Source organism: Prevotella sp. oral taxon 306 str. F0472, from assembly GCF_000257925.1.
GTDB classification, from domain to species: domain Bacteria; phylum Bacteroidota; class Bacteroidia; order Bacteroidales; family Bacteroidaceae; genus Prevotella; species Prevotella vespertina.
Genome location: NZ_AJIN01000067.1, coordinates 115,344 through 173,014 on the forward strand (window position 1 = coordinate 115,344; position 57,671 = coordinate 173,014).

The 57,671-nt window shown below is 44.9% G+C and carries 45 protein-coding genes (1 of these 45 only partly in view); 11 read left to right on the top strand and 34 right to left on the bottom strand.

Annotated elements, in window-relative coordinates; translation table 11 throughout:
- Positions 1 to 250: 250 nt before the first annotated feature.
- The 3 genes from HMPREF9969_RS12920 to HMPREF9969_RS10735 all read right to left on the bottom strand — a co-directional run bounded on the left by HMPREF9969_RS12920 (position 251) and on the right by HMPREF9969_RS10735 (position 2,404).
- Complete coding sequence (locus HMPREF9969_RS12920) at positions 251 to 394, bottom strand: hypothetical protein (RefSeq protein WP_155715741.1); 144 nt, start codon at positions 392 to 394, stop codon at positions 251 to 253.
- Positions 395 to 799: 405 nt separating this feature from the next.
- A complete protein-coding gene (locus HMPREF9969_RS10730) occupies positions 800 to 1,738 on the bottom strand; it encodes a ribose-phosphate pyrophosphokinase (protein WP_009435968.1) in 939 nt (312 codons plus the stop codon).
- A gap of 57 nt (positions 1,739 to 1,795) precedes the next feature.
- On the bottom strand, positions 1,796 to 2,404 hold the full coding sequence (locus HMPREF9969_RS10735; protein ID WP_009435970.1) for a thiamine phosphate synthase: 609 nt from the start codon (positions 2,402 to 2,404) through the stop codon (positions 1,796 to 1,798).
- 73 nt (positions 2,405 to 2,477) lie between these two features.
- Between HMPREF9969_RS10735 and nspC the strand changes: the two genes are divergently transcribed.
- Positions 2,478 to 3,644, top strand: a complete 1,167-nt coding sequence (nspC, locus tag HMPREF9969_RS10740) for a carboxynorspermidine decarboxylase (protein WP_009435845.1) — start codon at positions 2,478 to 2,480, stop codon at positions 3,642 to 3,644.
- Positions 3,645 to 3,704: 60 nt separating this feature from the next.
- Positions 3,705 to 4,400 (top strand): DnaJ domain-containing protein, encoded by a 696-nt coding sequence (locus HMPREF9969_RS10745; protein ID WP_009435922.1) that lies wholly within the window; start codon positions 3,705 to 3,707, stop codon positions 4,398 to 4,400.
- 179 nt (positions 4,401 to 4,579) lie between these two features.
- Here HMPREF9969_RS10745 and crcB read toward each other — a convergent pair whose 3' ends face one another.
- The 6 genes from crcB to HMPREF9969_RS10775 all read right to left on the bottom strand — a co-directional run bounded on the left by crcB (position 4,580) and on the right by HMPREF9969_RS10775 (position 12,690).
- The gene (crcB, locus tag HMPREF9969_RS10750; protein ID WP_009435912.1) at positions 4,580 to 4,957 is read right to left on the bottom strand and encodes a fluoride efflux transporter CrcB; all 378 of its coding nucleotides are present in this window, start codon (positions 4,955 to 4,957) and stop codon (positions 4,580 to 4,582) included.
- Positions 4,958 to 5,186: 229 nt separating this feature from the next.
- Positions 5,187 to 7,883, bottom strand: coding sequence for a DUF5686 and carboxypeptidase-like regulatory domain-containing protein (locus HMPREF9969_RS10755; protein ID WP_036895700.1), 2,697 nt, complete (start codon positions 7,881 to 7,883; stop codon positions 5,187 to 5,189).
- 122 nt (positions 7,884 to 8,005) lie between these two features.
- The gene (locus tag HMPREF9969_RS10760) at positions 8,006 to 9,313 is read right to left on the bottom strand and encodes an inositol-3-phosphate synthase (RefSeq protein WP_009435790.1); all 1,308 of its coding nucleotides are present in this window, start codon (positions 9,311 to 9,313) and stop codon (positions 8,006 to 8,008) included.
- 91 nt (positions 9,314 to 9,404) lie between these two features.
- Entirely contained in the window at positions 9,405 to 11,081 is a 1,677-nt protein-coding gene (locus tag HMPREF9969_RS10765; protein ID WP_009435931.1) for an HAD-IA family hydrolase, read from the bottom strand.
- Positions 11,082 to 11,134: 53 nt separating this feature from the next.
- Positions 11,135 to 11,959: a hypothetical protein gene (locus HMPREF9969_RS10770; RefSeq protein ID WP_009435928.1), complete on the bottom strand. Its 825-nt coding sequence runs from the start codon at positions 11,957 to 11,959 to the stop codon at positions 11,135 to 11,137.
- Positions 11,960 to 11,961: 2 nt separating this feature from the next.
- Positions 11,962 to 12,690 (bottom strand): sugar phosphate nucleotidyltransferase, encoded by a 729-nt coding sequence (locus HMPREF9969_RS10775; protein WP_009435762.1) that lies wholly within the window; start codon positions 12,688 to 12,690, stop codon positions 11,962 to 11,964.
- A gap of 195 nt (positions 12,691 to 12,885) precedes the next feature.
- Here HMPREF9969_RS10775 and HMPREF9969_RS10780 point away from each other — a divergent pair, with 195 nt between their 5' ends.
- Complete coding sequence (locus tag HMPREF9969_RS10780) at positions 12,886 to 14,094, top strand: L-serine ammonia-lyase (RefSeq protein WP_009435886.1); 1,209 nt, start codon at positions 12,886 to 12,888, stop codon at positions 14,092 to 14,094.
- Between the two features lie 302 nt (positions 14,095 to 14,396).
- On the opposite strand, the gene hisS is transcribed toward HMPREF9969_RS10780, so the two are convergent.
- From hisS to HMPREF9969_RS10805, 5 genes are all read right to left on the bottom strand, one after another.
- Entirely contained in the window at positions 14,397 to 15,758 is a 1,362-nt protein-coding gene (gene hisS, locus HMPREF9969_RS10785) for a histidine--tRNA ligase (protein ID WP_009435777.1), read from the bottom strand.
- Between the two features lie 189 nt (positions 15,759 to 15,947).
- Positions 15,948 to 17,222, bottom strand: a complete 1,275-nt coding sequence (locus HMPREF9969_RS10790; RefSeq protein ID WP_009435849.1) for an adenylosuccinate synthase — start codon at positions 17,220 to 17,222, stop codon at positions 15,948 to 15,950.
- The gene (locus HMPREF9969_RS10795) at positions 17,219 to 17,725 is read right to left on the bottom strand and encodes a Fur family transcriptional regulator (protein WP_009435969.1); all 507 of its coding nucleotides are present in this window, start codon (positions 17,723 to 17,725) and stop codon (positions 17,219 to 17,221) included. The genes HMPREF9969_RS10790 and HMPREF9969_RS10795 overlap by 4 nt, the downstream gene beginning before the upstream one ends.
- Before the next feature lie 391 nt (positions 17,726 to 18,116).
- On the bottom strand, positions 18,117 to 21,467 hold the full coding sequence (locus HMPREF9969_RS10800; protein ID WP_009435877.1) for a DEAD/DEAH box helicase: 3,351 nt from the start codon (positions 21,465 to 21,467) through the stop codon (positions 18,117 to 18,119).
- Positions 21,467 to 23,422: an Eco57I restriction-modification methylase domain-containing protein gene (locus tag HMPREF9969_RS10805; RefSeq protein WP_009435760.1), complete on the bottom strand. Its 1,956-nt coding sequence runs from the start codon at positions 23,420 to 23,422 to the stop codon at positions 21,467 to 21,469. The genes HMPREF9969_RS10800 and HMPREF9969_RS10805 overlap by 1 nt, the downstream gene beginning before the upstream one ends.
- Positions 23,423 to 23,905: 483 nt before the next feature.
- On the opposite strand from HMPREF9969_RS10805, the gene HMPREF9969_RS10810 reads away from it, so the two are divergent.
- The 5 genes from HMPREF9969_RS10810 (at position 23,906) to HMPREF9969_RS10830 (ending at position 27,727) form a co-directional block, all read left to right on the top strand.
- Entirely contained in the window at positions 23,906 to 24,817 is a 912-nt protein-coding gene (locus HMPREF9969_RS10810) for a nucleotidyltransferase (protein WP_009435947.1), read from the top strand.
- Between the two features lie 167 nt (positions 24,818 to 24,984).
- Entirely contained in the window at positions 24,985 to 26,034 is a 1,050-nt protein-coding gene (locus HMPREF9969_RS10815) for a DHH family phosphoesterase (RefSeq protein ID WP_009435832.1), read from the top strand.
- Entirely contained in the window at positions 26,031 to 26,540 is a 510-nt protein-coding gene (locus HMPREF9969_RS10820) for a nitroreductase family protein (RefSeq protein WP_009435822.1), read from the top strand. Before HMPREF9969_RS10815 ends, HMPREF9969_RS10820 begins: the two co-directional genes overlap by 4 nt.
- A gap of 55 nt (positions 26,541 to 26,595) precedes the next feature.
- A complete protein-coding gene (locus HMPREF9969_RS10825; RefSeq protein ID WP_009435925.1) occupies positions 26,596 to 26,973 on the top strand; it encodes a YccF domain-containing protein in 378 nt (125 codons plus the stop codon).
- A gap of 73 nt (positions 26,974 to 27,046) precedes the next feature.
- Entirely contained in the window at positions 27,047 to 27,727 is a 681-nt protein-coding gene (locus tag HMPREF9969_RS10830) for a hypothetical protein (protein ID WP_009435965.1), read from the top strand.
- 185 nt (positions 27,728 to 27,912) lie between these two features.
- On the opposite strand, the gene HMPREF9969_RS10835 is transcribed toward HMPREF9969_RS10830, so the two are convergent.
- Positions 27,913 to 28,317 (bottom strand): hypothetical protein, encoded by a 405-nt coding sequence (locus HMPREF9969_RS10835; protein ID WP_009435776.1) that lies wholly within the window; start codon positions 28,315 to 28,317, stop codon positions 27,913 to 27,915.
- A 152-nt stretch (positions 28,318 to 28,469) separates the two neighbouring features.
- On the opposite strand from HMPREF9969_RS10835, the gene uvrA reads away from it, so the two are divergent.
- Positions 28,470 to 31,373, top strand: a complete 2,904-nt coding sequence (uvrA, locus tag HMPREF9969_RS10840; RefSeq protein ID WP_009435967.1) for an excinuclease ABC subunit UvrA — start codon at positions 28,470 to 28,472, stop codon at positions 31,371 to 31,373.
- 437 nt (positions 31,374 to 31,810) lie between these two features.
- Here the strand turns inward: uvrA and HMPREF9969_RS10845 are convergent, their stop codons facing one another.
- A complete protein-coding gene (locus HMPREF9969_RS10845; protein ID WP_036895678.1) occupies positions 31,811 to 33,661 on the bottom strand; it encodes a beta-galactosidase in 1,851 nt (616 codons plus the stop codon).
- Between the two features lie 334 nt (positions 33,662 to 33,995).
- Between HMPREF9969_RS10845 and HMPREF9969_RS10850 the strand changes: the two genes are divergently transcribed.
- Positions 33,996 to 35,273, top strand: coding sequence for a DUF3078 domain-containing protein (locus tag HMPREF9969_RS10850; protein WP_036895679.1), 1,278 nt, complete (start codon positions 33,996 to 33,998; stop codon positions 35,271 to 35,273).
- A gap of 175 nt (positions 35,274 to 35,448) precedes the next feature.
- Here the strand turns inward: HMPREF9969_RS10850 and HMPREF9969_RS10855 are convergent, their stop codons facing one another.
- From HMPREF9969_RS10855 to HMPREF9969_RS10870, 4 genes are all read right to left on the bottom strand, one after another.
- On the bottom strand, positions 35,449 to 37,059 hold the full coding sequence (locus HMPREF9969_RS10855) for a beta-N-acetylhexosaminidase (RefSeq protein ID WP_009435976.1): 1,611 nt from the start codon (positions 37,057 to 37,059) through the stop codon (positions 35,449 to 35,451).
- Between the two features lie 101 nt (positions 37,060 to 37,160).
- Positions 37,161 to 38,462: an alpha-L-fucosidase gene (locus HMPREF9969_RS10860; RefSeq protein WP_009435962.1), complete on the bottom strand. Its 1,302-nt coding sequence runs from the start codon at positions 38,460 to 38,462 to the stop codon at positions 37,161 to 37,163.
- 126 nt (positions 38,463 to 38,588) lie between these two features.
- Positions 38,589 to 40,622, bottom strand: a complete 2,034-nt coding sequence (locus HMPREF9969_RS10865; RefSeq protein ID WP_009435774.1) for a zinc-dependent metalloprotease — start codon at positions 40,620 to 40,622, stop codon at positions 38,589 to 38,591.
- Between the two features lie 52 nt (positions 40,623 to 40,674).
- On the bottom strand, positions 40,675 to 42,360 hold the full coding sequence (locus HMPREF9969_RS10870) for a beta-N-acetylhexosaminidase (RefSeq protein WP_009435885.1): 1,686 nt from the start codon (positions 42,358 to 42,360) through the stop codon (positions 40,675 to 40,677).
- A 174-nt stretch (positions 42,361 to 42,534) separates the two neighbouring features.
- On the opposite strand from HMPREF9969_RS10870, the gene HMPREF9969_RS10875 reads away from it, so the two are divergent.
- Positions 42,535 to 43,929: a DKNYY domain-containing protein gene (locus tag HMPREF9969_RS10875; protein ID WP_232212673.1), complete on the top strand. Its 1,395-nt coding sequence runs from the start codon at positions 42,535 to 42,537 to the stop codon at positions 43,927 to 43,929.
- Between the two features lie 511 nt (positions 43,930 to 44,440).
- Here HMPREF9969_RS10875 and HMPREF9969_RS10880 read toward each other — a convergent pair.
- The 14 genes from HMPREF9969_RS10880 to HMPREF9969_RS10945 form a co-directional block, all read right to left on the bottom strand.
- The gene (locus HMPREF9969_RS10880) at positions 44,441 to 44,953 is read right to left on the bottom strand and encodes an Lrp/AsnC family transcriptional regulator (RefSeq protein WP_009435945.1); all 513 of its coding nucleotides are present in this window, start codon (positions 44,951 to 44,953) and stop codon (positions 44,441 to 44,443) included.
- Between the two features lie 104 nt (positions 44,954 to 45,057).
- Complete coding sequence (locus HMPREF9969_RS10885; RefSeq protein WP_009435806.1) at positions 45,058 to 45,528, bottom strand: ExbD/TolR family protein; 471 nt, start codon at positions 45,526 to 45,528, stop codon at positions 45,058 to 45,060.
- On the bottom strand, positions 45,525 to 46,073 hold the full coding sequence (locus HMPREF9969_RS10890; RefSeq protein WP_004381608.1) for an ExbD/TolR family protein: 549 nt from the start codon (positions 46,071 to 46,073) through the stop codon (positions 45,525 to 45,527). Before HMPREF9969_RS10890 ends, HMPREF9969_RS10885 begins: the two co-directional genes overlap by 4 nt.
- Positions 46,070 to 46,585 carry a hypothetical protein gene (locus tag HMPREF9969_RS10895; RefSeq protein ID WP_009435992.1) on the bottom strand — a complete coding sequence of 172 codons (516 nt, stop codon included), beginning with the start codon at positions 46,583 to 46,585 and terminating at the stop codon, positions 46,070 to 46,072. The genes HMPREF9969_RS10890 and HMPREF9969_RS10895 overlap by 4 nt, the downstream gene beginning before the upstream one ends.
- Positions 46,582 to 47,412, bottom strand: a complete 831-nt coding sequence (locus HMPREF9969_RS10900) for a MotA/TolQ/ExbB proton channel family protein (protein WP_036895704.1) — start codon at positions 47,410 to 47,412, stop codon at positions 46,582 to 46,584. Before HMPREF9969_RS10900 ends, HMPREF9969_RS10895 begins: the two co-directional genes overlap by 4 nt.
- Positions 47,413 to 47,910: 498 nt before the next feature.
- On the bottom strand, positions 47,911 to 49,287 hold the full coding sequence (locus HMPREF9969_RS10905) for a leucine-rich repeat domain-containing protein (protein ID WP_009435844.1): 1,377 nt from the start codon (positions 49,285 to 49,287) through the stop codon (positions 47,911 to 47,913).
- Between the two features lie 21 nt (positions 49,288 to 49,308).
- Complete coding sequence (locus HMPREF9969_RS10910; protein WP_009435975.1) at positions 49,309 to 50,232, bottom strand: hypothetical protein; 924 nt, start codon at positions 50,230 to 50,232, stop codon at positions 49,309 to 49,311.
- A 6-nt stretch (positions 50,233 to 50,238) separates the two neighbouring features.
- Entirely contained in the window at positions 50,239 to 51,399 is a 1,161-nt protein-coding gene (locus tag HMPREF9969_RS10915; protein WP_009435977.1) for a fibronectin type III domain-containing protein, read from the bottom strand.
- A gap of 11 nt (positions 51,400 to 51,410) precedes the next feature.
- Complete coding sequence (locus HMPREF9969_RS10920; protein ID WP_036895706.1) at positions 51,411 to 52,607, bottom strand: DUF4856 domain-containing protein; 1,197 nt, start codon at positions 52,605 to 52,607, stop codon at positions 51,411 to 51,413.
- Positions 52,608 to 52,618: 11 nt separating this feature from the next.
- Positions 52,619 to 53,245 (bottom strand): hypothetical protein, encoded by a 627-nt coding sequence (locus HMPREF9969_RS10925; protein WP_009435944.1) that lies wholly within the window; start codon positions 53,243 to 53,245, stop codon positions 52,619 to 52,621.
- Between the two features lie 46 nt (positions 53,246 to 53,291).
- On the bottom strand, positions 53,292 to 54,323 hold the full coding sequence (locus tag HMPREF9969_RS10930; RefSeq protein ID WP_009435942.1) for a DUF4302 domain-containing protein: 1,032 nt from the start codon (positions 54,321 to 54,323) through the stop codon (positions 53,292 to 53,294).
- Positions 54,320 to 55,303 carry a putative zinc-binding metallopeptidase gene (locus tag HMPREF9969_RS10935; protein ID WP_009435911.1) on the bottom strand — a complete coding sequence of 328 codons (984 nt, stop codon included), beginning with the start codon at positions 55,301 to 55,303 and terminating at the stop codon, positions 54,320 to 54,322. Before HMPREF9969_RS10935 ends, HMPREF9969_RS10930 begins: the two co-directional genes overlap by 4 nt.
- A gap of 17 nt (positions 55,304 to 55,320) precedes the next feature.
- Positions 55,321 to 56,847, bottom strand: a complete 1,527-nt coding sequence (locus tag HMPREF9969_RS10940; protein WP_009435995.1) for a RagB/SusD family nutrient uptake outer membrane protein — start codon at positions 56,845 to 56,847, stop codon at positions 55,321 to 55,323.
- Between the two features lie 10 nt (positions 56,848 to 56,857).
- Positions 56,858 to 57,671 carry the end of a SusC/RagA family TonB-linked outer membrane protein gene (locus tag HMPREF9969_RS10945; RefSeq protein ID WP_009435882.1) on the bottom strand. It continues 2,573 nt past the right edge of the window, so 814 of the gene's 3,387 nt are visible here — the last part of the coding sequence; its start codon lies off the right edge, out of view; its stop codon occupies positions 56,858 to 56,860.

Below are 57,671 nucleotides of genomic sequence, written 5' to 3' on the forward strand. Positions count from 1 at the left end.
CGCATAAGGAAAGTTTTTACTTATTACCTTAACAAACACTACTTTGGCTTACTAAAAAGCCTCTTAAACCATAGTTCATTTAAAGAACAAGTTGCTGTCATTTTGAACAATTTGATTAACTCGCTAATTAAAAACAACTTAGAACCTGCCAAATAATGATAGCAATGACTGCAAAATTATTCTCCCTCCGATCCACCTCTATATATCGTTTGTATAGCCTCTTGCCTTTCAACCTCAGTCAGAGAATGTATTAGCAGTGGTGCGGAGCATTAACTCCACCAATATTCATCATCATCACGAAGAGTTTGAGCTTACCTCTCTCTATCTGATAACAATTAATTAAGACTATAGAAATGACAAAGGGTACAGCATCAAGTGCCGTACCCTTTGTCAATTCACATCTCTGTGAACGATTGAGCTTGACTTTTGGGTTACCGCCTCACGGCGTATACCCAATCATCTTGCGTCATTGTTATCCCTTAATCAATCTTACTTATTACCTAAACTAAACCTATTTAATTGAAACCTGAACAATCTCTTTTGTTCTACCTTAAACTAAATAACTAAAAACCTAAATCTATTACTACTAACCTAAACAATCTATTTGTCTTTTGACAATGCAAAGGTAAGGCTGTTTTCGCACACAACAAAACTTTAGCAGACTATTTTTTGCATCACACATCATTTATTGACTTATATCAACGGAAACGACTCTAAAAGTCTAAAAAAGGGGCAGAACTCTTCGTTCTACCCCTCATTATATGTTTAATCGCAAGTTTTTACCTATTTAATTAATCAATTAGATAAGATATTGACTTGAGATACTTTCATTATTCAAAACACGCTTAATCGTCTCAGCAAACATATCGGCAACAGAGATCTGCTTAACCTTTGAACAGCGAGCAGTGTATGGAATAGAATCTGTGAAGACCATCTCTTCCAACGCAGAAGCCTCTACACGCTCTGTTGCAGGACCACTCATGACGCAATGAGAAGCAATTGCACGAACACTCTTTGCCCCTGCCTCCTTCATAATGTCTGCTGCTTTCGTAATGGTACCAGCTGTATCAACCATATCATCAACGATGATTACGTTCTTATCCTTTACATCACCAATAATCTGCATTGTATCTACAACATTTGCACGAGCACGTGTCTTATTGCAAAGAACGAGCGGACAACCCAAATACTTAGCGTATGTGTTGGCACGTTTAGAGCCGCCAACATCAGGACTAGCAATAACTAAATCCTTCAAGTGAAGGCTCTGCACATAAGGAAGAAGAACACCGCTAGCATAGAGGTGGTCAACAGGAACATTGAAGAAACCTTGAATCTGATCTGCATGAAGGTCCATGGTCATCAAACGATCGATACCAGCAACACTCAACAAGTCAGCTATTAACTTTGCACCAATGCTGACACGAGGTTTATCCTTACGGTCTTGACGAGCCCAACCAAAGTAAGGCATAACAGCAATAATCTGTCGTGCAGAAGCACGCTTGGCTGCATCAATCATCAAGAGAAGCTCCATGAGGTTATCAGAATTTGGGAATGTGCTCTGTACAAGATAGACATCCTTGCCACGAATACTCTGCTCATAAGAAACAACAAACTCACCATCTGAAAAGCGAGTCATCACTAAGTTGCCAAGAGGACAGCCTAAACTAGCACAGATTTTCTCAGCAAGATATCTTGTCTTAGTACCTGAGAAGACCAAAAAAGAGTTGTTTTCACTCATTTCTTTATATTGTTTATATTTATAAGGTATAAATCAACTGTTAGCTACCGAAAGCCCCTAACAAATCGTGCGAAGCTTACGGAAGTATTTAATAATAGGGTTGAAGTTCTGCTCACTATGGATACAAAACTGATCCCAAAGGTCGTTTCGAACCACAACTCCACCAAAGTCGAGGTCGTGCAAACGTGGGAAATCATCTATCGTAATGCCTCCCATTGCATAAACATGCTTTCCTAAGAGCCCTTGTTTACGTGCTTCTTCCAATTCAATATCCGACAAGATATGTTCAGTAGCAGCCGTATTCTCACGAGGCTGATGGATGTTTTTCAGAAAGACATAGTCTGATTGTTTCTTAATTGCCTTTAGTTTCATCACATCGTCACAGCTCCGACTGATGTGCCCTCTATATCCGTGAGGTGTAGCAAGGCTGGGGTTATCCAAGTGGATACCACCTAGACCATACTCACTCTTCATCTGAAAGTGCTGATGTACAACTATTTTGCTATGATAATGAGATGGGATAAGAGCCAAAAGGCGCTCTAAATAAAGTGGAGACGGGTCAACCTTCGAGATGTGTAGGCAGTCAAGTCCTTCCTCGAAGAGCATACTTATTATCTTATCCTCCTCTACAAAGAAGGTGGACTTAGTCATAATAACCAGCTTCATGCTCATACTTTATTTGTATTGCAAAGGTAGATATTATTTCTGAAAACCGCAAATTTTTCCTTATATTTGCACCATGAAAGTAAATCCAAAGACTTACAACGAACTCTCCCGACCGATGTACATATTGGAAGAAGAGCGTTTACGAAAGAACCTCCAATTGATCGCCAGTGTTGCTAAGGAGGCTGATGTTGAGATTATTCTAGCCTTTAAAGCATACGCTTTATGGCGTACCTTCCCCATTTTCCGTGAGTATATCCATGCCACAACGGCGTCCTCTCTGTATGAGGCACGACTAGGCTTTGAGGAATTTGGTGCTCCCACGCACACGTTCTCACCTGGTTATACGGATTATGAGATTGATGATATTGCACGATGCTCGTCTCATCTCGTATTCAACTCATTGTCTCAATTTGAGCAATACCACGTTAGGGCAAAGCTAGCAAACGCTCGCTTGAGTTGTGGACTACGTGTGAATCCAGAGTATTCAGAGGTAGAAACACTCATATATAACCCTTGCGCACCTGGAACTAGGTTCGGTATCGCATCTTCAAAACTCCCTGCTACACTGCCAGAGGGCGTTGATGGCTTCCATATTCATTGCCATTGCGAGAGTGGTAGCGATGTTTTCGAACGCACATTGGAGCATATTGAGGCGAAGTTCGCCAACTGGTTCCCACAACTAAAGTGGATTAACTTTGGCGGCGGACACCTAATGACACGCAAAGACTACGATGTTCCACGTCTTATTTACGCCTTGAAAGAGTTTAAGAAACGCTATCCTTGGTTAAAGGTGATACTCGAACCTGGTAGTGCCTTCGCTTGGCAAACGGGACCACTAGTCGCTCAAGTGCTCGATGTGGTGGAGGATCATGGCATAAAAACGGCTATCTTGAACGTAAGTTTCACCTGTCACATGCCAGACTGTCTAGAGATGCCTTACCATCCAGCCGTTCGCAATGCCGAATTAGTTGATGAGGACGGATCTGCCGAGGGCGAAAATACGTACCGACTAGGTGCTAACAGCTGCTTGAGTGGTGACTGGATGGGGTCATGGAGGTTTGACCATCCATTGCAGATAGGCGAGAATATCATCTTTGAAGATATGCTTCATTACACGACAGTGAAGACTAATATGTTCAATGGAATCAGTCATCCGGCTATCGCCCTACTCCATCCTGACAACGAACTAGAGGTCTTGCGAGAGTTTACCTATGAAGATTATCGGGACCGAATGGACTGATGGCACGCTCTTTGCTACTATCTTTAAGTATGAAATAAACTATTATAAGGAGGCAAAGATATGGCATTTATAGATTATTATAAGATTCTAGGTGTGGATCGAAACATCCCTCAGAAGGATGTGCGGGCAGCCTATAGGAAACGTGCAAAGCAGTTTCATCCAGACTTACATCCTAACGATCCGAAGGCAAAAGCTAAGTTCCAAGCATTGAGCGAGGCGTTTGAAGTCATTGGAGACCCTGATAAACGCGCTAAATATGATAAGTATGGCGAGCAATGGAGGAATGCTGATGCCTACGAGCAAGCGGGTGGCTTCGGTGGTTTTAATGGTAGTCAAGGGGATGCAAACTCGTTTGGAGGATTCGATTTCAGCAGCTTTGGCAATGGCGGAGGCGGCTTCAGCAGCTTCTTCCAAGACCTATTTGGAGGTGCAGGAAGGCGTCGCTCATCGGCAGGAAGTACTGGAAGAGCTTACGGACAGCCTAATCCTGGACAGATGGAAGCCACTGTTGGCATTGATCTCTACACTGCCCTATTGGGTGGCGAAGTGGTTATCCAACTCTCTGGAGGCAACAAGGTAAAACTGAAAGTAAAGCCTTTAACACAAGGCGGAACGAAGGTTCGTCTGCGTGGAAAGGGTTACGACAGGGGGGATGGCACCTTTGGTGACCTCATCATCACCTATAACGTGAAACTTCCTGACCATCTAACGGATCATCAAAAGGAGCTTATCGAACAGATGAGACGCGAAGCTTAACCCAAAGGAAGAGGCGCTTTATGGCTCTTCCGACCTACTTTTAAATTCATCTTGTAGCCCTTCTGATTATCAAGTAGATACAAGTTCGATTGAAGAAGAGCCTTAGTAAGGTACAAAGAGACGCCCTTTTGCAATGCAAAAGGGCGTCTCTTGTCTTGAAGAAGAGCCTTTGGTACTCCTTAATGCGCCACCACTACCCTACCTGCCAATACTGCTATAAAGCCCAAAGCGAGGGAGGCTAGGATGTAAAGAACGGATACGACGAATCCATCACCGCCTTTCATCAAGCCGACATTCTCATTCATAAAGGTGGAGAAAGTCGTGAATCCCCCACAGAAACCAGTAGTTAGTAAAAGGCGAGTAGACGTACTAATACCTCCATTCTCACCTGGTAATGAGGAGAATATACCAATTAGAAAACACCCCAAAACGTTCACGACGAGTGTTCCTAAGGGGAAGGAACCAGCGATAGCAAGCTGAACATACTTTGAGATAACCATTCGAAGACTACCACCAACGAAACTTCCAATACCTACTAAAATAATATCTTTCCACATAATCGATACTTATATCTAATCACTAAAACCATAAGTAAAACCCCAACCAACCTCCCCCAAGGGGAGAAGAGCCTAACGGAAGTTAGTTAAGGGACGCTTCCGTTCATAGAAAGAGAGCGTCTCTTCATTATGAAGAAACGCCTCCTTTAATATGAAGAAGGCGTTTCCAACTCACATCCTAACAACTCCCTAAAGCACATCCCCTCCTTCGGAGGGGCTTGGGGAGGCACTAGAACACAAGATTAAAACCAAATCTTATACCATTCTTAGAGATTCCTGGCGCATGAGTATAGGTCAGTCTGCGCACATAATCGACCTCCAGACACTTGAAGATATTGTGTACTCCGACCACAAACTCTAGATAAGGATCATTCGTCATAACGCCTGTTCCATCAGGAAACTTATATAAGTCTGGATCGTTAGAGTTCTGTGGTAAGAAGGGATTGTTCTTATCTGTTAGGTGCCCCCACATGCCCTTGAAGGCTACATACTCACGCCACTTCAACTTCTTCAACAATGGAACTCGATTGAAAACTTTGCCTTCCAAGTCCCAAGCAAGGTTGAATTTAGCATACCTATCATTAAGGAACTCAAGTGGTTGCATGAGGTTGAACGTACCAAGGTGTTCGAAGTATGAGGTGTTGACAGGTGGTGTGATGAGGAAGGGGAATGGTACTTTATTCCATTGTGCACCTCCTTCTACACGTGTATCAACGTGTCCCCAGCTCCCTAACCAGAATCGTTTATAGATTGCGAGTTCGGTGAGATTCGTATTAAAGTGACCTCCTAAGAAGTTTTTTAAGCCCATTGTGTGCTTCAACTTGAACTCTGGAGCATCGAGATTCACCTCCATTCGCCTCTGTTTTGAGTTTACATAACTCTGCCCAGGACGATAGTCTAGACTCAAAGAAAGCTCTGTCAAACGAATACGATCAACCAACGAGCCATCCATCTTCTCGTATATCAACTTACCAGTAGGGCGATTGCTCTCTGTGCTAAGACCAATGCTTGTTGCCAAACCATAGTTTGTTTCCCACTCAAACTTTATCCTCTGACGATTGTAGAAATAGAGTTTCTCCACCTTTACAGGACGGAAGGTCATGAAGATGTTATCCTTGTTATGCTTCAAATACTTATCTGATGGCGATTCAACATCTCTATTTGATTCGATGGAGATGGTGCGTATCGGGAACTCAATCGGTTGATATTCTGGCTTGTTGAAAGAGTATGTCACCTTCGCATCATAGTAGTTTTGATGCGATTTCGTACCATATGCGTAATAGCCTTCGAAGAACCAGTGTGGATTAAACTTAGCCGTTGTCCGAGCTGAAGCACGCAATCGAATACCATCGACAAAGTTCTTTGAAATGAAGGTGTTAACCGGTCCGAGATCAACCTTACTAGGCTTATCTTCATTGCCAGTTTCGATAAAGTTCTCCACAAGAGCCTTCGTTGTAAACAGCAGCCACTTGAAGTGCTTGGTCTTAGACATGCGCTTCACGAACGAGTCCATACTGGCTTCGCTCTTGGTTAGTTGGGTCGTTCTATGTGCTGCCCAGAAGTCATTATCACGCATTTTAGCGTTTGCATCATACGTAACCTTTGCCTTCCCCTTGAAGAGTTTGTCGTCAATAGGAGTGAAAGCATAGTTATTCATACCCGTTGTTCGTATCACAATGGCACGCTGAAGAAGGTCAGTAAGTTTCAACTCAGCCACCATGTTATCCGTTGTCAACGCCCATTCGCCATTATTCAACTTGGTAAACTCCTGTTCAAACTTCATCGCATCGACAAAGTTAACACCTGTGTTTGCAGGCAACTGCATATCACATTTCTTCACATGTAACGTACTATCGTTCAGCACATAGAGCTCCCCACGGAAGCCAAAGTCCTGTTGGTTAGCTGGCATAAACTGCAGTCTGATACATTGATCTTGGTTCACATAGACCGTATCATCTATATAGAAATGATAGAAGGAGATGGCAGTTGAGCCTATTGGAGAGGGGAATCTCTTTTGCAGAAGGTCGATTTGATCATCATAGAGGTTGATATCTTTGAAGAGATCCTTTACTATTGTGTTCAACGCCTCACCTGTTTGAATGAGTTTAGAGATACCCTTTGTCGTCTGACCTAACACTATATCCTTCTCGTCTCGAGGGTTTTTACGATAGATGTGTTGCGTGAGTGTCTCATCGACGGAGATAGGAAGTATGAGCTTGTTGTTATATGGGCACACCTCCACCTGATCGAGTAACCAAGGTGCTTTCTTGAACATCTTGCCCTCGATGTCATCGGGAGTTAGGTTGTTAATAGCCATCGTTACCTTCTGATACTTATCATATTGATAGTAGCTGTGGTTCGATAGTAACGACTCCTTCTTGGCTGCTATTACTCGTTTCATAAGCTCTACTGCAGGGTTATCCTTGCGTGAATAACGATGCCTGCGTTTGGCTTTTACCACCACACCTTGCAGTTGCTTTGAATCGGCAATAAGCGTTATATGTAACGTATTAGGCGTGTCATCCGTCACTTTGATTCGACGAGGTTTATAGCCAACTGCCGTCACGGTGAGTTGTTCACCAGCTTTCTTCTCTATGGTGAAATGCCCGTCTGCATCGCTCGAAGCCCCCACCTTGAGTGTTCGATAGATGGCATTGGCATAAGGAATACTATCTCCTGTCTGTGAGTCAACCACATAACATTGCAGCAAAGTACTATCGACTATAGGGGCAGGCTTGCTTACCTCCTTTGCAAGAGAGTCCATCATCTGAATAAGCGAGTCGGTAGCAAGTGCCATAGAATCAGTGCCTAATAACAACGAATCAGCCTTAACTGGTAGGGAGTCTACCTTTAAGACTGAAGGGAGAGGTTGTTGCGCATGAGCTATTGACGTGCCCGCTACAATGAAAAGGCACATCAACAGCATTATATTCAGTCGGTCTCGAAGTACGGAGAACACTGACTTTTGATGTTTTCTTACTCTATCTAATACCATCTTTTTAAATCACTTTTAAGCCCTTCCGAACGACTATATCGAATACAGCAACACTAGTCAATCTCTTCGTCGGCGGCGTATCCACCCATCTCACGGATGGCATTCTTGAGTATTGTGTACTGCTCAAAGAGGTTGTTCACAGCCTCTTCACCTTGCGTGAAGTCGTGCATTGGGCTCTTTAGGAAGAAGCTCAAGAAGCGTTGAATACCATATCTTCCAGCCCTAGCAGCCACATCTGACAGCAGAACAAGGTCTAGTAACAAGGGTGCGGCAAGGATGGAATCACGGCAAAGGAAGTTTATCTTGATCTGCATTGGGTATCCCATCCATCCAAAGATATCAATGTTATCCCATCCTTCTTTGTCATCGTTGCGTGGAGGATAGTAGTTGATACGCACCTTGTGATAGATGTTTCCATATAAATCGGGCTGCTCCTCTGGTTTACAAATGGTCTCCAAGGTGGACAACTTACTAACTTCTTTGGTGTGGAAATTGGCTGGCTCGTCCAGAACAAGCCCATCTCTATTACCGAGGATATTGGTTGAGAACCATCCTGCCAAGCCCAAATTACGGGTCTTAATGATAGGTGCAAAGCCTGATTTAACCAGTGTTTGCCCTGTTTTGAAGTCCTTTCCTGCAATCGGCATGTGCGTCTTCTCTGCTAATTCCCACATCGCGGGAATGTCCACTGTAGTGTTAGGAGCACCCATGATAAACGGGCATCTCTCCTCCAAAGCAGCATAAGCATAACACATGGAAGGGGCTATGTGCTCTCTGTCGTCAGCCTTCATCGCAGCTTGCAGTTGGTCGAGTGTCTTATGATAAGCCGCATCGTAAGGTACATATATTTCAGTAGATGCAGCCCAGATAACCACTACTCTATCGCATTGCTCACGCTCTTTAAAGTCACGGATATCGGCTCTTAACGCCTCAACCATGTCCCATCTCGTCTTGCAATCCTTAACATTATCGCCATCAAGACGCTTGGCGTAATTCTTGTCGAAGGCTGCTTTCATTGGCTTAATAGCCATCAGCTCGTCCCGAACAGGCTCAATGTCTTTCGCCTTCAAGACCTCTGCATAGACAGCAGCTTGATATGCGTTTTGAGGATAGACATCCCATGTTCCGAAGACAAGATCACGCAAGTCTGCCATCGGAATGATGTCCTTATAGTGTAGATACTGCTTATCGGCTCCATGCCCAACACGTATCTTGTCATATTGTGTCATCGACCCAATGGGCTTTGCTAGTCCCTTACATGCCATCAACACACCCGTCATGAATGTTGTTGCAACAGCTCCACATCCAACGACCAACACACCGAGTCTACCTTCTGCAGGCTTTACATCCATTTGTTTCATACGTTTTATATATTATAAACTAAACGTTCTTATTTTATTTTTATTGCTTTTTTCTCTCTATTATTCAGCTTGTTTACGCACTTAATTGCACTCATTTGTACGCTAAAAGCGACTTTAATTCATGAATGATAAGGTCGGAAACAGGTGCTTCTGGCTCTTGTTTGTCCCATCCCTCACCCTTGAGCCAACAGGTACGGCAGCCTATCTCGTGGGCAGGAAGGATGTCCTTCGTATAGCTATCACCCACTACTAACACCTTGCGAGGCTCTACCTGCATAGCGGCAACGGCTTTTCTGAATATCTCTGGAGATGGTTTACGAACACCAACAACGGCACTCTCGGTCACAACTTCAAAGAGATTAGACAGATGGAACTCATTGAGTACAACGGACATATTGCCATAGAAGTTGGTTACTAAGCCCAGTCTGTATCGCTTCCGAAGCTGTTCAAGGGTGTTCTTACTGCTTTCGATTGTCGTTTCCACCTTATTATATAAGTGGTCTTCGAGCCTGGTTTGCATCTTCCTCACACTTTGCTCATCAATAGTCAGCCATCCTTTCTCTAAAAGGTAATCGAACTCTAAGCTGAGTTTCACCGATAACATCCTACGAAAAGTGTCGTTGGCATGAATCAAAGGTTCGCTCCCTAACTTACGTTCAGCATACACATAGGCTTCCCGAAACTGCTCTTCTGTCACAGAAACTCCCATCGCTTCATATCCATGCCAAAGCATTTTACCCCAGTGACAGCCCTGTGTATCGAGCGTTCCACCGAAGTCGAAGAGGATAACCAACGGCTTTATCTGTCTCTCCTCACCGATGTTCTGCATCAAAGACGCACATAATTTCTCGTGTTTCTTGTGCATATATATGTACATGAGGTTGTATATCGTGACTTCAAAAAGGAGGTAGATCCAAGGGCAATTCAGTAAGCAGGTGACGTAAAGGAGGATAGCTCTACTATTAAAAGTAAGTAGGTTTGTGAAGGGCATGAGCGGTCGACTCCCTTTCAAAAAACGTTCTTTCAGTTCTTGCGGAACCTGCTCTATGCTGCCATATTGTGCCATCAACGCTTTGTGGAAACGCTGAAAAGCAGGTGTGCGACGCTCCTGACTCTTACAATAATACTGATAATTAGCATGGAAAGCACGCTCCCAAAAGGCATTCGATTTGCCTTTCAGCGATTCAACTATCGCTTGTTCCTGTGCATAAGAGTCTAGTTCTGATCCTTTCTTACCCATCAGGAAGTAAAGATGTATCTGACGATAATAGTCGCTCAAGGAGCTTTGTGGCGAGTGAGACAATAGACCTGCAACGGCTGCCAGAGCCAACCCTCCAATGCCCCAAGGGACTGTTGTAAGGGGTATAGGCTCGTTCCAAAGGCGCAAGACAAGGGCTAGATAGATTGTAAAAAACCATGTATCGCCTGCGAAACCATCCAAACAACGTCCCTTCATAGACCGCTGGTTGGTGAGACGAGCTAGTTGTCCGTCGGTGGAATCACAAAAGTTTGCAAGCATCAAGAGCACTACGCCCACTACATTATATAATGTGTCTGTGAAAGAGAACATCACTCCTGCCACCACACCAAGGAATATGGAGAGGATTGTAATGCTGTTAGGAGTGACGCCAAAGCGGTGCCAGAACAAGGCAAAAGCAAGTCCGATGGGACGTGTGAAATGCACATCTAGCCACTCTTCGGTGTCTTCCGACTTCATAGAAGCACGTAGTAATGTTCGGAATTTATCTATTTTCTCTCTTATTATCATGTATCTTTCAAGACTTTCATTATCGTTTGTTAATTGTCAAAAGGGTATGCCTTTCACAACTGACGCACTCTTTCAACAATCGCTTGAGCTGCCTCTTGACGACAACGGGAGTAACTCGGCCAATCATTGAAGTCGATGATGACATAAGTTCCATCGGCTCGGATGATAGCATCGCCACCATAGATGGGGGTTTGCAAAAGCCTCGACAACTGTTCTGCATCGTGTTGCAACTGCTCTTTGGAGTAGCTGAAATGATGAGAAATACCATTCTGCAGCTCTGCACCAAACTTCGTTTCACCATCGTCACAAGGATAGAAACAACGAAAGAATTTCGTTCCTTCGACACCATAAAACTTGATTAAATCGCCTTCCACATGCGCTTGTACAATGAAATCAACGATTCCTCGCCGCCGAAAATGCTCTTTGGCAAGCTCCAATTCAGTTCGATTTGCACAATAGCAAACGTCCTCTTGGGTCTCTGCGCTTTGATCGCCACGCTTCAGCCAATAGCCTTTTTCGCCTTCTGAAGGTGGCAATGGAAGATGATTCTCACGCATTACACGTTCGATATTACTACGTTGGCAAGCTCGCACACCAGCTGTGGGATTGAGGACACAGACGCCTTTTCCCTCCAAAGTGGATAGATAATTTAAGGTCTGCGGAGCACGCCCCATAGAGAGAACGAGGGGTTTATCAGTTGAAAGATTACCCTTTGATAGACTTGTATTCAGTAATTGGATTGAATGTAGGAAAGTATCAAACGAATCTTCACTCACCACCTCTTCCGCACCCAACAGTTTACCGACTTCTGTCAAGATAGCCCAATCTTTCTCTTCAGAATGGGGCGAATAACGCCTTGCCCGTTGTATGAGTAACATGGTTAGAGCCTTTTTTTCAAATATTCTTCAGCCTTTTTTATATCAGAAGCATGGTCGATGTCAAAGACTTTCGACAATGGATAAGCCTCAACACGAAGCCCTCCTGCCACCAAAGCACGCTGAAAGTTACGCATTCGATGTTGCCCTTTTGCAATGCAATCATCCAATATGGAGAGCGTTGAAGGGGCTAGTCCATAAATGCCCGCAGATACATATTGCGTATCAGATTGTGCATTATCATAATAACCCGTAACGTTTAGTTGCGGATCAGTTGACACATAGAGTGGTTTCTCATCATCGATATAGTCGGTCACACCCATCAGTGCATCCACGCCCTTATGCAGCCTTTCTCGGAAGGTGGAGACATACAAACTGAACGCTTGCTCATCGAAGATTGTATCAACAGTTGTCAGTATGAAGGGTTCGTCCAGCAGGTATTTTCGCAGCTCATAAAGGCTGTGCATGGAACTAGGAGTTGACTTAATCAGGAATTGCAGAGGGACATGATGCCCATTCAATCCCTGCTCCTCCACCTCCACAAGGTGCCTTGCAACATCCGTCATGTGCTCATTGCAGATAACGAGAATATCGGTTGCTTGATTCGCAACAAAGATTCTTATCAATCGGTCAATAAGCCGTTCTCCATTCACCTTAACCAATGGCTTGGAATCAGTAACACCTTCTTGTGCCAGTCGGGAGCCGTCTCCTGCGGCGATGATTGCGTATTTCATTAAATGCAAAGATACACATTTTTGCTTTCAAAAAGCACAATTTGTAATTCAAAGTTACGATTACTTCAAGTTGACGAGTAAACGAGTTGACTCGGAGTAATCATAATTTTGGAGTCAAGGAGATACCTCATTGTCTTTTTTTTCGTATCTTTGTAGCTTTAAAAACATAGTTTGGAAGATTGAGGATAATAGTTAATGGAGTCACTCAAAGAAATCTTTAGAATAGGAAAAGGGCCTTCTAGTAGCCATACCATGGGCCCACAACGAGCTGCAATCATCTTTGCAGAACGTCACTCGGAGGCGTCACGTTTCGAGGTAACATTGTATGGTAGCTTGGCAGCAACAGGCAAGGGGCACATGACGGATAAGGCTATTATCGACGTACTAAAGCCTATTGCACCTGTTGATATCATCTGGCAACCTAGCATCTTCTTACCTTATCACCCTAACGGAATGGAGTTTCGAGCTTATAACGAGGCTGGTGAGCAACTCGAGGAATGGATTGTTTATAGTGTCGGAGGGGGTGCGCTATCAGAAGGAAAGGCTACGGGCGATTACTTCAAACACCAGGAAGTGTATGATTTGCATACTTTGAAGGATATTCAAGGATGGTGTGAACATCATGGAAGGGGCTATTGGGAATATGTAAAGCAGTGTGAGGATGATGATTTCTGGGACTATCTGCGTGAGGTTTGGCATACTATGCAGGCAGCTGTTGAGCATGGATTGGATAGTGAAGGGGCATTACCTGGTCCACTGAATTTGGCTCGTAAGGCTCCAACTTATTATATCAAAGCACGCGGTTATAAGCCTTCTTTGCAGAGTCGCGGTATGGTTTATGCCTACGCCTTGGCGGTGAGTGAGGAGAACGCATCGAACGGTACGATTGTTACAGCACCTACTTGCGGTGCGTGCGGAGTAGTTCCAGCGGTGCTTTATCACCTCTCCAAGGGGCATGACTTTACAGAGACTAAGATCTTACATGCCCTTGCAACGGCAGGACTCTTTGGTAACATTGTGAAGTACAATGCGTCTATATCAGGTGCGGAAGTAGGTTGTCAAGGTGAGGTGGGGGTTGCTTGTGCAATGGCATCAGCCGCTTCTTGCCAGCTATTCGGTGGTAGTCCGTCACAGATCGAATATGCTGCAGAGATGGGACTTGAGCACCATCTCGGTATGACCTGCGACCCAGTTTGTGGTTTAGTACAGATTCCTTGTATTGAGCGTAACGCCTTTGCAGCTTGTAGAGCACTAGATGCTCAACTCTACGCATCGTTTAGTGATGGTAGTCACCGTGTATCCTTTGATAGGGTTGTAGAGGTGATGAAGCAGACAGGACACGATATTCCATCCTTGTACAAAGAGACAAGTGAGGGTGGATTAGCGAAAGATTATCAAGTATAAGAGTAGGACGTAAGCCTCCCCCAACCCCTCCCAAGAGGAAAGAAGAAGCCTCACCCCCGTCCCCTCTCCGAATGGAGAGGGGCGTGAATACTGCTGATTGCAAATAAAGGGGGCGTCTCCTTGATGTAAAGAGAGGCTCTTTTCGACATAAGGAAACGCCCTTCTCCATTCGAGAAGGGCGTTTCGTTAATTCTAGAATATTATTACCTCTATTCCTGCTAACCATCCTCTTCCATCCTACTAGTAGTTTTCACTCCCCTCTCCATTCGGAGAGGGGGCGGGGGTGAGGCTTCTTCTCTTTATTACTTTACCCTCGCTATCAACTCCTCTGGCGTCACAAGCGCTTGTTCACCAGTAGTCATATTCTTCAATGTAACCTTTCCTTCTTCCATTTCCGACTCTCCAGCAAGAGCCACGAAACCGATGTTCTTTGCATTCGCATAGCTCATCTGCTTCTTCATCTTTGCCTTATCGGGGAACATCTCGGTGCGAATACCCGCACGACGAGCGGCTGCTACGATTGGAAGACAATATGATGTCTCCTGCTCACCGAAGTTGATAAAGAGTAATTGAGTGCCTTGCACGCTCTCTTTTGGATAAAGGTCTAGGGTGTTCAAAACGTCATATATGCGGTCAGCACCAAAGCTGATACCAACGCCAGAGAGCCCTGGCATACCGAAGATACCCGTGAGATTGTCATATCGACCACCACCAGTAATAGAGCCAATCTGCACATCTAACGCCTTAACCTCAAATATGGCACCAGTGTAATAGTTAAGTCCTCGTGCCAAGGTAAGGTCGAGTTGTATCTCATTCTTTAGTCCGGACGTCTTCAACATATCAAGGATAAAGCGTGTTTCCTCAACTCCCTTTAGTCCAGTCTCACTCTCCTTCAAGGCTTCCGCAATCACTGCTAGCTTCTCTTCGTTGGTTCCTTCCAACTTAATGATCGGTTGCAACTTAGCAATCGCATCCTCTGATATACCATCAGCACGCAACTCTTCGTTTACATTCTCAAGTCCTATCTTTTCGAGCTTATCAATGGCAACAGTGATATCAACAATCTTATCCTTCTCACCAATCACCTCGGCAATACCCGTGAGAATCTTTCTATTGTTAATCTTTATCTGCACTCTCACCCCTAACTTGGTGAAGACTGTGTCCACAATCTGCATTAGTTCCACCTCATTTAATAGTGAGTCAGAACCTACAACATCGGCATCACACTGGTAAAACTCACGATAACGACCCTTTTGAGGGCGGTCGGCACGCCATACCGGTTGTATTTGATAACGCTTGAAAGGCAACTGCAATTCCTCACGATGCATGACTACGTAACGTGCGAAGGGGACAGTAAGATCGTAACGAAGTCCCTTCTCGCATAGTTTCGTTTGCATCTTCAACGTGTTACGCTCCTTGAGTTCATCGTCACTAACCGACTTTAAATAGTCACCAGAGTTCAACACCTTGAAGAGGAGTTTGTCTCCTTCATCGCCATACTTGCCCATTAGGGTGTGTAAAGTCTCCATGGCAGGTGTCTCAATCTGCTGAAATCCATACAAAGCATAGACACTTTTGATTGTATCAAATATGTAGTTACGTTTTGCCATCTCCTCTGGTCCGAAGTCACGGGTGCCCTTTGGGATGGAAGGTTTATTTGCCATTGTCTGTTATAGTTATTCTTCTTAATATAAAAAAGCAGTTAAGAGCATTGGAGGAGATAGAGAAGTGAAAGAAACGATATTGTCAGTTATAGAGGAGAGAACCATCTAATGACCTTATATCCTTGTCCTTTTACTTCCCTAACAACCTTATTCTCTTAACTATTCAAAATTCTTTTGTTCCTATATTGATTATAGAACGATTGTCTGCTCACGGTCAGGACCGATAGAGATAATGCCAATCTTGGTCTCAAGATACTCCTCCAAGAAAGCAACATACTCGCGGAACTCCTGTGGGAACTCTGCTGCGGAACGACAGTGAGTCATATCCTTCTTCCAACCACGGAACTCCTTATAGATTGGTTTCACATCATCAATCTCATATGGGAAATCCTGTGTTTGTGTACCATCAGGAAGCTCATAAGCAACGCAAGCCTTAATGGTTTCGAAGGTGTCAAGTACGTCACTCTTCATCATAATGAGCTCTGTCACACCATCAACCATTACTGAGTAACGAAGTTGAACAAGGTCTATCCAACCACAACGACGCTCTCTTCCTGTTACAGCACCATACTCATGACCAAGGTCACGAATCCTCTTTCCAGTCTCATCAAACAACTCGGTTGGGAATGGACCAGCACCAACTCGTGTGCAATATGCCTTCATGATACCATAGACATTGCCCACTTTATTAGGTCCAATACCTAGTCCTGTACAAGCTCCAGCACATATAGTATTGGATGAAGTAACAAATGGATAAGACCCAAAGTCGACGTCAAGCATTGTTCCTTGAGCACCTTCACAGAGGATGTTCTTGCCGTCACGTAATAGGTGATTGATGACATGCTCAGAGTCAACAAACTCAAACTCTTTCATGTACTCAATGCCTTCCATCCATAGTTTCTCAGTATCTTCAAAACCTTCAAAGTCAGTCCACCCCAATGCAGCTAACATCTTCATGTGGCGTTCCTTGTGCTCTGCATACTTACGATCGAAGTCACATAAGATATCTCCTACACGCAATCCATTACGGCTAATCTTATCTGTGTAGGTAGGACCAATGCCCTTACCTGTTGTGCCAACTCTATTCTTTCCCTTAGCAGCCTCGTATGCTCTATCAAGGATGCGATGGGTTGGCATGATGAGATGAGCCTTCTTTGAGATACGCAAACGTTGCTTAAGTGGGTGCCCACTCTTCTCTAACTCCTTTGCTTCTCCCATAAAGAGATCAGGTGCCAAGACCACTCCATTACCTATGATATTGACCTTTCCTCCCTGGAAGATACCCGATGGGATGGAACGTAAAACATACTTCTCTCCCTCGAATTCAAGCGTGTGTCCTGCATTAGGACCACCCTGAAATCGAGCCACAACATCATAACGTGGTGTGAGTACATCTACGACTTTTCCCTTACCTTCATCACCCCATTGGAGACCCAACAGGACATCAACTTTACCTGTGTTCATTTGCTTTTATGTGAGTTTTTACCTTGCTTTTGGGTTAAGGACTTGCTCTTCTGACGTGACAGAACAGCCTGGCAACGAGAGCATATACCATATATATATAATGAGAAGCCATCTCTTCGGAAGCGATAAAACTTAGTGTTTTTAATCGCTTCAGTGATCTCTGGTGATTCAACCTCGGTCACTGTTCCACATACAGTACATATCTGGTGGATATGATCTTCATTATCGTAACAAGCCTCATACATGGTTTGTCCGATGAAACGATGTCTAACGACAAGGCGCAACTCTATGAATAGACGCATTGTATTATACAGCGTTGCGCGAGACACACGGAAGTTCCTTGTTTCAAGCTCTACGCCCAATTCGTCTAAAGAGAAGTGTCCTTTCATGTCATACACCGCATCAAGAATAGCATACCGCTCTGATGTCTTGCGATGATTATTCGCTTCGAGGTACTCATCCAGAATATCTCGAACTCTTTTTTTGACTATGTCTTTAGTCACAGCTTACTGATTAAATTCGCACAAAGTTAGTGTTTTTTAATGATATAACTAGTATGTGGTAATAAAAAAAAGTTAAAGCGGTGGGGAAGAGATAAGCCACTTCATCTTACTAATGCAGGGCATTCTCCCCTTATAAAGATTCTTATTTGCCATCTTCCCCATTGTTCTTTGCAAACTCAGGAAGCATTATCCAACCTTTTCTTTATGACAAGTTGTCCCCCAACGTGCCTATTCCTATCTTACTAAAAGCCCCTCTTTTATTTTTAATTATATTTGCTGTCCCCTTTAACATATCACCTATAACGTTAGGTATCAAAGGCTTATATTGATTCAAAAACTACCCGTAACATTTGCAAGCTAGTCTTCAAAAGTTTCAAGAGAGGTGTTTCCTTCAAAACACCTCATCTAAAAACTCTCCCATAGTTCCTGCCTTTGCAGCGGGCAGACTATCAGCTTGACGCAAGTGATGATCAGCCTCATCAATGTGGATAGTATCGTCAAATCCAAGGATATAACGCAGTGAGATACGATAGATACACTCGGTCGGAGCGAGTCCATACACTTGATGTTTAAAGATATGGCGAATGCGTTTCTCCGAATCAGGAAACGCCTTCTTCAACCCCTGACTATTATACAATCGCTTCACAATCTCTGTAATGTATTGCCCCGACTTCATATACAAGTCGGCGAATGTCTTACGTGGGTCATCAAAGCAACCAGGGTTCTCCTCTTCTAATAAGTCTACCATCTTACGCACCACCTCCTTAGGTGTGAAGATCTGATTGGTGCGTTGCGCAGGGATGTAATTGAATATATCTTCCTTGTTCGAAGGCTCAAAGTAATTGGCAAGACGCTTCCTCAACGCCATGAACTCTTTAACAGAATCATTGAAAACTACCTCATCGAAGAAGTGACCAGGGCTATTCTCCGTTTTCCCTGTCTCCTCATTTACAAACTCACCACCATCTCTCAACAAGCGGAACTGCGCCTTCGTCACACTTGTCACCTCTAAGAACACCTCCTCTGGAATAGCCTGATCGAAGTTCTGCAAGGTGGTTGCTTCATTGCCATAAGCCATCAAGAACGATGGTATTGTACGTGAGAAACCACGCAGATGATTGCGAACAACCTCATTCACATCGCTTTTCTTCACATCAATACGCTGTTGCTCATAGGTCTCGGCAACAATCTCTGCACTCTTCTCAAGCAACTCCTTCGACTTTCCTTGCACTGTCTTCTCTAACTCCTTGTCTATCACCTGCTTCTCTGCCTCATACCGCTTTCGGATGTCGTGTTGCTCTTGTGTTGTCTTACCAACACACTCCTCCTTACATTGATGGTCCAACGTGTTCTTCTCAACGGCTGCTTGATGACAATGCTTACCTATCTGCTCATTCACAGCCTTCTTGATTCTCACTGCTGCAAGACCCTGATTTCGTTTCGACAATGCCTCCTCCTTCGATTCTTCATGCTCTTTGGCATGGGTCAGTAAAACGCTTGTCAGCTGTTCACTCACATTATCAATCATCTGTTCCTCGGCACTCTTTCCCTTCTTCTCTTTCGCCTGGCTATATCGCTCGAAACTCTCTTCAATGATGTTATCCACTGCTTCTTTCGGTTCACCATATATCTTATCTCCAAACAATCTTGCCTGTCTCTCTGCCACCTGATTGGCACTCGGTTGGGCATTCCCATCGGCATCTATCTCATGAGATAATTGCTCCACATCATCAGTATTAACGCTGTTCTTCTTCGATTCTTTTATAGCATCAAACTTATTGATAATGCTGATTACACCTGCTGGACACCCATAGATATTGGAGATATTAGCGAAGAGGAAGTTACTCATAAAGCCACTTCTCACCACCTCCTTAGAGCGTATTCGTCGAGGAATAAGCATCACCTGTTCGGCATCCAGTGCCTCCATCTCGCCCTGCTCATCCTCGCCTATCACGGGGAAGAAGTTGAGTAACTCTCTGATATGCGCCTTTCTCGTGTCGATGTCGCCACCTCCCGACGCCGTCTCTGCCGTTAGTCCGTTTGCCATCTCCTCATAGATACTTAGCGTGCGGGCTGGATCAAAGTCGAAGACGTAGGCATTCTCTTTCCTATGATACCGACCATCAGCATCTATATAAAGGTGTGGTGTCTGCGCACGAAACGCCGTTTGCATATACTGGGCAGGGCTTTTCATATTGCTGAGTATCAACACCGCTGTCCATTCGGGGATAGTTACTCCCGTTGTCAACTGCCCTACGGAGAGCGTAATCGTGCCTTGCGGATGTTCCGCAATGGCTTTCCTTACACGCATCAAGGAACTCTCGTCCTCTATAATCTCATCGTTATCGGTCTTACCGTCACCTGCTGCAACAACAATCTCAATGCTTGCGAACTCTGGATGTCGTTGTGTGTCTCTTAGCTTCTTAGCCAATGCCTTTGCCGAATCAACACGATTCAACAACCAGAAACTATGCCTTATTTCATTGCGCAAAGCCTCTGTTGAGAACGGATAACGTGCTTGTCTGCTGAGCGCATCGAGCCATTTATCTACCGACTCATCATGCACGAAGCGTCCATGCTCTACTCGGAAGAACTCGTTCAAGTCGAAGGCATAAGCCTGCGCATCGCCTTCTATCTCCACTCCTTGGCGCACCTTCTCAGTCACGATGTCGCTCATTCGATAGGTGTACATATTGAGTTTAGGCATTTCCATATAAGGGTTACAACCCTTCTCTTCGTCCCATTGCTCCTTAGCTAAGCACTCGTCAGCATACGTCCAGTTGTATATTGCACTTTGAGGAAACTTCTCATTCGCCAGTGCCTTGAATGGTGTTCCACTCAAGTGGAGCGTGTGCTTGCGGCGTATCTGGTCAAAGGCTACATCGGTCTTATACGTATCTACGCCCTCATGGGCTTCATCTATTACTAGCAAATCCCACGTTAGCTCTGCCACTTCCTCTAGTTTCTTATGACTGCCACCGAAGTAGATTGAACCCTTCAAGTCCTGTAAACTCACAAACTCAATGCAGTTCTTTACGCTGTTACCATGCTTTATCTGCTCCACATATTGTAGACGAGTAAGACAAGGAGTGGGCTTTCGCTGAAGCAAAGAGGGCACACGACTCACAAAGAGATACTTGTCTTGTCCAACGAACTTTAGGTAGTCCGAATACCACGAGTCGGCAATAGCTGGACGATTCGTAACCACTAACACATTCCGAAACTGCATCTTCATGCAAAGGTCATAGACGGCTAATGTCTTACCAAAACGGGGTTTCGCATTCCATAGATATTCGCTTTCTGGACTATTCCGAAAGCTCTCTATCGTCTTGCGAACAGCCTCTCCCTGACTATCCTCACGTAGTTGGTACTGCTGCGTGGGCTTTCCTTTCACAAAACCACGGTTCTCTCGGAAGTCATAAAACTTCATTCTCGATTCGTCCGTACCAATGCGAAACCACTCGGTGTGGGCTTCCTGCTGGTAACCCAACTTATTTAAATAAGCATGGAAAGCCTTGTCAATGAAGGTATCGTGCGACCCTTCATACACAGCATTGCCCTGCCAAGCCAATATCCAAGCGATATTTGCCGTGTGACATTGCTGTTTGATTCTTACGTTAACATCGTCTGCTTCAGTATAACCAATCTTCACCCAACCATCATGATAAGTAACGCCAGGTGTGGTGTAAGCATATATCTTAGGTATAACTACATGGTTTGTTCGAATATTAGGTGTCCTCATTAGTTCATCTCTTTTACGTGTGTTTCAATAAAGTTGCGCTCCTCTTCCGATAGTCCATACTTATCATATAGCTGCGAATCTATCGACTGAATAGACTGCGACCAGTCGATGTCGGAAGTTATATGTTGTGTTACTTTCATGATACCAAGCAATCCTCTTACAAACTTTGTTTTAATATATTGTTGTAGATGTAAAGCTTCATTTTCCTCTACGAAACTGCCAATACTTAGGAAAGTTTCAGTATTTGCCAACCCAGGTGTGCCTATAATAGATGAGGGTAAAGCCTCTCCATATTCACCACTCCCCGCTGCTTCTGGTAGTAACACTTTATAAGCTGTTAAGTTACTAACATCATTTACGTAATCACGCCTTATGTATTTAAAGCATCTCTCATTGTTTTCTCTACCCACAACCATGATATATTCCTTCCCATCATTGGGTTTATTCGTATGGAAAACGAATGGTAATAAATCAAAGATATTGGTTGCCATATCGTATGAATGACCTTTCGTGAGACACGAAATAGCCTCTGGATTTTCCTTATGCATCGTATCTGTCAATCGATATGAAGTTCTTGATATAGCTATTTCAGCAAGGGAATGATTCCTTACGATAGGTAGAATCTTTCTAAGGATGTCGTTTAATTCATTATAAGGTGTAAATACTTCTATCGCACCAAAGTCCTTTTCAAGGTCTCTATAAGTGATAGCTACACCTCCTCTAAAGCCTGTGTTAGGAAAGAGGTTAGAGCTAATTGGCTCATAGTGGAGTACTTTAAAGTGTTTGTCAGCAAGCATTCTTTGATTCCAAACACTAGGAGTTGAACCAGCATCGAATAGGAAACGTGCAGGGGTAATAAGCTCTACTCTGTTTGAAACAGAGTATGCTGCATCCATGAACAAATGATATATTGGTGGCATATAGTTCTTTTGTTCTCCTACAATCTCATCCTGATATGGTGGATTCCCAACGACGAAATCAAATCTCATAAGGCGTTTTGTTTTATGGTAGGTTTTATATTTCTTGGTAATAAAGTCCGTGTAATTACACTCGAAATAATCGGGTATGTCTGTTGCTGATGGGAGCCATCTCCGCAATCGACAACGCTGTCCATTATGCGCCAAAACATCATCTTTGGCACATCCAGGGCAAGGCGTGATGGTTTCGATGGTTTCAAATAGACCTGCATCGACCCGCTTCTCATCATGACAAGAGGCTGGCACAACGGCTTTCAAGCCGTCCATCTGCCATACATTCCATGCTATGATCTCTGCCGCCTTGCGTATCGTTTCACTTGCTGGTCGGCATCCGAAGCGGTGCTCATGATACTCAACGAAGGTAGCAAGGAGGGCTTCGCGTGCCAAGAGGAGGTTGTCACCTTGCCACTCATAGCCGTACACATTCGCCAAAGCCAGCAATGCCCATCGTGTCCATTCAGTATCGATAGCAAACTTGTTCACCCTTTGTAACTTGCGATCTAATAGTCCCACACGCTCCTCAACAGGGATAGGTTCGGCAGTAACAGAGTCGTAACGGGAGGTGAGGAAAGGTGCTTCTCCGCAGGTAATCTCCAATTCCATGGTCAGAACATAGCGTTGCCACGGCTCGAACTCGTCCTTCTGTCCGTCTTGCGCATGGCTTTCTTCCTCGTCAATAACATCATTCATCTTCTTGACGAGCCATGCTGGTGTGAACACTTCAGCCATCTGTCGGGAGCGTCGTTGCTGTTCGTCACGACTTTTCAAGGCACGTGGCATGATGATACTACCATGCTTTCCCGTGATAGCCGACACCGTTATGCAATCGTGCCAACCATAGCCCTCACCCTCAGCAAGGTAACTATCCGTAGCCCAAAAGATGTTCTTTTGAGTGGAATGATCAACTAAGAGCACTTCAAGCAGCCCAGGTTCATCGTGTAGCAATCTATCTTCAAGGATGTCTATAGGTTCTGACATGATATAAAAGAATTGTCCTTTGCAAATTTACAATATTCTTTTTGTAACACAAAATACATGCTTTAGAAATATAGGGAATAGTGATAAGTATAAGAGAAGAAGCCTCTCCCCCATCCCCTCTCCGAATGGAGAGGGGCGTGAATACTACTATTAGCTTGCAAAGTAATGCGAAACAGGAATAGAGGTAATCATATTCTAGAATTAAAGGAAACGCCCTTCTCCAATCAAAGAGGGCGTTCCTTCCTATCGAGAAGAGCCTCTCCTTGCATCAAAGAAACGCCCCCTTCATTTGCAAACAATAGTATTCACGCCCCTCTCCATTCGGAGAGGGGACGGGGGTGAGGCTGTAGATAGACGGTTGTTCGGCTATGTATTCTATGTAAAAGATGGTGATATACAAATCTTTTTCTTACCTTTGCAGCATATAACAATAGATGGTCTGTTTAGCAAACCACAATAGATTAACGATATAAAAACAAAAAGATGAAACCTACATTATTACTTCTTGCGGCTGGAATGGGTAGCCGCTACGGTGGTCTCAAGCAGCTCGATGAGCTCGGACCCAATGGTGAAACGATCATGGACTACTCTATCTATGATGCCATCCAGGCTGGTTTTGGCAAGATAGTATTCGTCATTCGTAAGGACTTCGAGGACCAGTTTCGCAAGCAGGTACTATCTAAGTATGAAGGACATATCCCTGCCGAGCTAGTCTTCCAAAGCATTGATGCACTGCCAGAGGGCTTCTCTGTACCTGAAGGACGTGAGAAACCATGGGGCACCAATCATGCTGTTTTGATGGCAAAGGACGTTATCAAGGAGCCTTTCTGCGTCATCAACTGCGACGATTTCTACAATCGTGACTGCTTCAAGGTGATTGGTAAGTTCCTTGCCGACCTCCCCGAAGGTGCTAAGAACAAGTATGCTATGGTTGGATTCCGCGTTGGTAACACCCTTAGCGATAATGGAACTGTGGCACGTGGTATCTGTTCTACGAATGCAGAGGGTAACCTCACAACGGTTGTGGAACGCACTGAGATTGAGCGTCGTGAGGGCGAAGTGAAATACAAGGATGAGCAGGGCGAGTGGGTAGCAGTGAGTGATAACACTCCAGTCTCTATGAATGTATGGGGCTTCACACCTGATTACTTCGATTATAGCGAGGCTTATTTCAAGGAGTTCTTATCGGATCCGAAGAACATAGAAAACAAGAAGGCGGAGTACTTCATACCGCTAATGGTGAACAAACTCATCAACGATGGCACTGCAACTGTTAAGGTGCTTGACACGACGAGCAAGTGGTTTGGCGTTACATATGCCGCTGATCGAGAGAGTGTCGTTGCGAAGATTCAGTCGTTGATAGACGATGGTACTTACCCAGCTAAGCTATTTTAAATAAAGAAGTCATGGGGATGTGTGACCTGTGTGCTGGTGAGGAACGATTGTTCTAAGCCCCATAAGTCATGCACCCCAGCTTTTGATTTCGCCTTCCGTGTCGACGCATAGGATGTGAAGGAGGGATTGTTTCACCCCTACAATATCTATAAGTAGAACAACACACAATGGATTTAAACTTATTAAAACAGGAGGAGCTTGCCTCATTACGACAGTTGCTTACCACTGCGAAAAACATTGTTATCTGTGCTCACAGGGCGCCTGATGGTGATGCCATGGGCTCTTCTCTGGCATGGATGAACTATCTGAATGGGATAGGAAAGACCAACGTGAAGGTGTGTATGCCTGATGCTACACCCGACTTCTTACATTGGTTGCCTGGTAGTAACACCGTCATTCGTTATGACCGACGCCCTCGTGAGGTGGAGCGAATCTTTAAAGAGGCTGATCTGGTGTGTTGTCTCGATTTCAATCAGCCCTCCCGTGTGGATGCAATGCAGGACGCTTTGGAGTCGTCGGAAGCCCCCCGTTTGCTCATCGACCACCACTTGGACCCTGATGAAGGGTGTGCGCTGGCTATCTCTAGACCAGATATGTCGAGTACAAGTGAGATTGTTTTCCGCCTCATCTGTCAGTTAGATGGATTCGAGACGATGACTCGTCAGTGTGCTGAATGTATATATTGCGGTATGATGACAGACACTGGTGGCTTCACATATAACTCTTCCCGACCAGAGATCTACTACATTATTGGACAGTTACTAACGAAGGGGATTGATAAAGATGAGATTTATAACCGAGTGTTCCACAACTATTCTACGAACGCATTGCGCCTTCGCTCGCATATAATCCTTAATAAGATGAAGGTCATTGAGGAGTTACATGCTTCGTATTATACGGTGACGAAGGAGGATATGACGCAATTCCACTTCGTTAAAGGAGACATGGAAGGACTCGTGAACATACCTCAACAGATCAAAGGACTTAAACTCAGTATATCGTTAAGAGAGGATACTGAGAAGCAAAACACCATCTTGGTGAGTCTAAGGTCATGTAACGGGTTCCATTGCCAGCCCATGGCTACAAGGTTCTTCAATGGTGGTGGACATGCAGATGCAGCTGGTGGTAAACTGAATTGTACGCTTGATGAAGCGGAACAGGTGGTTATCAAGGCGCTACTTTATTATAAGGATCAATTACAAACAAAGGTATTATGAACTTATTAGAACTATCACAAAAGCGATTCTCAGTACGTAAATTCACAGCCGAACAGGTATCTGAAGAGGACTTAAAGTATATTCTTGAGGTGACACGTATGGCTCCTTCGGCAGTGAACAAACAGCCTTGGAAGTTCGTTGTGGTCAAGTCGTCAGAGGCACGCAAGCAGTTGCAAGCCTGTTACAAACGTGAGTGGTTTGCCTCAGCACCGCTTTACATTATTTGTATGAAGGCTGTGGAAGGCTGTTGGGTACGCTCGGAAGATGGCAAGCCACACGGAGATATTGATGTAGCCATTGCCACCGAACACCTTTGTTTGGCTGTTGCTGAACGGGGCTTAGGCTGTTGTTGGGTTTGTAATTATGATGTGGCAAAAATGGAAGAGGCATTCCCTAGAGTTGGATATGAGGCAGTTGCGATTATTCCTATTGGTCACATCGCCCCTGACTGTCCGATCAATGAGAAGAAACGAAAGCCTTTGGAGGAGATAACGGAGACGATATAACTTAACCTCGTCACGCCTTACACCTTATTTATCAACTTACACCTTATTATATTATATGCGCTTTATTGGAAACCTTCTGTGGTGGCTCTTCGGTGGACTGGAGGCTGCCATTGGTTATTTCACGGGGAGTCTTGCCATGGCATTGACCATCGTTGGCATCCCTGTCGCTATACAAACTTTCAAGCTCGGATTGCTTTGTTTATGGCCGTTCGGGGCTGAGGTGCATAACACCGACAATACTTTCGGGTGCCTCACAGTACCCCTTAATATCATTTGGATTATCTTCGGTGGATTGTGGGCATGGCTTTGTCATGTCTTCTTCGGCATCCTCTTAGGGATAACCATTATAGGGATTCCCTTCGCAAAGCAGCATTTCAAGATGGCAGGATTGTGCCTTGCTCCCTTCGGAAAGGATGTTACGTTGAACTTATAAAAAACTCTTTATAATTCTTGGTGGAGCCACGAAAAGTCTGTAACTTTGGCGAAAAACATAGGAGGTAACGCCCATGATTACGCTAGACAACTTCAACCAAGAATACACTGACCCGATAGAGGAACAGAGAATACGCCATTTCGTTTGCATGGAAATGGGGCGACGTATCCACCGATATATCAAAGCTATGCACGGAAGTAAGCAACAGATGTTGCGCTTCGAAGAGCATTTAAAGGACTTATCGTTGGAAGAGAAGGAGGCAGCAATAGCCCATTACATCGACTTGAACCGCAAGGTTATCAAGGGATTAGATATGAAGATCGTCCTAGCTCGTGCTATGGCAAACTATTCCGACACCTTTGATTATCTTGTAACGTTGGTCAATGACAAGCGAAAGATGGTCAGATACTTGAACTTGATACGTGAGATTTACATCAAGTATCACGAGGTGATCGAACGCAATGGACGCTTTGGTATCCTCGACCATAGGGGTCGCACGCTCGTAGAACCTAAGTATGAGTTCCTCCGCACATGCTATGTTTATGTGGACGACTTGCGTACTATGCCGCTAATAGCGCAACTGGATGGCAAGTTGGGACTGATTCTTCCAGATGGTAAAGGCACCATTGTGGCACCTTTCATATATGATAGTATATCGCTAAGAGACGAACCGCCGTACTTTGAGGCACGCATTGGTGACAAAGAGGTATTGCTTGATACGGATGGAAAGGAGCAAGCCAAAGAATCCGAGTAAGGCTCATCTCCATGCGTTGTCATTGGTTGCTAGAGGTCTTGAAAGGCTTGCGTAAACCTTTACGCACAAATAACTAGAAGCTTTGAAAGACCTACGTAAACCTTTATGCACAAATAACTGAAGGCGTCAGAAGTTCGTTTAACAGAACTTCCGACGCCTTCTAGCGTATGAAATAATACTCTTTATTAGATCTTCTTCAGCAAGTTTGCCAAGCCATCAAGCTGACTTTGCCATAGACTTATCTTATCGTTGACCTTCTGAACATCAAGGTTTTGATTCAACTCGGGCGTATCGCGCTCTTGTTTCAACAAATAGATGTACTGGCTAACGAGCTCCATTTTAGCTTGAACTGTCTTCTTCTTAGGGTAACCACGCTTGTCGATCTCACGTTGATATTGTGCAGATATATCGTTAATCTTGCGTCCTACCTCTACATACTGGCTCAACCACTGCTGGTAAACAGGGTTTACAGTCTTATTCTCTAGTGGTGTTTTGTTATCCGAACTGCCCACTGGCTCATAAGTGCTCTGCGCCATTACCATTGTAGGAAGTGCTATCAGAGCCATTACCAATAACTTTTTAACTCTCATAATCTTATTCTTTTAAAATCAAAAATAGGCTGCAAATATAAGCGAAAAGCCACAAAGAACCAAAGTTTTTTCGTACTTTTGCATGAGACTCAACCCTACTTAAACTTCTTTTAAGCATATTCGTTGAGTGTAGATAAGAATTATTAAGAGTTATGAATAAGTATATCGAGGTAAAAGGAGCACGGGTGAATAACCTCAAGAACATTGATGTCAAGATCCCTCAAGGCGATTTCGTCGCTATCACAGGTGTATCGGGTTCGGGCAAATCGTCCCTTGCTTTCGACACTCTCTACGCTGAAGGACAACGCAGATACGTAGAGAGTTTGTCGGCATACGCACGTCAGTTCCTAGGGAGAATGTCGAAACCTGAGGTCGACTTCATCAAAGGCTTGCCCCCAGCAATAGCCATTGAACAGAAGGTAATAGCACGTAATCCACGCTCAACAGTGGGTACTTCGACTGAAATATACGAGTATCTCCGTCTGCTTTACGCTCGTATCGGGCGTACCTACAGCCCCATTTCAGGCGAGGAAGTGAAGCATCACTCTGTTGAAGACGTCATTGAACGTGTAAAAACATACCCTGAAGGGACGAAGTTCTGCATTCTCTCGCCTCTACATGTGGTCGAGGGACGCTCTCAAGAGGCACAACTTGAGATGGAAATGCAGGAGGGCTATTCTCGTATCTACGTCAATGGAGAGTTCATTCGCATAGAGGATTGGCTTGAAGAACACCCTGTAAATGAGGCTGATAAGCAGCAGAAAGATAAGAAGAAACCATCGGATGAGAAAGAGAAAGCCGAAATCTACCTTGTGATAGACCGTATGTCAGTGGAGAACTCAAAGGATGCTATCTCTCGATTAACCGACTCTTGCGAGACAGCCTTCTATGAGGGAGATGGCACACTACGCCTAATGATACTGCCCGCAAAGCTCTCTTACACCTTTTCTACACGTTTCGAAGCTGATGGAATACGCTTTGAAGAACCCAACGACAACATGTTTTCGTTCAATTCACCGCTCGGTGCGTGCCCTACCTGTGAGGGTTTTGGCTCCGTGATAGGCATTGATGAGAAGTTAGTAATACCTGACTCGGGGCTATCAGTGTATGATGGTTGCGTGCAATGTTGGCATGGTGACAAGATGGAAGCATGGAAGGAAGAGTTCTGCAGACGTGCTGCTCAAGACGACTTCCCCATCTTTAAACCTTACTTTGAGCTTTCGAAGCAAGAGAAGGAGTGCCTTTGGAAGGGACTGCCAAGCGATAGGAAGAAGGATATACACGACCGTGTCTGCATTGATTCATTCTTTCAAATGGTCAAAGAGAACCAATATAAGATTCAATACCGCGTCATGATGAGTCGTTACAGAGGCAAGACTGTATGCCCAGAGTGCCGTGGAACACGATTAAAAAAGGAGGCTTCGTGGGTGAAGATAGGCGGACGTGCAATCACAGACCTCGTTGATATGCCTATAGCTGAGCTCAAGCAATGGTTTGACAAGCTGCAACTTACAGAACACGAAAAGGATGTTAGCAAGCGACTTATCACTGAAATCACTCACAGACTACAATTCCTTTTGGACGTGGGATTGGGTTACTTGACCCTAAACCGCCAATCGAACACATTGAGTGGAGGTGAGAGTCAGCGCATAAACCTCACCACCTCGCTTGGATCCTCGCTCGTTGGATCGTTGTATATACTTGATGAACCCTCCATCGGACTGCATAGTCGCGATACTGATAGGCTCATCCACGTACTCAAAGAGTTGCAAGCTCTGGGCAACACAGTGGTAGTTGTGGAGCATGATGAGGAGATTATGCGGGCTGCGGATTACTTGATTGATGTGGGACCTGACGCTGGTAGGCTCGGAGGAGAGATTGTTTTCCAAGGCAAAGTGTCGGATATTAAGCGCATTGACCCCACTGGTAAGGACAAAGAAGGCAATGCCGAATCGAAGAAACTACTATCAGAATACCCGAAATCACATACTATTCAATATCTTACGGGGGCTGAAATGATCCCAACTCCAACCTCTCGTCGCCCTTGGAATATGGCTATAGAACTGAAAGGAGCACGCATGAACAACCTCAAGGGGATAAATGTTCGATTCCCTCTGAACGTCCTCACGGTTGTAACGGGGGTGAGTGGTAGTGGTAAGTCGTCGCTTGTCAAGGGCATTCTCTACCCTGCCATGAAGCGCAGACTGGATGAGGTTGCTGACGTTCCAGGCGAGTATTCAAGTCTTGGAGGCGATTGGAAGCAGATTAAACACGTGGAGTTTGTGGATCAAAACCCCATCGGTAAGAGTACAAGGTCTAATCCCGCAACTTACGTGAAGGCGTATGATGAGATTAGAAAGCTATTTGCTGAACAGCCATTAGCCAAACAGATGGGCTATACCCCACAGTTCTTTTCGTTCAACATAGATGGTGGTAGATGTGAAGAATGCAAGGGGGCGGGTGTCATAACAGTTGAGATGCAGTTCATGGCAGACCTTGTTTTGGAGTGTGAAGCCTGTCACGGGCAACGTTTCAAACGTGAGATTCTTGATGTGCAGTTCCATGGTAAGAACATCAATGACGTGCTGAATATGACCGTATCAGAGGCTATTCAGTTCTTTACGGAGCATAAACGACGTGCCATAGTGAATAAGTTAAAGCCCTTGGAGGATGTTGGTTTGGGTTATATCAAGCTCGGTCAGAACTCGTCCACGCTGTCAGGTGGAGAGAACCAACGTGTTAAATTGGCTTATTTCATTGGTCAAGAGCAACAGGAACCAACGCTTTTTATCTTCGACGAACCGACTACAGGACTTCATTTCCACGATATTAAGCGATTGCTCAAAGCCTTCCATGCACTCATCGAACGTGGTCACAGCATCCTAGTCATCGAACATAACCTTGACGTCATCAAGTGTGCTGACCACGTCATAGACCTTGGTCCCGATGGAGGAGACAAAGGGGGACGCCTCGTGATAGCTGGTACTCCAGAGGAAGTAGCCAACTGTAAGGAGAGTCTTACGGGTCAGTACTTGAGGAGAGGGAGCCTTTCTTAATCTAACAAAAGGCCTCCCCACCAACCACAACCAGCCTAACCCCCAACCATCTACAGCCTCACCCCCGTCCCCTCTCCGAATGGAGAGGGGCGTGAAGACTGCTATTAGCTTGCAAAGTAATGCTAAACAGGAATAGAGATAATAATATTCTAGAATTAACGAAACGCCCTTCTCCAATCGAGAAGAAGCCTCACCCCCAACCCCTCTCCGAATGGAGAGGGGAGCGATGACTGCTATTAGCTTGCAAAGTAATGCTAAACAGGAATAGAGGTAATAATATTCTATAATTAAGGAAACGCCCTTCTCCACTTGAGAAGGGCGTTTCGTTGCTATGAGAAGAGCCTCTCTTTACATCAAAGAAACGCTCCCTTTATTTGCAATCAGCAGTATTCACTCCCCTCTCCATTCGGAGAGGGGACGGGGGTGAGGCTTCTTTATTACAACACAGGAGTAGTAACTCCCGATAGAGATGACTGCTTCGTATCGTTGAGTTGTTCGAAGATTACGATGTCATTCTTGCCCTTGTTGAGGTAACAACCAGGTAAATAAAGGGTTTGTTGAGGTCCCACTTTCCAGTAACGACCTAAGTTGATACCATTGACAAAGACGATTCCTTTGCCCCAATGTGCCATATCTAAGAACGTATCCCCTACTTTCTCAAGGTTGAACGAACCACTATAAAGAACTGGCATACCTGCTTTGTAGCCTGCTGGCAATCGGTTGGTATCAGGCATAGAAGCCATTGGCAATGGATACATCTGCCACTCACCAGTAATCTCGTTATCGTCTATTGTGATAGGACGAGTGATTCCCTTCGCACTTTCCACGATACGTGCTCCGTAGTTAATGCGCCCCATGTTCTCCACAAGAATATCCAAGGTGCTGTTGAAAGGAATGTCGATTTCCATGCTATCTTTGTCGAATACTTTGTTTAACTCGCCCTTCTTCTCACCATTCACATAGACTATGGCGTAATCAGCCAAGCCTTTCATGCGCATGAGACCACTAATAGGTTGGTTGAAATGGCGGCGATAAAGCACATAACCAGAGCCTTGATTCAACTCCTCAAAAGTCATAGGATGGTCGCTCTCAACGGCTTTCATCGTGTTAATCATCGTCATTACGTCAACCGATTTACCAAGAGTTATATTCGGAATAGCGATGACTGGGATGCGTTCGGGCACTTCGGGCACCTTATAATCGACCGACTTTATCATCAAGTCACGCAATGCGTTGTATTTAGGAGTAGCCCAACCCGCCTCGCTGATAGGTGCATCATAATCATAACTGGTCATATCTGGCTGTATATTCGTTGCGTTGCTATAGTTCGCACCAGCGCTAAATCCGAAGTTAGTACCGCCATGTACCATGTAATAATTAAAGCTGATACCATTGTCGAGATACTTCTTTGTCTGCTTAACAACGCTTTCTGTCGATACACGTGGGAAGGGTTCTGCCCAGTGACTGAGCCACCCTGGATAGAACTCAGCCACCATGTAAGGTCCAACTCCACCATGATACTCATTGACAACCTTCTTTAGTTTATCAATATCACCCTCTCCGTTGGCTGTTGGAAGAGCCCCTTCGATGGCTCCACCCTTAAAGAGCCAACTGCCATCAGACGTGAACATGGGTACAGTAAAGCCCGCATCGAGTAACAGCTGACGTATTTGTGCAGCGTACCTCTTGTGTGTTTCGAGTGGAATATCCTTGCGTTGAGCCACATAGGAACCAAATTCATTCTCTGCTTGAACCATTATCACGGGTCCACCCTGCGTCACTTGAAGGTCAAGCACTTGCTTTGCTAACTGATTGATGTACACTCGGCAGGAGTCTAGGAAAGGCTTATTATCGGTGCGAATCACCAAATCCTTGTTCTTAGGAAGCCACCACGGATAACCTCCGAACTCCCATTCTGCACAGCAATAAGGGCCTGGTCGGAGGATAACCATCAGTCCCTCTTCGCCCGCAGTCTTAATGAATTGACGCAAGTTGTGCGTTCCTGTGGACCAATCCCACACCCCCGGACTTGTCTCGTGATGGTTCCAAAAGATGTAAGTAGCCACTGCGTTGAGTCCCATAGCCTTCATCATCTTCATGCGATGACGCCAGTATGGAGCTGGAACACGTGCATAGTGCATCTCACCCGAGTGTATTTGGGTGGGTTTACCATCGTAGATAAAGTTGCCATTAGCGATGGCGAACGTATGTTTCGTTTGTTTTGCAGCCATGACAGAACCTGCTGCCAGCAGACAGACTGCCAATAATAAGAGTTTAATTTGCCTCATTCTATCAATTATATAGGTTAGATTAAATATTTATCTATAGGTTTTTAAAAGTCCGTTTAAGCTCCTTCATGGATAAAGATAGGTTCAGACTCCGAAGGACAAAGTTCTTAAAAAAGAACGAGAGTAGCAAATAAAACGATTGAAAAGTGTGTCTTTTGTACGATAAAGGGATGATAGTAAATCATGAAGATATTGACTTTTAAGTCTTTCGTCAGCAATAATTTGCGATAGAGATGAGGCTTTCCTTAGTTTTTTCTAGTAAACGAGATGTAATTGAAAAGAATGATGTATTTTTGCAAGACAATACATCTATTATATATTGTCAAGCTATTAAATGAAACGTAAATTCTTAATAACTATACTCCTTGCAATGGGTCTTGAGGTTGCTGCGCAATCGCATTCTACGCCCCTGTCAGTAGGTGATAACAAGCCAACCAATAGCGTTGCTCAATCCTATGCAGACTCTTTGCAAATGTTGCGAGATAGTCTTTTCATGCCGAAGAAACAAAAACTAACATCGGTGAAAGTATCAGATGCGAACCATATGCGGCTGCTCTTCCCATTGACCTTCTATCGGGATGTGACGCAGCAGTTGTTCTCTAACGCCGATGCCGAGCGTGATTTCAATGCTAATCTCATGCACCTTTATCTCTATCGTCCCGACTTAGTGAGTACGACGGAACGGGCTGTGCAGCAACAACAAACGACACTCAATGACATTGAAAAGCCTATTCAACATGAGGTGGACATGGTTAGTAGGGTGAAAGAACCACCTATTGAACCTGTCGAAGTACCTGTTGAAGTATTGGTTAAAAAGCCTAACTTCTGGACTTACAAAGGCGACTATGCCTTGCAGTTCTTGCAGAACTACGTGTCAGGAAACTGGTATCGAGGGGGCGAAAGCAACTATGCTGCACGTGGATCAGTGGTTATGCAGGCTAATTATAACAATAAACAAAAGGTGAAATGGGATAACTGTTTGGAGCTAAGATATGGTATGCAGAGTAGCAAGTCGGACTCGTTACACAGCTTTAAGAGTACGGAAGACTTGATACGTCTTACTTCGAAGTTGGGCTTACAGGCAACAAAACAATGGTACTACACCCTTCAGCTCATCGGACAAACACAATTCTCACGTGCTTATAAGTCGAATGATCCAATAGTATATGCCGACTTCCTTGCACCATTCAACTTGAATCTCTCTCTCGGTATGGACTATTCCGTCGATTGGTTCGAACACCGATTAAAAGGTAATATTCACCTTGCTCCGTTGGCATATAACATGAAGTACACCCGCTTCCAGTCGTTATCAAAGCGGTTGGGTATCGGTGATAACAATCACTTCCTACATGACTATGGATCGGAATTCACCGTTGATTTGGAGTGGAAGATTATGGAAATGCTCACATGGAAGACCCGTCTTTATGGCTACACCACCTATAAGCGTGCCGAACTGGAGTGGGAGAACACCTTTACCTTACGCTTCAATCGCTTCATCTCAAGCCAGTTGTTCATCTATCCTCGCTTCGATGACGGTGTGAGTAGAGACTCTCGTTATGCTTTCTGGCAGCTGAAAGAGTTTGCTTCTATCGGTTTCCAGTATAGCTTCTAACGCCTCCCCAAGCCCCTCCAAAGGAGGGGATGTGCCTCACGGGACGCAGAAGTAAAAACAAAGGAACGCCCTTCTACATTGGAGAAGGGCGTTCCTTTGTATTGAAGAAGGCGTTTCTTCACATCGAAGAAACGCCTTCTTTATTTGCAAACAATCGTCTTCACTTTCCGTCCTATTACTTTGCTGGAGTGAAGATGTCCTGACATGCCTTCCAATCGTAGTGCTTGTAAAGCATGTTCAACTTCGCTTCACGCTCCTTAAAAGAGCTGTAGTTCTTCTTCGCATTATCGGTCCATCCCGTTTCAGCCAAGGCTGCCACACGTGGTAAGAGTTGGTAGAAAGCGAGGTCACGACCCATTATATACTCTGTCCAAAGGTTAGCTTGTACACCCTTAACATGCGTCTTTAACGCTGGAGTTGCATCATCAGGAACAGGGTTATAACTATATGTCTTCTCTGTCGGGAGATACCCTCCTATGAGCGTGAGTCTATTGTCCTTCGTCTGATAATAGTCGATGTAATAGTACGTAGTAGGCGACATGATGACATCCAGACCACGCTTAGCAGCTTCGAAACCTCCGTCTGTTCCACGCCAACTCATGACCGTTGTCCCCTTGTCGACATCGCCTTCGAGGATCTCATCCCAGCCTATTATCGAACGTCCCTTAGCGGCTAAATGTTTCGCAACTTGGCTCATGAAGTAACATTGTAATTGCGCTTCTGCAGAGAATCCATTCGATCCTTTCAATCCGAGTTTCTTAATCTCTGCCTGGCAACGAGGGCATTCCTTCCATCTGTCACGAGGCGATTCATCACCTCCAATGTGGATGTATTTAGATGGAAATATGTCTACTATCTCATCGAGAACATTATTAACAAACTCGTAAGTCTGTGGGTTTCCAGCACAGAGAATGTCGGGGAATACGCCCCAAGACTCAGCCACTTTGTAAGGTCCACCAGTACATCCAAGCTCTGGATAAGCAGCCAGTGCGCCTAGCATGTGACCGGGCATATCAATCTCAGGAATCACTGTTATGTGACGTTCGGCAGCGTATTTTACAACCTCACGCATATCGTCCTTGGTGTAATAACCACCATAAGGAGTATCGTCATAAAGCCCTGTGTTGCGTCCAATTACCGTCTGCGCACGCTTCGAACCGACCTCAGTTAACTTCGGATAGCGGTCTATCTGTGCCCTCCACCCTTGGTCTTCTGTGAGGTGCCAATGGAATGTGTTGATGTTATGAAGTGCCAACATATCAATGAATTCCTTGATGAAATCCATCTTAAAGTAATGTCTCGCACAATCAAGCATCGTACCACGATAGCTGAAACGGGGCTGGTCAACGATTTGAGCAAGAGGGAAGCTGACGTTCTTTGCCTGCTCTACTGGCAATGACTTACGCAATGTTTGTATGCCATAGAACACTCCTGCGGCTGTCTTCCCTTCGATGGTAATGGTCTTAGTCTTTACTGTTATGACATATCCCTCATCGTTTTCTATCTTGTTATTGAGCTTTAGTATGATAACAGAACCCTTCTTGCTCGTGCCTTCCGGGGTGATTCCTGTGGTCTCACGAATATATTGTTTTAGAAATTGCACATTGCGTTGCATCGCCTCATCAGTGCTTAGTGAGAGGACAGAAGTTGTACCATCAAGTACAAAGGCTTCGCCTTTCTGTATCGCAATAGATTGTGGTAAAGGTACTACCTGATAGTTTGCATCTGTGGCATGTAGGGCTATTGACGCCATCATAAGAGCCACAGAAAGTAGGATCTTTCTCATTTCCTTCGTTGTTTCTAAATGTTTTGTATTGATAAATAAATTGTTTTCTTCGTTAGAAATAGGACTGGATAAGCCCATTACTCATCGTCCCGTGAGATTGTCTAAAGTGTGAGTTCAAGAACATAGTCAATATCCTTCGGAGCCTCATCCATGTTAACTGTAATGCCATCACCCGTCTTTGTGAATCGAACAGGCTTCCCCGTGGCAAAGACTTTAGCACTCTTTACCTTGCGATTACCCGTCGGGAGATACAGACTGGAGTCCATGCAATCAAGGATGTGGACGTATAACTTATTGCCACGCTGCGTGCTTACGCCCCAGTCGTGAGGTGCAATAATACCTCCACGAGTGCCATAGATGGTCTCACCATATTGTTTCAACCATTCCCCCATAGCCTTTAGTCTATTCAAGGCAAGGTCTGGCAAGGCACCACCAGGCTCTGGCCCGATGTTGAGCAAGAGGTTTGCATTCTTTCCAGCAGCCCTTACGAGCATCTGAATCAACTCCTTCGGCGACTTGTAAAGGGTATCGGTAATGTTGTAACCCCAGTGGTCGTTGATTGTTTGACACGACTCCAATGGTAACCGACTGATGTCTTGTCCTGACAAACCAGCCTTATTCTCGCCTGGTAAATCACGTTCGAAGATCTGGATATCCTCGCCTTCATTAGGTGTTTGATGGTGGTTATTGCCAATGAGACATTGCGGTTGTAGCTTGTGGATGAGGGCATATTGCTCTGGTAACTGCCAATCGAAAGGCTTTGAATCACTATCATGATCCCACCAACCATCAAACCATATCGCACCGACGGGACCATAGTTTGTGAGCAACTCAGTTAGTTGTGTGTTCATGAAATGATAGTAACTTGCCCAGTTTGCCTTGCTCTTGTCACGCCCAGTACCTAGTCCGGTGCGCCCTTGTGGATAGTCCTCCCTACCCCAATCAAGGTGTGAGTAATAGAGGTGGAGCTTGATTCCTTGTCGCTTACAAGCCGCTGCCAGTTCCTTAATAATATCCCTTTTGAAGGGCGTTCCATCGACAGTGTTATAGGTACTTGTTGCTGTCTTGAAGAGCGAGAAACCATCGTGATGACGGGTGGTAATGGTGATGTACTTCGCACCAGCGTCCTTGATAGCCTTCACCCAAGCGTCTGCATCGAACTCAGAAGGGTAGAAGGTCTTAGCTAACTTAGGGTATTCTCGATAGTTAATGTCCTTGTTGTGCATCACCCACTCGCCCACTCCCATCATCGAGTAGAGCCCCCAATGCAGGAAGACACCGAACTTCTCATCTTGAAATTGTTGACGTGCTTGAATGTTTTCAGGCGTGGGATGATAGGCTTCTTGTGCCCAACTCGTGTGCGCAAGGAGCATAATTGCTACTGAAAGTAAAGTCTTTTTCATTCTAATAGGTAATTGTTTAGGTTGTTTGCAAAGATAGTTAAAAACTTTGATAAGTATGCACTCAAAGGGAAGAAGATATGTCCTTTATACAGGTTAAACCTCTTTTCGATTGTAGAAAACCCACCTTTAGTGGATAATCTGCACCTTCCTTGGCTCTTCCTCGCCCACCTTTATTATATAGACACCTGATGGTAAGTTGTCGAAGTAGAGCTTCTCTCCCTTGCTCTGTATGCGCTTGATCAATCTACCTGTTGTGTTGTAAAGTTGCACGAAGGTACCTGCTTTCGTGCCCGTGAGCGTTATCTGTCCTTTATATGTAGTGATGTTAATGGCATCTGAAGCCTTGGTTGTGGAGATACCATTGGGTGTGTTGCCCGCAGTATCAGTCTTTCTACGTTCGATGAAAAGCTGTACACCGCTCGTCTTACCGCCTCGTTCCACTGTCCATGTGCGTGTGGTAAGGTTATCGTCAGTAGTTTCTGTATAAGTGACAGGTACCATCTGTCCCTGTACTGATGCTGTGATATTCGGTTTCGGAGGCATTTCATCGTTTTTGCCAATGGTGATATAGGTCTCTTCAGGAACTCCACTGAACTCTACCTCAGCCTTCGTAACCTCAATACCACCGTCTTTTTTCGAGTTATTCGATATGTCGTAATAGCGGATATCATCGCCTATTGTCTCTATACGGAGCAGTCCCTCGCTAGCAAAGTAGATGTCTATTTTCTCTCCAGTATCGGGTATTACGAAGCTATAAGTGGGTACTCTCTTCATCAATCGTTGTGGGATAAAGACATCGCAAGCGCCATCGTTGTCCGTTGAAGGGAGTAAGACGTGGCGGAAGGTATGCCCCATATCATCCGACATCAGCACTCGCACCTTACTTCCTGATCGAAAGAATGACTTGTCAACTGTCCATGTCAAATGCAGGAGATCACCCTTCTCATAATGGTTATCAATGGTTGTTGTAAGTTTAAAAGGCGTAGCTCTTACGACCTTGATGTTCGCTATGTAACTATCATAAAGAGGTGCTTGATGTTTCTTCATAGCCTCCTCTACAGGGAGAGCATCACTCACACTGAACCAGAAACGATAGTCTCCTACAGGGATACTATTCGAGTTAGTCACCTCCGCACCAGTGCCATTATACCTCACACCAAAGTCTATTACATTGCTTTGTTGTGGTGCATAAACAGGGAAGTGAGCGGGCTTCTGCGGTGTACATCCATATTGATTAAAGGTGTAATGAAGCGTTTTTTGCTCTTGATCCGTTGCATAAACAGGAATAGAGAAGAACGTTCCTTCTGGTACAACATAGGTGTCCTTCATGCGTTCGCGATCAATGTGTGGAGCTGTATTAGTCGTATTTGGGAATCGTTCCACCAATCGGTAATCAGCCTTCGGAGTCTCATGAAGGATCTTCTTGAGGCACTCCAATGATACAAAGTCCTGCTCCGATGATGATCCATAACTAATGATTGACTGTCCAGAACCAGGCTCCGTACCATATCCGAGCATCCCTTGACTCTGTGTAAAGGGGTGGTTTGAACCCAATAAATGCCCCAGTTCATGAGCGATGGTGGGCATGGATTGATTGATGACAATGCCTGTTCCCTTCCAAGTATCATTCCATATCCCCCCGACGGAAGCAAGTCCTTGCATTCCACCACTATCTGAGTAATCGAGAACAATACCTATATCGTAGTTGTCAATACCAATAGCTGCATTGATGAGAGCGGTTCCATCTTGATAAGTATAGTCCCGATTGTAAGTCTTCTCAACCAATCGTTCGTCCTTGATAACCTTGAATTGCAATCCAAAGTCACGTACATAGATACTATTCAGATAGGTTTCCAGCTCTGACCAAAAGGCTTTGATCTTATTGTAATCGCGGTTGAATTTATCGGAGTTGTACTCCTTTGCACTCATAAAGACAGCCAGTCTCATCACACGATAGACCCCGTCTGTCACCTTCGTATCCTCTTCTTCACTACCTCGTGTGCGTGCTCTCTCTTGTAGGGGATCGATACCCAACACTCCACACTTCATCTCCTTCACCTCTAACGGATGGTTGATAACCTGCGCATGGAGCTTTGACAACAATGTTGGAAACACCATTAATGCACCCACGAGGGTAATGGTTGGTAAGATTCGACTCATCTTGTAATGTCTTAAATAGTTGTTTCTTAGAAATAATTAGAACTCTGTTTGATTACTGCAAGGGTCTGACAGGTATCTTATCAACATACTTCTTCAATAGATCTCGTCGACAGAAATTGAAGCCAGCAAGGCTTAGGTAGGCTGCATCCTTCGACACTCTTTCACGGAAACTATCGTAGTTTTTCAGTTCTTCGGGCGTCCATCCTGCTTCAGCAACAGCCAGTAGGCGAGGCAAAGCGAGGTATTCTAAGTAGGAAACAGTCTTTACATGCTCTGTCCAAAACGTCGCTTGCACACCTTGATAATAGGTTTGCAATGATGCTGGTAAGCCCTCGGGAACAGGTTTGGCACAATAGGTTACACGCAAGCTATCCGCTCCTTTACCTGCTGCGTTAGGCTCATCTGCAGCCGTACTCTGCCTCCTGTTGATATAATAAGGGCCGAAGAAGGTCACGACATTATCGAGTTTCTGCTCTGCAGCCATGCGTGCCGACTGGGCTGCGGGGTACCAACAATAGACCTTCACGTTCGCTTCCTTGATCAGATCTAACTCTGTTCCTTCAGCCGTAATAGCCTCGTTCCACACCGCTGTTGTGCGTCCTCTCGAATGGAGATAATCTGCCATCTGCTTGATAAAACGGCTCTGTAACTGTCGGTAGTTATGGAGTCCTTCCGTCTTATAGAGGCTTTGGCACTCCTCATTCTGACGCCAGGCATCATCTGGACACTCGTCCCCTCCAATGTGAACAATGCGTCCGGGGAAGAGATCGCACACCTCTTTTAATATGTCACGAGCGAAGTCCACGGCTGCAGGATTAGCCACATTCAACACATCATGAGACACTCCCCACTCTGTCCAAACGCTGTGCTGCCCTGCAGGGTCGCAACTATACTCTGGGTAAGCGGCCATTGCTGCCATGAAGTGACCGGGCATGTCAATCTCAGGAATCACGTTGATATGTCGCTGATGAGCGTAAGTTACAACCTCCCGAATCTCCTCTTGCGTGTAAAAGAAGGGTCCGTAAGGTTCGTTACTACGCACTTCTCCCAACTTCACATCCGAGTATTTCGTGCCCGGGGCAGTAGCTCCAATGGTGGTCAAACGTGGGTATTTCTTTATCTCGATACGCCATCCTTGATCGTCAGTGAGGTGCCAATGAAAGTTATTCATCTTGTAGTTCGCCATGAGATCAAGCAGTTTTTTAATCTCAGAGACGCCGAAGAAGTGGCGAGCCACGTCCAACATGAAGCCACGATAAGCAAAACGTGGACTGTCCGTAACGCTCATGCAAGGTAGAGTGAGGGCTGTCTTCTCCATCTTCTGACGGGCTGCGAAGGCTGGTGGCAGGAGCTTTTTAATAGTTTGGAAGGCATAAAAAAATCCTGCTGTGGTCGTTGCCTTAATCGTAATATCACGCTGCGTGATATGAAGTTGATAGCCTTCTGCGCCCTCAGTAGTCGTGTGGATGAGATGGATAAAAGGGTTCTTAAGATTCTTCGAAACCTTGAGTTGATGGTTAGTCACCTGCTGGTAATGGGCAGCGAAGTTCTTGGCTTCTGTCAAGATAGTATCTGGAAGTTGTTGACCACCTATCGAGAACGAGGCGGGTAAACGCAGTGTTCCACCCGTCGCAACGATTTCGCGCGGTTGAGGAATGAGTCCGATGGCTTGTTGCGCACGCATGGCACAACTGAAAGTAACGACTATCAGTAAAAGAAAGAATCTGTTCTTTTGCATGAGGATATAGTTATATAATAAGGTATTGGTTATATTGGTCTACATAAAGATTAGGTTTTCATGTGCCATAAACACGCCCACAAAGATAGCAAATTATTTTGATTTGTTCACTTCTTCACCCCTTTTTTGTATCTTTGCAGCAAGTTAACTAAAATACAAGGAATCGTTATGGGAATGATAGATAAATGTTGTTCGTGGATGAAGAGACGCATGGGAGGACAGGTAACAGTCGGTGAGATATTCTTTTCGATGTTACTCCTTTCACTCCTTCTTGCATGGCCTTTAGTTGCCTTGGGGACGGTCTTTTTATATGACCAAAGCAGTGTTCCGCTGGCTATTGATATATCCAGATGGGTGGTTACACTCGTTATCTGGCTTTATCCTGTATATATCATTCCCTTGCTCTTCATGGCTAAGAAGATGGCAAGGAAGCATGGGAAAGCATCGTTGTTTTATATCATCTCGGGTTCACCTATTATATTACTGGCACTCAGTATACTCTTATCTGTGAGTCCATTAGCGCAGGAGTTGCCCAAAGGAGCAGACTTCTTCACTTATAAACGGATTGGAGATGAAATCGGCGGAAGCTACTCGAAGGATAGAAACCATGTGTATTATATGCTTCAAGAGGTTAAGGGGGCGGATGCCAAGACATTCCAGGTTATGACCAACGAGGGCGATTATGGCGTGGATAAAAACCATGTTTACTATCTTGGGGAGGTGTTAAAAGGGGCTGATCCAACGACCTTTAAGGTGGGAAAGAACGGCAAGGCTTACGACGGGAAGGACTGTTTTATCTATGGGAAGCCCTATCATGTCGCCGATTATAAGACGTTCCGCATGGGTAAAGGGAACTGGGATTTGGATTGTAAATACGCCTATTACTTGGGTGATAATGCGCAGGAAGAAGGTGCAAAGAGGCTTCGGATCAGCGATTGGAAGTCGTTTAAAGGCTTGAACGAACTGTACGCCAAGGACAAGAAACAGGTGTATTTTAAAGATAAGGTGGTGCAGGGTGCCGATGCCGCCACGTTCTTTACTTATAAAGACAATAAGCATGTGGGACAGGATAAGACGTGCGTTTACTACGATGGACAGCCTCGCGAATTGAAAGATTATCGACTATTAACGCCGTCAAACATCAATGATAACTATTATACTTATGGGCAATCAGTCTATAACTCTGAGCTTCTGAAGATGCCTTCAGGTACTGACTTAAAGCACTTGCAATCGCTTGATTACACCGATTGGAGTAAGGACTTGCGCCATGTCTATTGGAAGAATAGGCTGGTCAAGGGCGCTAACCCAGCCACATTCAGCCCCTTGCCATCGTTGTTATTAACGATTGATTCGAGTGATGACACTAATAAAGATAGCGATTACGGGAGGGATGCGACGCACATATACTATCGTGAGGTAATGCTCAAGGATGCCGATTACAACAGCTTCATCTGTGGGTGGGATGCACAAGAGCAGATGGCTTTCGCCTTCGATAAACACCGATATTATGAGGGACACCCAACGCCTTTGATACGTAAGTATAGAGGCTCCACCCACGCCCACAACTAGCCTTACCCCCGTCCATCTACAGCCTCACCCCCGTCCCCTCTCCGAATGGAAAAGCCTCCCCCAACCCCTCCGAAGGGAGGGGAGTGCCTAACGGGAGCAAGTTAGGAAAAGGTATTCTTAATACAAAGAGGGCGTTTCTTCGGTGTGAAGAGAGGCTCTTTTCGACATAAGGAAACGCCCTCTTCAAATCGAGAAGGGCGTTTCGTTAATTCTAGAATATTATTACCTCTATTCCTGTTTAGCATTACTTTGCAAGCTAAAAGCAGTAATCACGCCCCTCTCCATTCGGAGAGGGGACGGGGGTGAGGCTGTTTGTTGAATAAAAGATAGGCTTTGGGGGAACACATCCCCTCCTTTCGGAGGGGCTTGGGGAGGCTTCTTCTCAATTCGAGAAGGGCGTTTCGTATGAAGTGAACCACACTTAACTGCATTCGTGACACTATACAAAAATAGGGACACACAAGCTGCGCATCCCTACTAAAATATTAATTAAATTCTACTTTCGGAGACGTTATTCATCGTCCTCATCATCGTCATCTATCACCACAGTATCGGCTACTCGCATTCCTTCGATTGGTAAGGCGCGGTCGATAACAGCGTTATAAGAGATAGAACTCTCGCTGCGTGACAAACCAAGGGGCATGAGTTTGTCATGGATGATGGACATCAGATGATGGTTATTATATGCGTACATCTTCAAGAAAAGGTCGTATTCTCCAGTCGTATAGTGGCATTCCACGATCTCAGGAATCTGCTTTAAAGCATCGACAACATCGTCAAACTTCTCTGGATTCTTTAGGTTAAGACCGATGAAAGCACACGTCTCGTAACCTATACGCTCTGGGTCAATAACAAATTGCGAACCCTTTAGTACACCTAAGTTTGTTAACTTCTGAATACGTTGATGGATAGCTGCTCCACTCACATTACACGCACGGGCGACCTCAAGGAAAGGGATTCGTGCATCCTCAGATATCAAGTGTAATATCTTCTTGTCAAGCCTGTCTAAACTTCTATGTGCCATTCTGTATAAACTATTATATTTATCTGCAAAGATACAAAAAAGCCTTTAATCCGCAAAGAAAAAAGTCTTCTTTCGTAACAATCCACAACTAACAGTGCTTATTCCTACCCTTTTTTATGGCTCATAGTGGCTGAGAAATTGACATTGAGGATGTTTGCTTCACGCAGAGCTTGCTTAAGGTCAATGATCAAACCCATGTCTACATGACGGTCAGCCTTTATGCTCACGCTTAACTGCTTACGCTCTTCTGGAGGCAAGGAGGCAACCAGATGGATGAGATAATTGCGTATCTCGGGAATGTTGGTGACCTTATCATTCATCTGCACAACGGGTGTTTGGCTTGTTACCTTGCCTGTTTCGTCCATCGGTCGACCTATATATATATGTTGAACGAGCGATTTATTGTCCAGTCGAGATAGCTGCGTTGCTGACGGCACTTGGTATTTTACATGTACAGTAGCCTTTCGCATGTGTACAACTAACATGAAGAAGAAGAGGATGGAGAAGATAAGATCAGGCAAAGAAGCGGTGTTCAATGCTGGAATATCGTGGTTACGACGTCTGTAAAGTCTCATTCCGTACCTCCTTTCCCGGCTTTTCCTGTTGCAGGAATAGCATATACTTCGGATATTCTTAGCGGTATCTCGTCCATGATTTGAGCCTGTTGTTCATGACTACAAAGTTCAAATTCCTTTCCAAATAACTCCTCCGAACGAGCATTGCGAAGGGTGTTATAAGCCTCAACTAATTGGTTTTGCACCTGCACATAGACGTCATACGAAGCCTTACGGGAGGTCTGCAGTTGTATCATGTGCGCCTTTCCGTTCGTCTCAACAAACTGTTGTACACGCTGATGGAGCGTCCCCACGGCTATAGCCTTCCCCTCCAACTGCACCTTATTATCGTCCTCTATCGCAATACGCATCAGTTTCTTACCATCAATGGCAGTTGCTTGTTTCTGCGTCTTATCCATCGGTGGCAACTGACGGGAGATCCCTTTGTCGAGGTCCATAGATGAGGCTACGAGGAAGAGGATCAACAACATGAATGAGATGTCGGCTGTTGATGTAGTGTTCAAGCTCGGTACTGTGCGTTTCTTTTCACGCCTAAATCGCATCATTTCTGGTGTTCCTTTCTATAATAACGGGTTGCTCCAAAGATCACAACACCAGCTGCTATGACCAGAAGTGACAATGAGGTGTTGACGAACATATCGGTTACACGCAACCAAAAAGCATCTGTGAAGTGTGCTCCGTTGACCATCATTGCCTTCGAAGAACCCAATGCGAAAGACAAAACAAGGAGTAGAATCGTAATGCCGTAGGTGCTATATGCAATCTTCCGAGACGGTATGCCGTTGCTTAATCCCTCATCTTGATTGCTCATGCGAAGTCCCTTCACCATTGCTACTAAGGCTGCCACGACAGCAAGAACAAGCAAGACCCACATGAAACCAATCAACACATCGGTTAGCAAAGGGGCATTAAATGCAGGGTCACTAGCCAATGGTTCGTTGAATCCAACAAGGTAGAATGCCATGAAGACAACGGCTGTCAGTGCAACAATAACATAGAGAATCCGTTGCGAAATACGCTCCTCATCCTTCTTTCTAAAACCTTTTATCTTCTTCATCTCTTGAGTTTATACTTCATAATAGCGTCTAGTAAGGAGATAGCCGACTCCTCCATTTGGGCTGTGATGTGCTCTATCTTCGATAGAATATAGTTATAAAATACCTGCAAAACAAGGGCTACGATGATACCAAAAATCGTGGTGATCAACGCTACCTTCATACCTGCTGCAACGATGGTAGGGCTGATGTCGCCCGCTTCTTGTATCTGATCGAATGCCATCACCATACCAATCACGGTTCCAAGGAAGCCCAGTGACGGTGCCATAGCGATGAAGAGTGTAATCCACGAACAGCCCTTTTCAAGGTTAGCACTCTGCACACTACCATAAGAAGTAACGCTTCGTTCGATGTTATCAATCGAATCGTCAATACGAAGTAAACCCTGATAACAGATTGACGCAACCGGTCCGCGCGTGTCACGACTGAGTGTTTTTGCCCCTTCGATATCGCCTGCCTCTATCATATCCTCTAGCTTACCAACGAATCGTTTAGCGTCTATCTCCGACAAACTAAGATAGATGATTCGCTCAATACAAAAGGCTAATCCCAATACTAACGCTAGTGCAACAAGGGACATAAAGCCCGCATTTCCCTCGATAAACTTACGTTTCAACGACTGGTGGAAACCTGTTGGCTGTTGTAGAGACTGCACCTTACTTGTATCGGCAACACCGGTATCGTTCAATGCATCATCTGATAAAGTATCGGCTGACGCAACGGCTGTTGCAGTTGGAGCAGGACTACTGGATGTTTGTGCTGACACGATGGTTACGCTCGTAAATGACATAACCATTAGCATTGCAAAAGCTGCAAATAAATTCTTCATAATTGATAACCACTTATGGTTCAAATTGATTGATAAGGGCAACATCGCCCTATTTTTAACATCGCAAAGGTATAGAAAATAATTCAAAATGCGTAATCCATGATTTAAAATTATGATTACTTCAGTTGTTGAAAGGGGACAGAGTTCCTAAAGGGAAGCCTCCCCAAGCCCCTCCGAAGGGAGGGGATATGTTCCCAGAAAGTGCTTCTTTTATTCAACAAACAGCCTTACCCCTAACCATATACAGCCTCACCCCCGTCCCCTCTCCGAATGGAGAGGGGAGTGAAAACTACTAGTAGGATGGGAGAGGATGGTTAGCGGGAATAGAGGTAATAATATTCTAGAATTAAAGAAACGCCCTTCTCGATTTGAAGAGGGCGTTTCCTTATGTCGAAAAGAGCCTCTCCTTGCATCAAAGAGACGCCCCCTTTATTTGCAAACAATAGTATTCACGCCCCTCTCCATTCGGAGAGGGGTTGGGGGTGAGGCTGTTTCCTTCTACTTCTCCACCCTCTTGATAACTTTACCATTCGATAGCTTGAGGATGTTAATACCCTTTGCTGGTGCAGAGAGGCGGTTGCCATTCAAGTCATAACGTACTGATTCAGAGGCATTGTAAAGCTGATTTGCTGTCTTAATATCCGATGTCGTAATATCGAGTACATCGTATCGACTGCCCAAGACAACGCTGTTCTTCACCAGAGCATCCTTGAATCTCGTTATTACCTCAGCAGGTACAAAGATGGAGAGTTGCGTGCGGAAAGCAGTAAAGACTGACGCTCCGAACTCCGGGATACCCGTACCTGCGAAATGAACTACGGCTAACTTATTCGCACCAAAGAATGCTTTATTATCGATACCAGAGACAGCTCCCTTGAAGTTGACGCTTACTAAGTCCGCACAACCAGTAAAGGCTTGCTCCTTTATAGATAACCCTGAGGCAAGAGATGTTATATGAGTTAGACCCGAGTAAGCAAATGCGCTCTCTCCAATGTTGGTAAGTCCTTCGGGCAAGACAATGCTCTTTAGGTTCCTAGCATAGGCGAAGGCGTTTGCTTCTATATCGGCTATCTCTGTAGGAAACTGTATAGTAGTTGAGGTGCTACCAGTAGGGTAAGCTATGAGAGAAGTCAGCTCTTTATTATAAAGAACACCATCAACAGCAGCATAATCTTCGCTTTCCTCTGATACAGAGAATGCAGTCACAGCAGTCTTATAAAAGGCATTCTCTCCTATATCTGTCAATGTCTGGGGGAACTCGGAAAGCGTGGTAAGGGCTGAACAACCCTCAAATACATGCGCACCAATCTCTTCCAAAGCAGACGGGAAGGTCATAGTTGTGAGCTTTTCACACGATGCGAAAGCATAATCCCCAATGCTTGTTACATTCTCAGGGATGGCACATTCCGTCAAAGCTGTACAACCCGTCAGAGCAAATTTGTCTATTTTCTTTATCGAAATAGGGAGTTGGATCTTAGTAAGTTGATTGAGCCTATAGAACATATAAGGGGGTATAGCATCTTTTTTGGTAGGCGTATAATATTTGGTGGATAGCCCTTGCTTTATCGCACAATAGTTATCACCTCCTTCAACAATACGTACTTCCGAGAGGTCAAGAGAGGTGAGTTTTCCCTCCGTCTTATCGCTCACCTGGAGTCCTTTACCAGCCATTTGGCGGAGGAGCAGGATGTCGGTTCCATTGATTTCTCCCGTCACCTTCAAGTCAGTTATCTGATACTTCTTAGCCTCTGGGATGTGAGTTGCGAGTTTCCCAGCCTCTGTTATCACTGTTAATGACTCCTGAGCATGAGCCGTGAAACACGCACATACAAGTGCAATTACGGTTAATACTTTCTTTGATGTAAAGACTTTCATTTGTTACTGATTGTTTTTTTATTAATAAATATCACTTTTTTCATAAGGGATAACGAACTTGTAGCCACGACCTCGTAGTACAACATCCTTCTCCCGAACCTCTTCCACATATAATTGTTGTGCTCCCTCTTTTAGTCCACTACTACTAAATTCATCGGGATAAAGCATAGAGAGCGAGACTGGAATACGTGTTCCAACAACTGGGTTGACGATGGCTGGCGTAATCTTAACGACCTTCTTCGACGAATAAGGGCGTGCTCCATTGCAGAGCCAAACGCCTACTCCCGGTCGGCGAACCGCCATCACCGTGTTCATCTGCGCATAAAGGCTGTGCGAAGTGGTGCCATAAACGCCCACACGAGAGGCTGTTCCCTCACAACGCACCGTCACTTTCAATGTTTTCTCTTGCTTGTCTTGCGAGATAACACGTATCTTTGCCTCCCCTTCATAGTGTGCTTGAATCTCCAAGATATTGGTTTTTGCATTCCATTTAACGCTCATCACCTTGTCTGGATCATCCACTTTCAAGTCGACAATATCACCTCCTCCGTTCAAACTAACGAACTTGCTCTCGTCACGAGGGAAGAGTCTGATCTCCGACTGACTGATACTGATTTCCGGAGCAACCACATGGATGTCAATACGCTGACGCTTATCTCCAGAGATGATAGTCGCATAGGTCGTACCTTCCCAGATACCATTTACACGCAAAGTGTCCTTACTGATGTTCACACCAGCAACCTTTGAATCGGCAACATAAGCGATATATTTCCCCGTGCCACCCGTTAGGAGGAACATACGTGTGGATAGTTTCGTGAGTGCAACCTCGTTCGGTGTCTCCCCATTAAGCTGTATGTCCTTTGCTTCAGGACTATTGTCTTTGTCGCAAGCAACAAAGAGAATGCTGCAAGCGAAGAGTAAGATAAGATATAACTTTTGTCTCATAACGTCTTAATCTACCATCAGTTTATATTCAATCTCCCACTTTCTTTCAGGCGTCTCCACAATCTCTATTTGTAGAAGATGCTGCCCTTTTGAGGGAAAAACAATCTTTCCTTCGACTGGCGTAACCGGTGTGCCGTCCACTTGATAAGTGATAGCTGCATTCGGATTAGCCAAGTCGTGATAATAAAGCGGTAGGCTTCGAGGACAGGTTCCAGCCTCACTCACCTTATATAAATAAGGTATGCGTCCTTCCTCTTCAACGCCCATGTTCATGCGTTGCGTTTGTTCGGTGATAGGGTCTGTGGGCTTCGATTGCTCCGAACCTTTGACAGTCTTCACGCTAAACTGATAGGAACTGCCCGGCTCGAGAGCCTCAACAACAAAGGAGGTAGACGTTGTCGTGGCAATTACCTGTCCATTCTTCAACACCTGATAACGCACGTCAGCATCAGCAACAGGCTTCCATGAAAGTTCAACCTCACGTTGTTGCGGGCGGACAACGAGGTTAGAAGGAGCCTCCAAGGTGGGTGTCACCGTTCCTTTCTTCGTCATTTTAAAGGAGACATCATCGATGAGAACGAATCCACCAGACTCTGCCGACTCATAGTCATTCTCGATATACAAGCCCACACCAGCACGATTCACTCCTGCCGGCGCTTTGACAGTTATGGTCATCATCTGCCATTGATTCGTAAACTTCCGAACCTTTTCTTTCTCGCGCGTATCCTTTTTTATGGATGTTAAGTCACGATACCAGTCCACCGTAACGGTAATGTTTGGACGTTTCAAAGAGCCTTTGTACCAATAAGTAAGTTGATATTCAGCACCCGGTTCTACCACGATGTGATAAGGATTAAACTCCTTGTCGCGTGAGAAGAAAGAGCCTCCATTGGGATAGAGTTTTATAGCATAGGTGCCGTTATGGGCATCTTTTGTCCTTGAGTAAGCCAATGAGGAATTGAAGTACCAATAGCGTGGTTTGAGGTAAGGATCATAATAGTTAGGGTCCTGTTCCTCGCCTTCTTCCTCATCATCACTTGGTTGCATCGTTTCTGGAGGATAGTCTTCAAATCCTCCATTGAGTATCAGTTCTTGTCCCACTTGTCCCTTTGCTGTATAAGAGAAGGACAATAGGCAGAACAGAAAGAGATAGATTTTATTTGTCATAGAATGCGTATTTATTGATTAAATTGATTGATGTCTGCCAGCGTCAAGCCATAGTGTTTGCCTATTGCCGAAGCAATATTGCGTAGCGAACCTTCGGTGCTTTCCGGTGCTAAGAGACGTTGAGTATCCCATAGTCCGCCATCGGCTGTGAGCTGATTGATATATTGTTTCACCTCGTCATAACTAAGGTGGGGCTTGCCAGAAGACTGCACCGTGAACTGCAAACCATATATTGCTCCACAGCCACGAGACAAGAAAACGAGGGCATTCTGGGCATCCTCATCAAGATTGACACGTGTTATCTCACCCACAAGGAAGGTCATGGCTTGTACGGCAGCGACCTTTGATAACTCACTCCTAATCAGTTGTAACTGTTCGTGAACATCGTCATAACGATATTCCGTGAGTGCCAATCGACCTCGTGCAAAGGCGTTGTAAATCTTAATGCGACTCTCCCGTAGCACGGGCAAACTGCTTGTTTGGATCACAGGTAACCAATATTGATAATAGCCATAAGCCAAGTCCCAATGGTGTTCAAGCTCTGTGTAATTACGACCGGGCAGTAGTTTTGTTTGCTCATGGTCGTGTCGTAGACGGCTGTCTGTATATAAACTGTCATTGAGGTGTACGTTCAGTACCTTGTCAAGATACACTCCTCCCCATACGATACCATTAAACATCTCCGCCACAACAAGCCCTTTCTCATTAACAAAAGCGATGTTGACATCACCAATATTCGTACCCACATAGCCTGCTTCTCCTCGTGCTGCACGATGATTACGAGCCGTTCCCGGACTCGGTTGTGATAGTCCACTTAACTTGCCCGTAGTGGTGAAGATGTCGTTAATATCAGCCAATATGCGGTTGCGGTCAGCCTTGTGTAAGGACGAAGCAGCCACTTCCTCCATTGGTTTTAAGCCAAATTCGCCATTCTGAAAATAGTCTTGTACCTTCGTCATGTTGGCTGGATACATGATAGCCGCTATCTTTAAATAGCTGTTATAGATATAGTCCATGGGGTCACGTAACAAACTACACTCCAAGTAATCAACGCTACTTGCACCATTACGTTTAAACTGATAGACAGGGTCGGGGATAGTTGGTTCACGATAAGCCGACTCTACCGTCTCTCCTTCCCATTGGTTACAAGCGAGGCAGCAGAGCGGTAATAAGAATAATAAGATATAATTGATTGGATTCTTCTTCATCATTTTCTCTATTATGGAAGGATAATATAACCACAGAAAGGAGACTTTATCTTGTCGATTCCCTCTTCGTTTTGATGCTGGTTGACAGTGAGTGGTTTCACGATAGTAAGTCCATCTTCTGATACAGCAGAGATGGTTGCCTTGATAGAAGAACCACGTGGACCGACACCATTCACACAGATATACATAGGATAACCAGAGTGTGCAGTGAAGGTGATCGTATACTCCTTTCCATTGGTCAGGAAGGTTGTTGCAGTTTCATCTCGGCGATTGCTTGCTATGACATGCAGCTGTTTATCGGGCGAAATGTACCTTACGGTGTATCGAGAAGAGATGTCGTTATCTGCCACGAGTTGCCCCAAAAGGTCCACCTCTGTATAGGAACACGTGAGCGTAACGGTGTAGTCTCTTACGTTATCGGTGATGTCTACACCGGGATACACATAATCAGTAACAGGTGCATCGGGGTTCCCGAGCTGTATAACCTGATCTTCGTAAGAGAGCTTCGGCTTATCTATTCCTTTGAAAGGAAATAGTTTCTCGTAGTCCTCCTCGGCATATTCTTCACTACTTCTTGTGCAACCCGTAGTAAGGAGCAGCACACCTATTAATATATAAGGAATCAGTTTTTTCACCATAGTTGATTGTCTTATTGAATGTATTTACCTATCTTCTATTGCTGAATTATTCGGTGGGCGCATCCCAGATTTCGGCTTCCAAGCCTGTAAACTCACCTTCGGGATGGAGGTGCTTACTGACCAGTCGGGTGGTACGCAATAGTGGATCGTACACCGAAACAAGCTCAGCAACAAAGCGATCGCCCTGTCGTTGGAAGTCGAAAAACATCGTTTTACTATCATAACGAAGCCCAGCTCGGAAGGTAATACCCTGTTCTGTGCCTGCATAACCAGAGCCTAATCCTGTCATCTCTTTGGCTGGATAGCCCGGAATAGGGTTCTTCTTCTGTGTGAAAAGGAAGAGATAATAGCGCTTCGCAACAATCTCCTTCAATAGAGCTTGATTAGTCTCTACATTGCGTTTGATGTATATGTCACTTTGAAAGAACGTGCGCCCACCACGATGGATACGCAGTTGTGGGTTCGTCATACGCTCAAAGAACGTCCGATTCTCATACGCTTTTTGCACGAAGGAGGTTGTTTCCTCTGGTGCTTTCAACTTCGAAAAGACGATGTACTCACGTGCAGGTTGAAGATAGGAAGCCGTGCGGAAAACTAAATCTCCATCCTCATTTCGCCCCATGAAAAGGAAGTCTGACGACCCTTCAAAGCGGTCGTTCACTAGTTGATGGATATAATTATAAGTGGAGAAAGTCAGTTGGGTGAAACTGTTCCTACCAATAAGATACTCGCTTGTCATTGGTTGTGTAGCAGTCTGCTCGGTATAGTCAGCACGCATTACAACCGTGTTATCATCCTTAAACTGCATTGTGTAACAGTCGCCTCCATAGCCATATCGTCCCCTGAAAGCCTGTTGTGAAATCAGTTCTGAAGGGTTGGAAAAGAGCAAGGAGTCGGTCTTTGGGAAATAAAGGACACGCCATCCGTAGGGTGCTTCGACGAGTTCTCTTTTCAAATTAGCAATACTCTCACTATTGCGTTGTGCTGGACTCTTATCGAAAACATCGTCATTACTGGTGCAGGCAACCAAGAGGAGCACCATTGCTAATAGATAGTATTTCATCTTATTGTTATTCATCTCTGGTGTTGTTTGACGTAAGCATTGATTCTTCTGATGCTTATTACTTGCATTTGCTTTAGGTTTATATGCCACGACTTGAGTACATATTCGGTTACAAACGACTGTTTCTCAGTAAACTCCTTATAGGCTTGCTTCGCCTCTTCTGCATATCGGGCATTTACCTCGGGATCGATGTCTGTGTCGGGAGTTTGGGCTGTGATTGATGCGTCATAAACCTCCTTAGGCGTACTGGTAAGCGTGGCACTGATGATTTCGGCAAAGTCATCTTCAGGAGAGAGAAAGCCTAACATCGTATAAAAACCACGTTTATTGGCATAGGAGTCGAGCCCAAAACGTTCCTTGCCAGTGCGTGCATAGCTTAAAGGAGCAGCCAGAGACTCTGTAGAACCAGTGTATCGTTGTTTACTGATCATCGAGAATTTGTCACGATCATAGGCAATGTGTAGCATTAAGCACTTGGCTAATTGATGGTGAACACTGCGCATAAGGACAAAGACCTTATCCTTATCTGCAGGGTTGAAATCGTCTACATGATAGATACACATCTCTTTCGCAGTGAGTTGCGGATTGTTAAGTCGCTCCACACCATGCGTATCTGGATTCCCTCCTCCATATAGATATAACTTGATAGGGAGCCTCCCGAGCAATAGTTCTTCCCCACCCGTCTCCTTGAGGCGATAGGTCTCCAAGCCCATTACTCGTACTGCTTCAAGCACCTTACGAACGTTCTCCAGCTTTGGAGGATATATGTAAGAGCCAGTAGAACCAGCGTTCTTTTCCCATCGATAGACCACCTCTATTCCATAAGGGATTGTGATATTCTCAAGAATCCACTTATCCAGTTCGGTGGTTGCTATCTGCTTTCTCCCTTCGTCAATGACGCTTGTCTCATTTAGTTTCTCACTACTACAAGCCGCGAGAATGACGGTTGCGAACAGGAGAAGAATTGCTTTTATCTTTATCATCTTTCTAATCATTTACTTGTTCATCATACTTATCTTGGCAATTGCTGACGCTCACGAGGATTAGGAGTAAGCCCTCGTTGGATAGCTTCTGTTGGTATCTGAAGAACTTTTCGAGGGTCATCTTTCTCCAAGGGGAAGTAATAGGAGCTCTTCGACGAACGCTTTACTGCAATATGAAAGCGGCGGATGTCGAACCAACGTAAGCCCTCTTGGAAGAACTCCTTTTGGCGGAAGTCGAGTATTAGTTGTACCATTGCAAGCTGCTTCAAGGTCATCCCGTAGAAGGGAGAATATAGGTTATATCGATTGCTGTTAGTCGATGTGTACACTGCACGTTCGACGGATGGCATGAAGCCAAACTTGCCTTGCATGTATTGCAGGTAATCATCGATTGCATGGTCATAGTTCCTTAGCATAGCATAAGCCTCCATCCTGTTGAGGAGCACTTCATCGACTGTGAAGAGTGCATTAGTCACATAGATACCACGAGGCTTAGTGCCTGTTTGCTCGGAGTTAGCCAACTCATCAAACTTAGCCATGTATCGTCCTGTGGTCGTAGGAGCTGGTGAGGAAGTGAAGAGATAAGTACCAATGAAATTCATCTTAGCGTAATCTCCGCCTCCTTCTATGCCCCTTTGCGCAAAGATCTTATCAATGGTGTTGAATGTAGAACCATATTTTTCATTCACCACTGAACGTGCCCATCGTGACTCGGTAGTGGTTAGTAAGAGGTTAGCTGGTTCATCCGCAGCCATATACCTATGGTATAAGTTTTGTGGAGAAAACTCCATTTCATCAGCGTAATGACGCCATGATCGAAGCTGACTCTTCGGTTCACTCCCTAAGACATAATCGGCATACTCAATCACAGACTGCCATTCCCCTTTCATGAGATAGAACCGAGTTGCGAAAGCGTAAGCGGCTTTCTTATTGAAATGGAACTTAGGATGTGTATAATAGTTATCCGATACTAAGGATATACCTAAGCGTAAGTCTTTCTCTATCTTATCGTACACCTCATTTACGGTCCCACGTTCGTAATTGACCAAGGCGTGCTTCTCTGGCTTGGTGATATAGGGTATTCCTGGATTATCCGAAGCACCTCCATAAGGCTCTGCCCATATATTCACCAACATAAAATGTAGATAGGCTCTCAACAAGAAAGCCTCTCCGTACAATGCTTTCACACGCTCCGTTTTAGGGTAACGACTTAATAGTTCCAATGCTTTGTTAGCCTGCGCAATACCTTTGTAGCACGCATTCCAATAGTTGAGAGGCGTATCTAAATCCTCTTGATCATAGTCTTCCCAGAAGAACATAGCCTCATTCAATCGTGTATGAACCCCATTCGTGCGTTCCTCCACATTATCTGTTCGAGGTTCAAGAAAGGGTATATAGCTTGCTTCCGGATAGGCTCCCGTAAGTAGTTCCGCTACTTTCTTCTCAGAATCAATATCGACATCCAAGTCCGAATCGGGGCTCTTATCGAGGAAGTCGTTACAGCCGACAAGCAGACAGCTAACGGCTAAAAGCAGTAATGATATGTATTTCTTCATCTTCTTTCAGTTAGAAACCTATATTCAATGTTAGGGTATATTGCTTGGGAGTTGGTAGTGACACACCACCCGACTTATAGTACTCTGGATCCTGTCCCTTTAGTTTCTTGTCTGAATAAAGGAGGAAGGGATTGGTCACATTAAGGCGTAGATCCATTGTTTGCAGCCTCATCTTCTTTAGGAAGTCACTGGGTACATGATAGGCTAAAGAGATGTTCTTCATGCGCACGAAACTACCATCTGCTATCATCATCTGCGAGTAGTTATAAGTATTATACGCCCTTTCTATGTTCTCCTTACCCACCTTTTCAATCAACTCTTGCGATGGAAGCACCGGAACATCCGTCCTTCTCTCGTCTCCGGGATTGAGCCATCGATTGTAGTAAGACTTTGAGAAGACGTTTAAATCACCAAACTCGGGGTCGAAAGTGGGGTTCAGTCGGATCTTATTACCTGCTTGCATGGTTAGAAAGAACGATAGTTCCCAGTCTTTATACCTAATAGTATTGGACAAACCACCGATCACCTGCGGTTCAATAGGTCCATAATATAAGAGGTAAGATTTGGCATATTGCGTATCAAGGAAGTCTGCCCCAGCATTCTTCGCATACTCTCCTTGATTAGAAGGATAAAGCCCGAAGTCGAAAGTTGGCAGTCCGTTCTGATCCAATCCTTGGAAGTTAAAGGCAAAGAGAGAGCCTCTTGGGTAACCAACTATGTTCCCTCTGCCTCGCCCAGCGACCATGTCAAAGGCATTAGGAATGTTCAGTAAGCGTGTAATCTTTTGGTTCATAGCACTCAAGGTGAGGCTTGTTGACCATTGA

What these genes read in the sequence shown, in the direction of transcription:
- HMPREF9969_RS10730 (WP_009435968.1), bottom strand. Translation starts at nt 1,738, where the DNA reads ATGAGTGAAAACAACTCTTTTTTGGTCTTCTCAGGTACTAAGACAAGA.
- HMPREF9969_RS10735 (WP_009435970.1), bottom strand. Translation starts at nt 2,404, where the DNA reads ATGAAGCTGGTTATTATGACTAAGTCCACCTTCTTTGTAGAGGAGGAT.
- nspC (WP_009435845.1), top strand. Translation starts at nt 2,478, where the DNA reads ATGAAAGTAAATCCAAAGACTTACAACGAACTCTCCCGACCGATGTAC.
- HMPREF9969_RS10745 (WP_009435922.1), top strand. Translation starts at nt 3,705, where the DNA reads ATGGCATTTATAGATTATTATAAGATTCTAGGTGTGGATCGAAACATC.
- crcB (WP_009435912.1), bottom strand. Translation starts at nt 4,957, where the DNA reads ATGTGGAAAGATATTATTTTAGTAGGTATTGGAAGTTTCGTTGGTGGT.
- HMPREF9969_RS10755 (WP_036895700.1), bottom strand. Translation starts at nt 7,883, where the DNA reads ATGCTGTTGATGTGCCTTTTCATTGTAGCGGGCACGTCAATAGCTCAT.
- HMPREF9969_RS10760 (WP_009435790.1), bottom strand. Translation starts at nt 9,313, where the DNA reads ATGAAACAAATGGATGTAAAGCCTGCAGAAGGTAGACTCGGTGTGTTG.
- HMPREF9969_RS10765 (WP_009435931.1), bottom strand. Translation starts at nt 11,081, where the DNA reads ATGATAATAAGAGAGAAAATAGATAAATTCCGAACATTACTACGTGCT.
- HMPREF9969_RS10770 (WP_009435928.1), bottom strand. Translation starts at nt 11,959, where the DNA reads ATGTTACTCATACAACGGGCAAGGCGTTATTCGCCCCATTCTGAAGAG.
- HMPREF9969_RS10775 (WP_009435762.1), bottom strand. Translation starts at nt 12,690, where the DNA reads ATGAAATACGCAATCATCGCCGCAGGAGACGGCTCCCGACTGGCACAA.
- HMPREF9969_RS10780 (WP_009435886.1), top strand. Translation starts at nt 12,886, where the DNA reads ATGGAGTCACTCAAAGAAATCTTTAGAATAGGAAAAGGGCCTTCTAGT.
- hisS (WP_009435777.1), bottom strand. Translation starts at nt 15,758, where the DNA reads ATGGCAAATAAACCTTCCATCCCAAAGGGCACCCGTGACTTCGGACCA.
- HMPREF9969_RS10790 (WP_009435849.1), bottom strand. Translation starts at nt 17,222, where the DNA reads ATGAACACAGGTAAAGTTGATGTCCTGTTGGGTCTCCAATGGGGTGAT.
- HMPREF9969_RS10800 (WP_009435877.1), bottom strand. Translation starts at nt 21,467, where the DNA reads ATGAGGACACCTAATATTCGAACAAACCATGTAGTTATACCTAAGATA.
- HMPREF9969_RS10805 (WP_009435760.1), bottom strand. Translation starts at nt 23,422, where the DNA reads ATGTCAGAACCTATAGACATCCTTGAAGATAGATTGCTACACGATGAA.
- HMPREF9969_RS10810 (WP_009435947.1), top strand. Translation starts at nt 23,906, where the DNA reads ATGAAACCTACATTATTACTTCTTGCGGCTGGAATGGGTAGCCGCTAC.
- HMPREF9969_RS10815 (WP_009435832.1), top strand. Translation starts at nt 24,985, where the DNA reads ATGGATTTAAACTTATTAAAACAGGAGGAGCTTGCCTCATTACGACAG.
- HMPREF9969_RS10820 (WP_009435822.1), top strand. Translation starts at nt 26,031, where the DNA reads ATGAACTTATTAGAACTATCACAAAAGCGATTCTCAGTACGTAAATTC.
- HMPREF9969_RS10825 (WP_009435925.1), top strand. Translation starts at nt 26,596, where the DNA reads ATGCGCTTTATTGGAAACCTTCTGTGGTGGCTCTTCGGTGGACTGGAG.
- HMPREF9969_RS10830 (WP_009435965.1), top strand. Translation starts at nt 27,047, where the DNA reads ATGATTACGCTAGACAACTTCAACCAAGAATACACTGACCCGATAGAG.
- HMPREF9969_RS10835 (WP_009435776.1), bottom strand. Translation starts at nt 28,317, where the DNA reads ATGAGAGTTAAAAAGTTATTGGTAATGGCTCTGATAGCACTTCCTACA.
- uvrA (WP_009435967.1), top strand. Translation starts at nt 28,470, where the DNA reads ATGAATAAGTATATCGAGGTAAAAGGAGCACGGGTGAATAACCTCAAG.
- HMPREF9969_RS10845 (WP_036895678.1), bottom strand. Translation starts at nt 33,661, where the DNA reads ATGAGGCAAATTAAACTCTTATTATTGGCAGTCTGTCTGCTGGCAGCA.
- HMPREF9969_RS10850 (WP_036895679.1), top strand. Translation starts at nt 33,996, where the DNA reads ATGAAACGTAAATTCTTAATAACTATACTCCTTGCAATGGGTCTTGAG.
- HMPREF9969_RS10855 (WP_009435976.1), bottom strand. Translation starts at nt 37,059, where the DNA reads ATGAGAAAGATCCTACTTTCTGTGGCTCTTATGATGGCGTCAATAGCC.
- HMPREF9969_RS10860 (WP_009435962.1), bottom strand. Translation starts at nt 38,462, where the DNA reads ATGAAAAAGACTTTACTTTCAGTAGCAATTATGCTCCTTGCGCACACG.
- HMPREF9969_RS10865 (WP_009435774.1), bottom strand. Translation starts at nt 40,622, where the DNA reads ATGAGTCGAATCTTACCAACCATTACCCTCGTGGGTGCATTAATGGTG.
- HMPREF9969_RS10870 (WP_009435885.1), bottom strand. Translation starts at nt 42,360, where the DNA reads ATGCAAAAGAACAGATTCTTTCTTTTACTGATAGTCGTTACTTTCAGT.
- HMPREF9969_RS10875 (WP_232212673.1), top strand. Translation starts at nt 42,535, where the DNA reads ATGATAGATAAATGTTGTTCGTGGATGAAGAGACGCATGGGAGGACAG.
- HMPREF9969_RS10880 (WP_009435945.1), bottom strand. Translation starts at nt 44,953, where the DNA reads ATGGCACATAGAAGTTTAGACAGGCTTGACAAGAAGATATTACACTTG.
- HMPREF9969_RS10885 (WP_009435806.1), bottom strand. Translation starts at nt 45,528, where the DNA reads ATGAGACTTTACAGACGTCGTAACCACGATATTCCAGCATTGAACACC.
- HMPREF9969_RS10890 (WP_004381608.1), bottom strand. Translation starts at nt 46,073, where the DNA reads ATGATGCGATTTAGGCGTGAAAAGAAACGCACAGTACCGAGCTTGAAC.
- HMPREF9969_RS10895 (WP_009435992.1), bottom strand. Translation starts at nt 46,585, where the DNA reads ATGAAGAAGATAAAAGGTTTTAGAAAGAAGGATGAGGAGCGTATTTCG.
- HMPREF9969_RS10900 (WP_036895704.1), bottom strand. Translation starts at nt 47,412, where the DNA reads ATGAAGAATTTATTTGCAGCTTTTGCAATGCTAATGGTTATGTCATTT.
- HMPREF9969_RS10905 (WP_009435844.1), bottom strand. Translation starts at nt 49,287, where the DNA reads ATGAAAGTCTTTACATCAAAGAAAGTATTAACCGTAATTGCACTTGTA.
- HMPREF9969_RS10910 (WP_009435975.1), bottom strand. Translation starts at nt 50,232, where the DNA reads ATGAGACAAAAGTTATATCTTATCTTACTCTTCGCTTGCAGCATTCTC.
- HMPREF9969_RS10915 (WP_009435977.1), bottom strand. Translation starts at nt 51,399, where the DNA reads ATGACAAATAAAATCTATCTCTTTCTGTTCTGCCTATTGTCCTTCTCT.
- HMPREF9969_RS10920 (WP_036895706.1), bottom strand. Translation starts at nt 52,607, where the DNA reads ATGAAGAAGAATCCAATCAATTATATCTTATTATTCTTATTACCGCTC.
- HMPREF9969_RS10925 (WP_009435944.1), bottom strand. Translation starts at nt 53,245, where the DNA reads ATGGTGAAAAAACTGATTCCTTATATATTAATAGGTGTGCTGCTCCTT.
- HMPREF9969_RS10930 (WP_009435942.1), bottom strand. Translation starts at nt 54,323, where the DNA reads ATGAATAACAATAAGATGAAATACTATCTATTAGCAATGGTGCTCCTC.
- HMPREF9969_RS10935 (WP_009435911.1), bottom strand. Translation starts at nt 55,303, where the DNA reads ATGATTAGAAAGATGATAAAGATAAAAGCAATTCTTCTCCTGTTCGCA.
- HMPREF9969_RS10940 (WP_009435995.1), bottom strand. Translation starts at nt 56,847, where the DNA reads ATGAAGAAATACATATCATTACTGCTTTTAGCCGTTAGCTGTCTGCTT.